We start from the raw sequence: 56,298 nt of genomic DNA, 5'->3' as shown, positions 1-56,298 counted from the left end.
ACCGGCCCCGCCGGCGCGACGTTGTTGATCGTCTGGGTCCGCCAGCCGCTGGGCGCCGCCAGCAGCACCAGCAGCAGGACGACCGCGATCGCCGCCCCGAGCCCGAGCCCGAGGACCAGACGTGGTCGGCCGCCGGTGCGCCGCGCGGCGGCCTCGCTCACTTCTCGCGCCGCAGACCGATGATCGACAGCAGGAAGGAGGAGAAGAAGACCTGCAGACCGATCACGATCATGGTGACCGAGGCGATGGCGAGCTTGGTCTCGCTCAGCGCGCCGAAGTCCTGCGACGCCCACCGGATCACGATCACGATCGCCGCGATCAGGCCGATGACGGTCAAGAGCCCCCCGATCGCCAAGCCGTGCTCGAGCCGGTAGCGCGAGCGCATCCGGTCGAACCACGGGTCGACGTCGCCCATGAAGTACATGCCGTAGGCGTGGGCGCAGAGCCCCAGCGACACCACCTGGACGCCGACGATCGTGCCCAGCGACCCCGCGATCAGCGAGTGGATGCTCCACTCGCGGCCGAAGAGGCTGATGCCGGTCAGGACGGTCGCCATCGCCAGTGCCCCGAGCGCCAGCAGCACCAGGCCGGGGACCAGGAAGAGGTGGGTCGGGCTGTGGGCCAGCAGGAACCGCAGGTGCCGCCAGCCATCGCGCCAGGTCGAGAGCTTCGACTCGCCACCGCGCGGGTGGTACTGGATGTCGAACTCGCGGATGTCGAGCTGCGCCTTGCTCGCGCGGATCACCATCTCCGACGCGAACTCCATGCCGGGCGTGCGCAGGTCCATCGCCGGCAGCGCGCTGCGGCGGACGGCCCGCATGCCGCAGTGGGCGTCGCGGACGCCGGTGCGGAAGAGCACGTTGAGGAAGCCGGAGAGCAGCGGGTTGCCGACGTACTGGTGCAGCCACGGCATCGCCCCGGGCTGGATGTTGTTCATCCGGTTGCCCATCACGAGGTCGGCCCCGTCGTTCAGCTCGCGAACGAAGTTCGGGATCTCGTGGAAGTCGTACGTCAGGTCCGCGTCGCCCATGACGATGTAGCGACCCTGGGCGGCGTTGAAGCCCCCCAGGTAGGCCGATCCGTAGCCGCGCACCGGCACGTGGACGACCCGCGCCCCGGCCTCCGTCGCGAGCTCCGCCGAGCGGTCCTCGCTGGCGTTGTCGGCGACGATCACCTCGCCGCGGATGCCGGCGTCGTCGAGCGCCTGACGCGCCTGCGTCACGACGGCGACGATGTTCTCTTCCTCGTTCAGGCAGGGGATCACGACGGAGACGAGCAGCTCGTCGGTCGCGTCCTCGGCGGACGAGAGGGGTGGCCTGGTGGGGATCGTGGTGCTCATCGTTGGGGGCTACGAGTGAGGGACACGCGAGCGGCCCGAAAGTCGCGCTGACGGGCCGAGAACCTTGTCCAGGGTAGACCACCCGCCCCCGGGAGGATGGCAGCACCCGTGCGGGCGACCCCGGTGCGTACGATCGTCCGATGGCCCTCGCCAGCCTCGGTTCCGACCTCGTCACCGCCGCCGGGATGACGATCGTGGTCGGGATGGGAGCCCTCCTCGTGCGCCGCGCCACCCGCCGCCGCGAGGAGGATCGCGACCCCGAGGAGTGACCCGCGCCCGGCGGCGACCTCGACCACGCCACCCGCCGCCCGCCGGTCGCCGCGAAGCCGCCCCGGCGACACCGCGCGGTCGATCCGCCGCAGTCCGCCGCCGCGCTCCAGCCACAGCAGGTCGAGCGCGAACCGCATCCCCACGGTGTGAACCGAGCGGACCGGCAGCCACAGGCCCTCGTCGCCGTCCAACCGCTCCCGCCCGAGCAGCCCCCGGCGCCGGTCGCGGTGCGTGCGAGCCTCGGCGATCCGCCACCCGGTCGGCCAGCGCGGGGTCTCGACGACGCTCATCGGACCGGCACCAGCTCGATGTCGATCGTCCCGACCGTCGCCGCCGTCCGCGCCAGCTCGACGTCGGTGGTCAGCAGCAGGCCCCGGCCACGGCCGGCCAGCCGCTCGGCGAGCGCGACGTAGCAGGCGTCGGTCGCCGTCAGCCGGTCCCGCAGCGACCACACGCGCGCCATCAGCGGCCGGTGCGGGCAGCGGGTCAGCGGCATCGCCGACAGCGCCGCGAGCACCCGCGCGGCGGGATCGGCCGCCAGGTCGCCGAGCGTCACCGCCCGTCGCAGCGCGGCGGCGACCTCGAGATCGAGCAGCTCGGGAGCCGCCGGCGGCAGCACGCCGGCGCGCAGGGCCGAGGCGACCAGCGCCGCCCCCGGTCCGCCGACGACGAGCTCGTACGCGGCCCCGGCGTCGAGCACGAGCCTCATCGCCGCTCCCGGTCGGCCCGCACGTGGCCGACGACGTCGATCCCCCGTGCCCCCGCGATCGGCCCGCGATCGTCGAGGCCGCGCAGGAACGCCTCCATCGAGCCCTCCCGCGCGATCCGCGGCAGCTCCCGCCGGATCAACTCGGAGAGGCTGACGCCCTCGTCGGCCGCCCGCGCCCGCAGCTGCTCGTGCAGGTCCTCGGGGACGTTGCGGACCTGGATCATCACCGTCCTCTTCCCGTCGTCGGTTGCCGTCTCGCTCGGGGCCACGGACCGGACGGTGGCAGGCGCGGGAGCCGCCATGGCGATCGTCACCGAATTGGCGCAGCATCGGCACGAAGTCGGCACAGGCCGTGCCGGTTTCGACGCAGAAGGCGGCCGTCGCCGCCGCCTGGCCCGTCAGCCGAGCCGCGACACCGAGCGTCCGTCGCCCGAGCCGGAGAACGACGGCCCGTCACGGAAGAACAGGGTCCACCGTGCGCTGCCGCCGATCGCGGCCAGCGCCAGGTAGTCGACGCGCGACGTCCCGCGGCCGAGCGCCCGCGCGGCCCGCGCGGCGATCCGCGACGGAGCGGCGGGGTCGATCCGCCCGACCGGCAGCGTCGGCAGCACCCGCGGCACCGGCCCGGCGACGACGTCGCTCGTCTCTCCCCGCCAGCTCACCGACACGACCCGCAGGCGGCGGGTGCCCATCACCGTGGCGTCGATCCGGTCCGGTGCCACCCGCAGCGCGAGCACCCGGTCGCCCCGAGCCCGCGCGCGACGCAGCACCCGCGCGACCGCCGCCGGGCGCAGCATCGATCCCGGCCGCAGTCCGGTCGGCGCCGACGCGCCGGCGACGGTGCGCCCGTCGACCGTGGTCCGGCCGTCGGGGTGGATCGTGGTGGTCGACGAGGAGGAGTACGTGGTCCGGCTCGTGCCGCCGTCGACCGTCCCCTCGAGCGACGAGCCCTCGTCGTGCGAGACCGCGAGCACGCCGGCCACCCCGACACCGACGATCGTCAGCAGCACCGTCGCCACGAGGGTCCGTGCCGCCGCCCGCGATCCGTCGCTCGGCCTCGGCCTCGGCGTCGGTCGGCCCTCGGCGGGCACGGGCGGGGACGAGACCGTACGCGGCCGCTCGGATGATCGGGGCGCGGAGGTCGCCGCGCCGGCGTCGGCGGCACCGCCCTCCCCCTCCGGCCGGGCGCCGACGGCGGGTCCGTCCTCGATCTCGCGACCGAACGCGTCGTGGCGCTTGCTCATCGCGCGGGAGCGTACGACGCCGTGACGGAGCGGCACAACTCTGCTTCTCCGCGACGCAGTTTCGGCACGTTTACGCTCGTTTTGCCCTATTTCGGGCAAACTGGTTGCGATGTCCGCGCTCATTCGCCACCATTCTGCGCCGTGACCGCCACCGGGCCGTCTCCGTCGTTCGGCGAGCTGCGCACCCACATGGTGCGGACCACCTCGCTCACACCGAACGAGGCGGACCGCGTCATCGCCGAGGTGCTTCGCTACTTCGACGAGGACGTTCCCGGATTCGTGCGGCGCCGGCACCGTGAGCTCCAGGCGCGCGGTCTGCGCAACCCGCAGGCCTTCGAGCGCATCGCCCAGGAGCTCCCGCACCGCCGGTTCGCTCCCCCCGCGCTCTCGCTCCGGCAGCTGCGCAGGATCGTCTACACGTAGGAGGAATCCCCCCGATATGTGCGGAATCGTCGGCTACGTCGGCACCCGTGATGGTGTCCCGATCGTCCTCGAGGGACTGCAGCGCCTGGAGTACCGCGGCTACGACTCCGCGGGCATCGCCGTCACCGGCAAGAGCGGGATGAAGGTCCACAAGGCCAAGGGCCGGATCCGCGATCTCCAGTCGACCCTGCCGAAGCGGATCAAGGGCTCACCGACGATCGGCCACACCCGCTGGGCGACGCACGGCGCGCCGACAGACGAGAACGCCCACCCGCACGTCGACTTCAGTGGTCGCTTCGCGGTGGTCCACAACGGGATCATCGAGAACGCCCCGCAGATCAAGGACCGGTTGGCGTCGGACGGGATCGAGCCGACCTCGGAGACCGACACCGAGCTGGTCGCGCACCTGATCGGCCAGGCCGCGGCCGAGCACGAGGACCCGGTGGCGGCCGTTCGCGCCGCGCTCCGCCGGGTCGAGGGCGCCTACGGGCTCGCCGTGCTCGACGCCCAGCACCCGGACCGGATCATCGTCGCCCGCCTCGGCAGCCCGATCGTGCTCGGGCTCGGCGACCGCGAGATGTACGTCGCCTCCGACGTCGGCGCGATCGTCCGCCACACCAAGCAGGTCGTCCACCTGGAGGACGGTGAGATCGCCCTGCTCGAGCCGGACGGGTTCACCACCTCGACGCTCGACGCGCGGCCGGTCCAGAAGGTCTCCGAGCAGGTCGACCTGGACGCCGACGACTACGACCTCGGTCAGTACGAGCACTTCCTCCGCAAGGAGATCGGCGAGCAGCCCGAGGCCGTCGAGCGGACCCTCAGCGGCCGGATCGACGAGCGCTTCTCGACCGTCAAGCTCGGTGGCCTGAACCTGGAGCCGCACGAGCTGCGGGCGATCAAGCGCGTCCACATCCTCGGCTGCGGGTCGGCCTTCTACTCGGGCGAGATCGGGGCGCACCTGATCGAGAGCCTGGCCCGGATCCCGGCGACGGCCGAGCCGGCGAGCGAGTACCGCTACCGCAACCCGGTGATCGACCCGAACGGGCTCTACGTCGCGGTCAGCCAGTCGGGCGAGACGGCCGACACGCTGGCGGCGGTCGAGGAGCTGACGCGCAAGGGCGCGCGCGTCCTCGGCGTCATCAACCAGGTCGGCTCGGCGATCGCGCGGGCGAACAACGGCGGCATCTACATCCACGCCGGCCCCGAGGTGTCGGTCGCCTCGTCGAAGAGCTTCACCTCGACCTGCGTCGCCTTCGCGATGCTGGCGATCCACCTGGGCCGGATCCGCGACCTCTCGCCCGCCGACGGCGACCGGATGATCGTGGCCCTGCGCGAGCTGCCGGCCAAGATCGCGGCGATCCTCGAGCAGGAGGACGCGATCGAGGAGGCGGCCAAGTGGCTGGCCGGCTTCGACAACGCGATGTTCATCGGCCGCGTGCGCGGCTACCCGATCGCTCGCGAGGGCGCCCAGAAGATCAAGGAGGTCGCGTACCTCCACGCCGAGGCGTACCAGGCCGCCGAGCTGAAGCACGGCCCGCTGGCCCTGATCTGCCCGGAGATGCCGGTCGTCGCCGTCGTCCCCAGCGACGAGCTGGCCGAGAAGCAGCGCTCGACGCTGCACGAGATCAAGGCCCGCGGCGGCCCGATCCTGGCGATCGGCCACGACCCGCTGCCCGAGGAGCTGGCCGAGCGCACGATCGTCGTGCCCCGGTCGGAGCCCGAGCTCGACCCGATCCTGCTCAACATCCCCCTGCAGCTGCTGGCCTACCACGCCGCCCTGGCCCTCGACCGCGACATCGACAAGCCGCGGAACCTGGCCAAGAGCGTGACGGTGGAGTAGGCGGCGCGCTAAGAGCTCGGTGCGGATCCGCGGGGCCCCGGCCCCGCGATCTGCCAGGCCCAGACGACGGCGACCCAGGTCAGCGTCGCGAGGGTCACGTGGACCCAGACCAGGCCGCCGGGCAGCTCCAGGCCGTACTGGATCAGGCCGACCACGCCCTGGACGCCGACGAGCATGCCGGCGAGGGTGAGCGTGAGGGTCAGGCGCTCGCCGGCGCCGCGGGCCTTGGCCAGCGACCAGACGACGATGATCGCGATCCCGAAGATCGCGGCGATCGCGCCGTGGCGCTGGACGATCCATTCGAGCGTCGCGGTGCCGTGGACGTCGAAGCGCTTGACCACGTCGCCGGTGCTCTCGCCGCCGCTGTTCGGGCCGGCGGCGGTGGCCAGCGTGCCCGCCGCGAGGGCCAGGACCCCGATCGGCAGCAGGGTCAGGACGGCGCGCGCGGTCAGGCGGTCGTTGGCCTGGTGGTCGCGCTTGGCGGCGGTGCCCTCGCCGGCCCGCCAGACGAGCAGGGCGGCGGGGATCAGCAGCAGCGTGATCGAGACCAGGTAGTGGGCGCTGATCCAGATCCAGTCGAGGTCGTAGAGGACGCTGAGGCCGCCGATCACGCCCTGCGCGAAGACGCCGCCGAGCAGCCAGACCGAGAGCACCACCAGGTCCTTGCGCCACGAGATCCGGGTCAGGGCGCAGAAGATCGCGAAGATCGCCGTCGCGCTGACCCCGATCGTCAGCAGCCGGTTGCCGAACTCGATGAAGGTCGGCGCATGGACCTGCGACGGCAGCACCCGGGTGTCGCACTTCGGCCAGTTCGAGCAGCCGAGGCCCGATCCGGTCACCCGCACGAGCGCGCCGGTGAGCATGATCCCGATGTTCGCGATCAGCGCCAGCCGCGCGGCGAGCAGCATCCGCTCGGGCGTCGTGCGGAACCGTCGCCGCAGACGGGCCAGCCGCGCCGGTCCGTCGTCGGTCGTGGAGCTGCCGGAGAAGCCCTCCGGCGTCTGGGGGGCGCTCGTGCTCGCCATCGCGAGGGAAGCATGGCGGATCGGGGGCGCGTCGCGACCTGCGGCTCTGGCTCCGCCGCGTCGACGCCGCGGAGCCAGCGCCGTCGGTCAGCGGACCCGGATCGTCCGCACCGGCGAGCTGCCGGTCGCGTAGGGGTAGTCGCCGGACCGCCGGGCCCGGGCGCGCATCTGGAAGCGGGCGGGGCCGGGCTTGCGGAAGCGGTACGAGGTCGCGAACCGGCCGCTCCTGCCCGTGCGGACGGTTCGGAAGGTCAGCCAGCGACCGCCGGGATCGCGGGCCTGCAGCTCCACGACCTTGCCGCCCGTCGGCAGCGGTCGCCCGACGACGGTCCCCGACAGTCGCACCGACTGACCGCGGCGAGCGATCCGCCGGCTGAGGGTCAGCCGCACCGCTGCGCTGACCCGCAGGCGCAGCTTGCGCACGGCGACCGGCTCGTCGTCCCGGACGCGCTGGTGGTAGGCGAGGACGATCGTGCGCGAGCTGGCCCCGGTCGGCAGCCGCCAGCGGAAGCGGCCCTCCTCGTCGGTGCGCAGCGAACTGCGCTCGAACGGCGGGGAGTTGCGGGCGTCGCGGGTGATCATGACTCGCAGGTAGGCGCCGCGGATCGGCTGCCCTTTGCCGGTCGTGAGCTGTCCGACCGCCAGCGGACGCTGGCCGTAGCGGATCGAACGGGCGTCGCTCTCGCGGCCCTCCCACGCGACCGCCAGCCGCGCGTCGTCGACCGCCGGAGCGCCGTTGTTCGGCCCCGGATCGGTCCGCCGCAGCTTCTTCGTCGTCGGCCCGTAGACCGTCGACTGGTTCCCGGCCGCGTCCTCGACCAGCACCCGGACGGTGTGGATGCCCTCGGGCAGGTCCTTGGTGTCGAACGTCTGCAGGCCGCCGATCGTGCCGGGACACGGCTTCGGCGACAGGAACGTCCGCTCGCTGCCGGGCCACGGTCGGCACGGCGCCTCGGCCAGCGGCACGTAGCTCGCGACCTGCCCGTCGACCTCGATCGCCAGCCGGTGGACGCCACCGCCCTGGTCCGTGGCCCCGAACGAGATCCCGGTCGGGCCGGCCCAGGTCGTGTTCGTCACCGCATCGCCGGAGGCCGTCGTGACGATCGGGGCATCGCGATCCTCGAGGGTGAAGGTGGCGCGGTGGATGTTGACGCGGGCCACGGCGCCCGATGCGTCCGGACGGCAAACACCGCCGCCAGGCGCGGCTCCGGGGACGCAACCCAGCACGACTCGAATCGCCCCGGCCCGATCAGGAGCCCCCGCGACCACGGCCCGCGACACAGGACCAGCAGCGAGATGGCGCGCCTCATAGACCGGATCAGCCTGAAGCGACGTGAGGATTGACAGGTCCCCAACCGGGGGACCCGATCCGCCAGCACGGCTGTAGCCGTCGTACTCGATCGCGTAGTTGATGATGCGTGTAGCCGCGGGCGCGTGGAACTCCCAGAAGAGCCAGAAGGGAGGCGTTTGCGAGAACCGCTCTGCCAACGCTCCGACGAGCGAACCGCCCCGACGACAACGATCGTCGGCGCGATTGCCGCCACCGAGACTCGTCTGCTGAAAGCGCGGCACCCAGCCGCCGCCCTCGCCGTCGGCCGTCGCCGCCGGCGACCCGTCCGGCGCTCGGCAGGTCCAGACCTCATAGGTCCCGGCCCGCGCCGGGGCGGCGGGCGCGAGCGAGAGGACGGCGATCGACGCGGCGAGGCCGATCTGGGCGGCACGCGACATGGTGGGGGCACTCCGTTCGGTGGTCATCACATAGAAGACCCGCGAACTCCACGAAGTTCGCCCCCCGAATTTCGCGCGGGCCATACCCGCGCTACCCCCTAATACAGGAACGTGAGCGTCTCTGCGACGTCGGCCAGCGTCGGCCCGCAGGCGTCGCGCTCCGAGACCTGGATCTCGTCGGCCGTCAGCGGCCACTCCACCGCGACCTGGGGATCGTCGTACGCGATCCCCCGCTCGACCTCGGCCGAGTAATAGCGGGTCTGCTTGTAGAGGACGTCCGCGACGTCGCTGATCACCGCGAAGCCGTGAGCAAAGCCGACCGGCACGTAGAGCGCGTGCATGTTCTCGTCGGTGAGGTCGAACCCCTCCCACCGCCCGTAGGTCGGCGAGCCCTCGCGCAGGTCGACGATCACGTCCCAGATGTGGCCGCGCCCGCAGCGCACGAGCTTCGCGCAGCCGTCCCCGATCTGGAAGTGGAGGCCGCGGACGACGCCCCGCGACGAGCGCGAGTGGTTGTCCTGGATCCACTGGTCGTGGATCCCGTGCTCAGCGAGGACGCTCTCGCGGAAGGTCTCGCAGAAGAACCCGCGGTCGTCGGGAAAGACTCGCGGCTGGACCAGCTTGGCCCCGGGAAGCGTCGTGTCGAGCACCTGCATGGCCCGCGGGACCTTAGCCGGGCAAGCGCCGCGGCCGACGCCCCGCGACTCGTAGAGTCCCCGCCCATGGCCTACTTCGACTGGCACGGTGAGCCGGGGTACTTCCGCGACATCACCCGCCACTTCCCCCCGACGGCCAAGCTGCTCGACGTCGGGTGCGGCACGGGTTGGATCGCCCGGCATTTCCCCGACTACACCGGTCTCGACGGGTCGCCCGTCGCGGTCGCCGAGGCGCAGGAGCTCGGTCGCAACGTCCAGCTCGGCGACGCCGATCAGCCGCTCCCGTTCGAGGACGCGACCTTCGACGGCGTCGTCCTCAAGGACCTGCTCGAGCACGTCGCCGATCCGGTCGAGGTCGTCCGGGAAGCGCTGCGGGTACTGCGCCCAGGCGGCCTCGCGTTCGCGTCCTCGCCCGACGCCCAGCGCTGGGTCTGGAACGACTACACGCACCGCCGCCCGTTCACCCGCAAGGCGTTCCGGCTGCTCTTTGCCGACCAGGGGTTCGAGGTCGTGACCGCCGCCTACGAGTCGGTGATGCCGGGAACGTCGATCGTCTCCGCCCGGATGCCCGACCACCGTCGTCCGGCACCGCTGCGCGCCGCCGCCTGGCTGCCGATCGTGCGACGGAACGTCTGGATCCTGGCCCGGCGCCCGGCCTAGCCACGCCCGAGCCGGGCTCGCAGCGGCGCCAGGACCTCCTCCGGCACCGCTCGCAGGACCAGCACGGCGACCAGGAAGGTCAGGGTGGCCGCGCCGGTCTCGAGCACGTCGCCGACCGTGCCGGAGGTGACCGCCGCTACCGCGACGGCGACGCCACCCGCCGCGACCAGCGACGCGACGATCGCCGCCACCCATCGCCGCTCCAGTCGCAGCCCGTACCCGCCCCGGCGGAGCACCACGTAGTAGGCGAGCGCCAGCCCGATCTCGGTCGCCACCATCGCGCTCGCCGCGCCGATCGCTCCCCACTGGCGCGCGGCGACGGCGGTCAGGATCAGGCTGACGAGCAACGTCACGCCGTTCATCTGCAGCAGCGTCCGCTGGCGGTGCTGCGCCAGCAGCAGGAACGACCCGGTCGCCACCGCGAACGAGCCGATGATCGCCGCTGCGTGGACCCGGAGGACGTCGGTCGCGTCGGCGTACTTCGCACCGCCCAGGATCTCGACGGCCAGCGGCGCGCCCGCCCCGATCCCGACCGCCGCGAGCGAGCCGAGCAGGATCGTCGCCTGGTAGGTCCGCGACCCCGCGTACCCGAAGCGCGCCTGGTCCCGTCCCGCGGTGTGGGCCAGGATCGGGAACGCGCTGCTGACCGCGATCATCGCCGTTCCCACGACCACCGCGAAGACGCGGAACGAGAGCGCGAAGAGTCCGCTCTCGGTGTCCGACGTCGACAGGTCCGTAACGACCTGGGCCACGTACGGGTAGAGCGTGCCGATGCTGGTTGCCGCCGCGAACGCGATCGAGATCCGCAGCAGCCGACGCATCGCCGCCAGGTCGAAGGCCGGCGTCAGCGGCGCCAGACCGCGCGCGGCGACGAGCGCGATCACGAGCGCGACCGCCGCCGCCGGCACCGCCGCCCCGAGCAGCAGTCCGGTTCCGGCGCCCGCGACGACCAGCAGCACCTGCAGAAGCGCCTGGGAGACCTGGCGTCCGAGGTCGATCGCCCCGACCCAGCCGAGCCGCAGCGCCGCCTGGAGCGGGATCACGTAGGTCACGGGGAGGGCGTAGATCACCAGTCCCGCCCCGGCGAGGACCGTGCCCAGCCACAGCTGTCCGTCGAAGCCGGCGAGCGCCGCGAAGACGAGCATCCCGGCTGCGCCGAGCGCCATCATCGTCAGCCGCATCCCGAGCATCACCCGCATCAGGTGGTCGCGCTCCGCGCCCTTCCGCGTCACGTACTCGCGCACGCCGAGCGTGGCCAGGCCGAAGTCCGCGATCACCAGCGCGACCGTCGAGAGCGAGACGACCGTCGTGAAGCCGCCGAACCCCTCCTTGCCGAGGTGACGGGCGACGACCGAGGCCGAGACGACGGTGACCAGCGCGCCGAGGACGTAGGACACGACCCGCAGCGCCCCGCCCGAAACCACCCGTCCGCCGGCGTCGCCCGTGTCCAGCACCGCGGTCGCGTGAGGCTCCTGAGGTTCGCCGGCAGACACGACGCGCCAGCGTACTCGGCGGCTCTCCGATCGGCGGCGGTGGCGCGACGCGACGGGCCGCGAAATCCGTAGGCTTGCCCGCATGCCGAAGCGCGCCCTCATCACCGGGATCACCGGCCAGGACGGCTCCTACCTCGCCGACCTGCTGCTCGAGAAGGGGTACGAGGTGCACGGCATGGTGCGCCGGGCATCGACCGAAAAGTTCGACCGGATCGAGCACCTTCGCGACCGGATCACGCTCCACCAGGGCGACCTGCTCGACCAGCGCTCGCTCGTCGACACCCTTCGCGCGTCGCAGCCCGAGGAGATCTACAACCTGGCCGCGATGAGCTTCGTCGGCCTCTCCTGGCAGCAGCCGACGCTGACCGCCGACTTCACCGGCGTCGGGGTCACGCGGATTCTCGAGGCGATGCGCGAGGTGGCGCCCGAGGCCCGCTTCTACCAGGCGTCGTCGTCGGAGATGTTCGGCAAGGTCCGCGAGGTCCCGCAGAACGAGGACACGCCGCTCTACCCGCGCTCGCCCTACGGCGTGGCGAAGGTCTACGGCCACTTCATCACGGTCAACTACCGCGAGTCCTACGACCTCCACGCGACCAGCGGGATCCTCTTCAACCACGAGTCGCCCCGCCGCGGCCTGGAGTTCGTGACCCGCAAGATCACCTGGCACGCGGCCGCGATCAAGCTCGGCCTGCGCGAGAAGCTGGCGCTCGGCAACCTCGACGCCAAGCGCGACTGGGGCTACGCCAAGGACTACGTCCAGGCGATGTGGCTGATGCTCCAGCAGGACGATCCCGAGGACTTCGTGATCGCCACGGGCCACACCCACACCGTCCGCGAGTGCGTCGAGGTCGCGTTCGACGAGGCCGGCCTGGGCGACTGGCAGCAGTACGTCGAGATCGACCCGCGGTTCGTCCGGCCGGCCGAGGTCGACCTGTTGATCGGCGATCCGACGAAGGCGAAGGAGCGCCTCGGCTGGGTGCCCGAGACGTCCTTCGAGGAGCTGATCCGCCTGATGACGCGGGCGGATCTGGAGCTGTTGGGCGGCTGATTCAGCCGCCTAGGACACAGCCTCACGTCGCCGAACACCGGGCGGCTTGGTCGCCTTCGCGTCAACATTTGTCGCCAACAGGTTGAGCCCAGGTGCGCGCTCCAACCGCCGGTTGAGCCGCCAGAGGCGGTCGGCATGGCGAGTCAGTGCGTCGTTGTGAACGGTCAGTGGCAACAGATTCGCGCGCTTGACCCAATCGACATCAAAACCTGCGCTTTGAAGTGCCCACCGCGTCGAGCGGAGGCCCCATAGCGTGTCGTGCACCCGCATTCCGTGGTAGGGCAGTCCGCCGACCTTCGCGACGAACTCCAGCGCCGAGTACCTATTGGGCAGCTTGTAGACGAGGAGGCTTCCGCCGACCTTCAGCACCCGCCTCAGTTCTGCCAGCGAAGCCAAAGGGGCTTCGACATGTTCGAGGACCCCGCAAGAGAGAACGACGTCAAACGTCTCGTCTTCGTACGGCAGCTTGATCGGATCATTGGTCCGAAGCGCAGCCAGATCCGGATAGCGCTCAAACGGGACGCTTTCGACGCCCGGCGACTCCGGGTCGAAGTCACAAGAAGCCACGTCTCCGCCCAAGTCAGCCATCAGCTTGGAGACCTGTCCAGCGCCGCAACCCCAATCGAGGATCTTGCCTCCCTCTGCGACGCGAACGACCTCCGACGCGATCTCGGAATATTCGCGCGCCTGCAGCGCGGCCTCCAGATACTGATTAACAGCCATGAGCCTCCACGGTACCGACGACGCCTTGGGGGAGCCCCAGTTCGTATCCTGCCGCCCGCATGCACATCTGCGTCATCTACGACTGCCTCTTCCCCTGGACCGTGGGCGGCGCGGAGAAGTGGTACCGCAACCTCGCCGAGCGGTTGGCGGCTGAGGGGCATGAGGTCACCTACCTGACGCTGACGCAGTGGGACGCCGACGACGCGCCGGATCTGCCGGGCGTCACGGTGGTCCCGGTCGGGCCGCGGATGGAGCTCTACGTCGGCGACCGGAGGAAGGTCGGGCCTCCGCTGCGGTTCGGGCTCGGGGTCTTCGCCCACCTGCTGCGGCACGGCCGGCGCTACGACGTGGTCCACACCGCCTCCTTCCCCTACTTCTCGCTGCTGGCCGCCGCCGTCGCCCGGCCGCTCGGGCGCTTCCGGATCAGCTGCGATTGGCACGAGGTCTGGAGCCGCCACTACTGGCTCGAATACCTCGGCGGGTTGGGGGGCCGGATCGGCTGGACGGTCCAGCGGCTCTGCGCCTGGACGCCCCAGCGCGCCTACGCCTTCAGCCGCCTGCACGCCGGCCGCCTGCGCGAGCTCGGCCTGCGGGGCGACGTCACCGTCCTCACCGGCGAGTACGCGGGCAGCCTGGAACCGCCCGTGGCCACCCCGCCGGCCACGCCCCCGACCGTCGTCTACGCCGGCCGGATGATCCCCGAGAAGCGCGTGCCGCTGGTGGTCGACGCCGTGGCCGCCGCCCGCGAGCGGATCCCCGGTCTGCGGGCGCGGATCTTCGGCGCCGGGCCCGAGGCCGAACAGGTCACCGCGCGGATCGCCGAGCTGGGACTGGAGGACGCGGTCGAGCAGCCCGGGTTCGTCGCCGCCGAGACGGTCGACGAGGCGATGCGCACCGCCCTCTGCGTCGTCCAGCCCTCCGCCCGCGAGGGCTACGGGATGGTCGTCGTCGAGGCCTCCGCCCACGGGGTCCCCGCCGTCGTCGTCGCCGGCGAGGACAACGCCGCCGTCGAGCTGGTCGACGAGGGCGAGAACGGCTTCGTCGCCCCCGAGGCCACCGGCACCGCGATCGCCGACGCCATCGTCCGCTGCCACGAGCAGGGCGAGGCCCTCCGCGCCGGCACCCGCGCCTGGTTCGCCGCCAACGCCGACCGGCTCTCGCTCGACGGCTCGCTGCGGACCGTCGCCGCCGGCTACGCCGAGCCGAGCGCCCGCTCGTAGCTGCGCGCCGTCTCCTCGGCCGCCCGCTGCCACGAGAACCGCGCCGCCTGCGCCCGCCCCGCCGCCACCAGCCGCTCGCGCAGCTCCGCGTCCGCCAGCAGCCGCTCGATCGCCGCGGCGATCGCCCCCGGATCGTCGGGATCGAAGAGCAGCGCCGCGTCGCCCGCCACCTCGGGCAGCGACGCGCGATCGCTGCACGCCCCCGGCACGTCCCGCGCCAGCGCCTCGAGCACCGGCAGGCCGAAGCCCTCGTAGAACGACGGGAACACGTGCGCGACCGCCATCCGCCACAGCCCCTCGACGTCCGCCCGCGACAGCCAGCCCGGGAACCGCACCGCCTCGTCGACGTTGCGCGCCGCCGCCCGCCGTCGCAGCAGCGGCTCGTGCTCGGTCGCGTAGCCCGGCACCACCAGCACCGGCCGCCGCTCCGGCGGGATCCGGGCCAGCGCGTCGATCAGCCCCTCGACGTTCTTGTGCGGTCGCTTCGCCGCCATGCTCAGCAGCAGCGGCCGCGCCTCCAGCCCCAGCCGCGTCCGCAGCGCCGGCTCCGGCGTCGGCGTCACCGCGCCCGGCCCCTCGCGCGGCGGCACGGTCGTCGCCAGGTGGACCACGTCGATCTGCTCCGCCGCCGTGCCGATGAACCGCGCGACGTCGTCCTTCGTCGCCTGCGAGTCGGCGATCACCCGCCGCGAGGCCCGCACCGCCGCCGGCACCAGCACCCGCATCCCCAGCCCCCGCAGCCCGAAGTGCGCCTCGGGCGCGACCGCGTAGTGCAGGTCGTGGACCGTCGTCACCCGCGGCGGCCCACCCGCCACCCGTCCCGGACCGGTCGAGGCCAGCGAATGGACCAGATCCGCCCCCAGCTCTCCCGCGATCCGCGGCACGTAACGCTGCTCGCCCCACACCCACTGGCGCCGGTCGCGCGCGTCGACGTCCGCCACCACCGCCGGCAGCGGTCCGCTCCACGGCGCGTCGCGGTCCTCCGCCGCCACCCGGTTGACGATCGCCACCGGCTCGATCCCGTCGATCGCCGCCAGCCGCGGCAGCAGCTCGCGGGCGTAGACCTCCATCCCGCCGGTCTCGCCGGGAACGAGGTAGATCAGGTTGAGGGCGACGCGGAGGGGGGACGGCACGGCGCGCCAGATCGTCGCAGGCGCCTCAGCCGCCCGCGACGCCCAGCCGCTCGAGGTCGGCGGCGACCATCTCCGCCACCAGCCCGTCGAACGTCGCCCGCGGACGCCAGCCGAGCAGGTCGCGGGCCCGCGACGGATCGCCGACCGGCGGCCATGCCTCGGGCGGCCGCACGAAGCGCGGGTCGACCAGCACCCGGTCCTCGCCGGCGACGAATCGCTCGACCCCGGCGGCCGCGAACGCCGCGTCGACCAGGTCGCCGACGGTGTGCGGCTCCCCCGACGCCAGCACGTAGTCGCCCGGCTCGTCGTGGCGCAGCGCCAGCACCATCCCGTCGACGACGTCGCGGGCGTGCGACCAGTCGCGGACCGCCGCCTGGTCGCCCAGGGTCAGCGTCCGCTCGCGCCCGGCCGCGATCGCCGCCACGCCGCTGGTGACCTTGCGCGGCAGGAACCGCTCCGGCCGCCGCGGCGACTCGTGGTTGAAGGTGATCGCCGAGACCAGGAAGCGGTCGTGGTGCCCGCGCAGCGTCCCGACCAGCCCGTGGGCGGCGAGCTTCGCCACGCCGTAGGGGCTCCGCGGCCGCTTCGGCGCGTCCTCGGCCTGGGGCGAGACCCCGGCGTCGCCGAAGATCTCGCTCGAGCTGGCGACCAGCACCCGCACGTCGCCCGGCTGCTCGCCGGCCGCGGCCAGGACGGTGGCGGTGCCGCCGGCGATCGCGGCCATCACCTCGGTCGGATCGCGCCAGGAGTCGGGCACGAAGGTCGGGGCCGCCAGGTGGTAGATCTCGTCCGGCGCCACCGTCGCCACCGCCCGCCGCAGACCCGCCGGATCGAGCAGGTCCGCCTCCACCAGCGACACCCGCCCCTCCAGCTGCTCGAGTCCGGCCGCCGCCAGCGCTCCCTCGGCCCGGCGCACGGTCCCGATCACCTCGTCGCCGTCCGCGACCAGCCGCTCGGCGAGGTAGCCGCCGTCCTGGCCGGTGATCCCGGTGATCAGCACCCGTCGGCTCATCGAGCGGGAACGGTAGCGGAGGGTCCCGCCCCGCCGGACCGGCGCGTCCGCAAGCGCTGCACGCGAACATGCATGACGCAGTACACCCGGAGCGCCCGATAGCCTGGGAACCTGCTGTGGTGACCCGCGAAGGCCGGATCGCGGACCGCCGCAACTCTCATCCCCCGCACGGGTTCGTACCCGTGACACCGGTTCACCTGGCACCCCCGAGCCACCGAACCGCCCCTCGAACGGTCCCATCCAGATGCACCACAACGGCCAGACGGTCACCAACGCGGACGTGCTGAGCTCCCTGGCGACGCCTCCGCCGCAGGTCGAGGTGCTCGGCGTGCCCCTCGCCCTCACGACCTACGAGCGCACCCTCACGTGGATCGACGCGATGGTGGCCTCGCGCCGCCAGGGCTACGTCTGCGTCGCCGCCACCCACACGGTGATGGTCTGCCAGGAGGATCCGGAGCTGCGCGACGCCGTCCTCGGCAGCTCGCTCACGGTTCCCGACGGGCAGCCGCTGGTCTGGGCGCTCAACCTGCTCGGCCACGAGCAGCCGAACCGCGTCTACGGGCCCGACCTGATGGAGCGCCACTGCGCCCGGGCGGCCCAGAACGGCACCCGCGTCTACCTGTACGGCGGCCGCGACCGGCTGGCCCTCGACCAGCTGGCGCGCCGGCTCCGCACCCGCTTCCCCGGTCTCCGGATCGTCGGCGGCTGGTCGCCTCCCTACCGCGCCCTCGACGCGGACGAGGAGCAGCGCGTGGTCGACGAGATCAACGCCTCCGGGGCGGACGTGGTCTGGGTCGGGATCGGCGTCCCGAAGCAGGAGAAGTGGATGGCCGCGATGCGCTCGCGGCTGGACGCGCCGGTCCTGCTCGGCGTCGGCGCCGCCTTCGACTTCCACGCCGGCCTGGTGCCGCAGGCGCCCAGCTGGGTCCAGTCGATGGGCCTGGAGTGGCTCTTCCGGCTGATCCAGGAGCCGCGCCGGCTGTGGCGGCGCTACGCCCGCTACAACCCGCTCTTCGTCGCCCGCTTCGCAGCCCAGCTGGTTCGCCAGCGGCTCTCGGGCCAGCCGACGGCCCCGGTGCTCCACGGCGGCCCGCCGCCCCGGCGCACGGCGCTGCGGCGGCGCTCGGCGACCACGGCCGGACGCTGAGCCGATGACCAGCGACCCGGCCGCGCCGCGGAATGGGTCGCGGAAACGATCGTCTAGCCTCCCTGGGGTGGATCTGGACGTCGCCGTCGTCGGAATCGGGCGCGTGGGCCTGCCGCTCGCGCTGGCCTTCGCCGACCGTGGCCTGCGCACGCTCGGCGTCGACAAGGACGTCGACCGCGTCGCCACCGTCGCCGACGGGCGGATGCCGTTCTTCGAGCCCGGCGCCGAGGAGGTCCTGGAGCGGGTCCAGGCGCGCGGCGTCCTGGAGCTGACCTCGGACGTCACCCAGGCGGCGCGGGCGCGGCACATCGTGCTGACCCTCGGCACGCCGTCGTTCAGCCACATCGAGATCGACGTCAGCCAGATCCGCAGCGTCCTCGACGACCTGCTGCCGCACCTGCACGAGGGCCAGTGCGTGGTCCTGAGGTCGACGATCGCGCCCGGGACGACCGAGTTCGTCGCCGGCTACCTGGAGATGCACCGCGGGTTCACCGTCGGCCGCGACCTGTTCGTCGCCCACGTGCCGGAGCGGATCGCGGCCTCGCGCTTCTTCGACGAGATCTCGACCCTGCCCTGCATCGTCGGCGGGATCGGCGAGCGCTCGGGCGAGGTCGCCGCCGAGCCCTTCACCGCGCTCGGCGCGCCGATCGTGCAGACCACGCCGATCGAGGCCGAGCTGGCCAAGATCTGGACGAACATCCTGCGCTACACGATGTTCGCGCTGCCGAACCGGCTGATGATGGAGTGCGAGCAGTACGGCGCCAACGTCTTCGAGGTCATCGACCTGATCAACCGCGACTACCCGCGGGGCGGCATGAAGCTGCCGGGGATGACCGCCGGCACCTGCCTGCGCAAGGACTTCACCTTCAGCGAGGAGCGCTCGCCCGCGCCGGGGATGCTGCTGGCCGTCAGCCGCGTCAACGAGTCGGTGCCGCTGTTCCTGGTCGACGGGCTCAAGCGGCGGCTGCCGGGCGAGACGCTACGGGCGAAGAAGGTCGCCGTGCTCGGCCTGGCCTTCAAGTCCGACACCGACGACGAGCGCGACTCGCTGAGCTTCAAGCTGATGCGGCTGCTGGAGCGCGAGCTGGCGCTGGTCGCCGCCCACGACCCGCTCAGCCCCAGCTCGTCGCTGACGTTGGAGGAGGCGGTCACCGGCGCCGACGCCGTCGTGCTGGCCACCAACCACAGCGCCTGGCAGGACCAGGCGACGCTGGAGCGGATCGCCACCCTGGCTTCTCCCGGCGCGATCCTGGCCGATCCCTGGGACTGCTTCGAGCAGCGCGCGGTCTTCGGGGTCGCGCGCGAGCTGGCCGACGCCGGGACGGCGCCGGCGGCGACGCCGACCGTCGCCTGAGGGCGGCGAACCGGGGGCGAGCTGAGCGGGCTCGGGCGCCGCGAGCACGGCGCGCGGCAGGCGCGCGGGTCGTTAGCCTCCGCCGCCCATGTCCCGCGTTCTCGTCACCGGCGGTGCCGGCACCATCGGCGCCGCCGTCGTCCGCCGCCTGCTCTCCGACCCGCGCTTCGAGGTCCGCGTGTCCGACCAGCGCGAGGCGCCCGACTGGATGCGCGAGGGCTGCGAGATCCACCGCGGCGACCTCCGCGACCGCGACGAGGCCAAGCGGGCCACCGCCGGCTGCAGCCACGTGATCCACCTGGCGGCGATCGTCGGCGGGATCGGCAACTTCCACAAGCTGCCCTACACGCTGACCGACATGAACTCGTCGCTCTACAACAGCGTGATCGGGGCCGCGCTCGCCAGCGACGACCTGGAGCGGTTCACCTACGTCTCGTCGTCGATGGTGTTCGAGGAGGCGACCGAGTTCCCGACCACCGAGGAGCACGTCTGGTCGGTGCCGGTGCCGCGCTCGGCCTACGGCTTCAGCAAGCTGGCCGGCGAGGTCTGGGTCCGCGCCGCCCACGACGAGCACGGGCTGCCCTACACGATCTGCCGCCCGTTCAACGCCTACGGCCCGGGCGAGATGCCCGAGGATGAGCCGGGGATCGCGCACATGGTTCCCGACGTGATCAAGAAGGTGCTGGCGCTGCCCGACGGCGCGCCGCTGCCGATCTTCGGCCAGGGCGACCAGACCCGCACGCTGACCCACGTCGACGACATCGCCGACGGCGTCGTGGTGGCGACCGGCCACGAGGCGGGGCTGAACGAGGACTTCAACGTCTCGGCCTCGGACGAGCGGACCGTCGCCAACATCTGCGAGGTCATCTGGGAGCAGTGCGGCCGCCGCGACGAGCTGACCTTCGAGCACCTGCCGACCTTCCAGGTCGACGTCCAGCGGCGCTGGCCGAGCGTCGAGAAGGCCGAGCGGCTGCTCGGCTGGAAGGCCCGGATCCCGCTCGACCAGGGAATCGCCGACACGGTCCGCTGGCTGAGGCAGGTGACCGCCGGCTAGGCGATTCAACGTTTGAACGATCATGCGTTTTATCGTATGATCGTTCGATGTTGTTTCGGCTGCCAGCGCTCGACGCGCGGCTGACCGCGCGGATCGCCGAGCTGGACGAGGCCCGTCGCCTGCTCGGCAGGCAGGTCGGCCAGGCCTCGCCGTGGAGCGGCGAGCTGCGGCGGACGATGCGGGCCGACGCCGCCCACAGCTCGGTCTCGATCGAGGGCTTCTCGGTGCCGGTCGAGCAGCTGCGGAGCGTCGCCGCCGGGCACGCCGACGAGCGCGACCGCGACCAGCAGGCCGTCGCCCACTACGCGCGGGCGATCGACCACGTGGCGGCGATGGCCGAGGATCCCGGCTTCGCCTGGTCGACGCGGGCGATCCTCGACCTCCACTTCGACTGCTGCGCGTTCCAGCGCGAGCACCGTCCCGGGCGCTGGCGCCAGGGGCCGATCGCGGTCACCGCACCCGAGGGCGGGCTGGCCTACCAGGCGCCCCCGGCCGACGAGGTCCCGGCGCTGATGGACGAGGTCGTCGCCTGGCTGGAGGAGGGCGACCTCGACGCCCCGACCGTCGTCCGCGCCGCGATGGCGCACCTGCACGTCGTCTCGGTCCACCCCTTCGCCGACGGCAACGGCCGGGTGTCGCGGATCGTGCAGTCGCTGGCGCTCGCCCGCGACGGCCTGCTCGCCCCGGAGGTCGGGTCGATCGAGGAGTACCTGGGCCGTCACACCGGCGACTACTACGCGGCCCTGCGGGCGGCCCAGGGCGGCCGCTACCAGCCGCAGCGCGACGCCACGCCGTGGGTGGCCTTCTGCGTCGAGGCGCACCTGGAGGAGGCCCACCGGCGCCTGCGCCTGATCGACGAGGCCAGCCGCCGCTGGCAGATCCTCGAGCGGCTGGCCCGTCGCCGCGCCTGGCCCGACCGGCTGGTGATCGCCCTCGAGCAGAGCGCCTTCGGGCCGGTCGACCGCCGCGGCTACGCGGCCGAGGCGGACGTCTCGACGGCGACGGCCAGCGGCGACCTGCGGCGGCTGGCCGACGCCGGACTGCTCGATCCGCACGGCAGCGGCCGCGGCGCCCACTACCGAGCGTCGGCGCAGCTGCGGTCGGCGATCGACGACGGCTGAGCGCCGCTCAGGCCAGCGCCCGGCGGGCGTCCTGCGCGGCCTCGCGGTCGGCGGTGCCGGGGGCGTTCCAGGCCGCCCAGGCGCCCTCGACCATCTGCTCCAGGCCGCGGCCGGGCTTCCAGCCGAAGTCGCGCTCGATCCGCTCGGCCGAGCCGACGATCTTCGCCGGGTCGCCGGGCCGACGGGGGGCGACCTCGTAGCCGAGCGCGGTCCGGCCGACCTGGTCGAGGATCGCCTCGATGATCTGGCGCACCGACACGCCCTCGCCGCGGCCGACGTTGTAGGCCGGGGCCAGCTCGCGCTCCTCCTCCAGCAGGACGGCGGCCCGCAGGTGGGCCTCGGCCAGGTCGACCACGTCGACGTAGTCGCGGATGCAGGAGCCGTCGGGCGTCGGGTAGTCGTCGCCGAAGACCTTCGGCTGGACGGGCGGATCCGCGGTCAGCGCCCGGAAGACGAGCGGGAACAGGTTGTAGGGGCTGTGGTCGACGATCGCCGTCTGGCCGCCCGCCGGCGTCCCCGCCCCGACGACGTTGAAGTAGCGCAGCGAGGTGTGGCGCAGCGACGGCCGCGCGCGGGCCTGGTCGCGGATCAGCCACTCGCCGATCAGCTTCGACTCGCCGTAGGGGCTCTCCGGGCGCTGGCGATCGTCCTCGGTGACGATCTCGCCCTCCATCGTCCCGTAGGTCGCCGACGAGGAGGAGAAGACGAGCCGGTCGATCTCGCGCTCGGCCATCTCGGCCAGCAGCACGCGGGTGCCCTCGACGTTCGCGCGGTAGAAGTCGAGCGGCACGTTGACCGACTCGCCCGCGTACTTCAGGCCCGCCAGGTGGATCACGCCGTCGAGCGGCTGGGCGTCGAGCGCGGCCGCCACCGCCTCGCGGTCCTCGACCCGTCCCTCGTGCAGGACCACGCCCTCGGGCACGAACTCGCGGAAGCCGGACGAGAGGTCGTCGAGCACGACGACCTCGCGGCCGGCGGCCAGGAACGCCTGCACGATGTGGGCGCCGATGTAGCCGGCGCCCCCGGTCAGCAGCCAGGGCATGCGCGGCAGTCTATGGAGGGGGCGCGCCGCCGCGCCCCGCTCACCGCCGCCGGGTCGCGCGCGCCAGCACGGCCAGCAGCACGGCGATCGCGGAGACCGCCAGCGCCAGCGCGACCACCGTGGCCGCGATCGATCCGCCGGGCCGCGCGAGGGCGTCCTGCAGCAGCAGCGCCCCGACCAGCGTCGCCCCCGCGCCGGCGGCGAGCGCGACCGCCGCGGCCACCGCGCGCCGGTCGCGGCGCCAGCGACCCGTGGCCACGCCCAGCGCCATCAACGCCAGTCTCGCCCCGACCGCCGTGCCGAGCAGCACGGCGCCGACCCAGGTGCCCGCCGGGGTACCGCCGTCGTCGTACTCACCGACCGCCTCGAGCAGCCAGAGGAACAGCGGCGGGACCGCGAAGGCCAGGCCGGCGGCGATCGCCAGCGCCAGCGCCGCCAGCGAGCGCAAGGCCCGGCGAGCGGGCGCGACCGAGGGCGTCGGTTCGGCGGTGTGGGTGGCGAGCAGGGCGGTCATGGTTGCGGGCTGGGTTCGAGCGGGTCGGTCGTCCTATCGACCGGTGGTCAGCAAAGCGTAGCGGCCTGCCGACCGACGGTCAACAAGCGAGGTAGCGTCATTTCGTCCCTGCGCGGGCGAACCGGTGGGGATCGGCCCCGCGATGCGGCGCGAGATGACGCCAGTTCCCTCCGGGGGGCGGGGCGGGCGCGGACGCGCGGGTCAGCCGCCGAGGGCGGCGGCGTAGACCGCGGCCAGGCGGTCGGCGATCGCCGCCGGATCGGTCAGCCGCGCGGCGGCGTCGCGCTGGCGGGCGCCGGCGGCGGCGTCGCCGGCCAGCCGCTCCCAGGCCGCCGCGAGCGCGACCGGGTCGCCAGGCGGGACGCGGGCGTCGTCGGGCACCAGCTCGCGCAGCGCCCCGACGTCGCTGGCCACCACCGGCAGGCCGCGCAGCATCGCCTCGGCCGCGGCCAGGCCGAAGGTCTCGTGGGCCAGCGACGGCACCAGCTCGAGCGCGGCGGTGGCCCGCAGCCGCTCCAGTCCCGCGCGGTCGAGGCGGCCCGCGAAGCGCACCTGCGGCAGGTCGGCCGCGGCGGCCCGCAGCGCCGGTTCGTCGGGCCCGTCGTTGGCGATCACCAGCGACCGGCCGTTGATCCGGGCGGCCTCGATGGCGACTGCCGTGCCCTTCTCGGCCGCCAGCCGGCCCGCGACGACCGCCGGGCCGTCCGGGTCGGGCGCGATCGGCGGGCCGGGCACGACCGGGTGCGGCAGCACGTGGACGCGCTCCGGCGGCAGCTCGATCCCGAGCGCGCGCAGCCGCTCCAGCGCCGCCCGGCTGGGCACCACCACGACGTCGGCCGCGGCCAGCAGGCCCGGCTGCTGGCGGGCGATCCCGGCGGCGTAGGCGGCGCCCTCCGCCAGGCCGCCGCGGCAGCGGTGGCGGAGGCCGGGCCGCACGTCGCGGCCGTGGCAGAGCGTGCAGTCGTGGCCGTCGCGGACGCAGGTCCCGACCGCGCAGACCAGCCGGTAGTTGTGCAGCTGGAGGACGACCGCCGCCCCCGCCGCCCGCGCGGCCCGCAGCGCGCGGACGCCGAAGGTCGGGTGCAGGTTGTGGGCGTGGACGATCCGGGCGCCGACCCGCCGGACCTCGTCGGCGACCTGCTCCGGATCGAGCCCGCCGCGCAGCAGGCCCGCCGCCGCCCGGGCGCCGGAGAGCTCGGCCGAGTCGCGCTCCAGCAGGGTCGTCGGCTCGACCAGCCGCTCCTCGGTCAGGTCGCGGAGGGACGCGATCGCCCGCTCCTCGCCCCCGAGGGTCCGGTAGCGGTGGTGCAGGTGCAGGATCACCGTCGCCGACGCTAGCGAGCGGCGGGGTCCGTCGGCGCCACCGGCGGCTGGCGGCGGTAGCGCGAGCGGATCCGCTGGTCCTTCTCCGGCCCCGTCACCCGCCAGTCGACGGCCAGCGCGTCGCCGTCGGGCACCCACAGCCGGCCGCCGTAGCGATCGGCCCGGCAGGGGTGGTCGACCACGCAGGCTCCGGACCGCAGGTCGAGCGGGTGGAACGGCCGGCCGTCGTCGAAGCGGACCAGCCAGGCGTCGCCGTCGGGGACGATCGCCAGCGTGCGGGTGGCGTCGCCGGCGTAGCCGCCCAGCCGCACCGTCGCCCGTTCGCGCCAGGCGATCGCGTCGCCGTCGCGGACGAACTCCGCCGTCCCGGAGACCTCGCCCCGCTCATCCCGCCGCCGGTCCTCGATCGTCCGCTCCAGCCGCCAGCGCCCGAGCAGGAAGGCGGGCAGGTCGGCGACCGGCAGCGGGGCCGGCGCGCGGTCGGCGGCGGACGCGGGCACGGTCCCAGGGTAGACCGCCCGGGCGGCCGCTCCCGTAGCCTCGTGCTGCCCGATGCCCGCCCCGCCCTCCGCGACCGTCTCGGTGATCGTGCCCGTGAAGGACGGGGCCCGCCACCTGCCCGCGCTGCTGGCCGCGCTCGCCCGCCAGCCGGCCCACGAGCTGCTGATCGTCGACTCCGGCTCGCGCGACGGCTCGGTCGCGCTGGCCCGCGCCGCCGGGGCGACGGTGCTGGAGATCCCGCCGGCGAGCTTCCGCCACGGGCCGACCCGCAACTGGGCGGCCGAGCGCACCGGCGGCGAGCTGCTCTGCTTCCTGACCCAGGACGCGGTCCCGGTCGACGGCTGGCTGGCGGCGATCGTCGACGCCTTCGCCGCCGACCCGCGGATCGGGGCGCTCTTCGGCCCGCAGCTGCCGCGGCCGGACAGCTCGCCGATGGTCGCCCGCGAGCTGGAGACGTTCTTCGCCGCCTTCTCCCCCGACGGGACGACGACGGTCGACGACCAGCCGCGCTTCCTCTCCAACGTCAACGCCGCCTACCGCCGCGCCTGCTGGGAGCAGCTGCGCTTCCGCGACCTCGCCTACGCCGAGGACCAGGCGTTCGCGCGCGACCTCGGGCCGAGCGCGTGGCGAGCGGCCTACGTGCCGGCGGCGGCGGTGGTCCACGCCCACGACTACGGGCCGGTCGACTTCGCCCGCCGGACCTTCGACGAGTACCGCGGCCTGCGGGCGGCGACCGGTCACCGCGAGCCGTTCCGGCCGAAGGCGGCGCTCGGCGGGGCGCTGCGGCTGACCCGCGCCGACCGGGCCTGGATGCGCGCCCACGGCTGGCCGCGCGGCCGCCGCGCCTGGTGGACCGGGCGGGCGCTGCTGCACCACGGCAGCCGGCGGGTCTTCGCCGCCCTCGGCTCCCGGGCCGAGCGGCTGCCGGCACCGGTCCGGCGGGCGCTCTCGCTCGAGCGGCGCGGCGACTAGGAGCGGCTCGGCAGCCGCCGCGTCACCCGCAGGTAGAGCTGCTCCAGCAGCCAGCGGCGGCGCCGGTGGGGCAGGTTCTTCTCGACGTAGCGGGCGATCGAGGTCTCCAGGTGCTCCTCGCGGCGAGCCACCACCCCGCCGACGTGGCGCGCCGACACCCGCGGGTCATAGACGATCCGGCCGCCGGCCCGCCGCAGCTGCAGGCACAGATCCTCCTCCTCCTTGTAGAGGAAGAACCGGGGATCGAAGCCGCCGACGGCCGCGAACGCGCTCCGCCGCAGCAGCAGGAAGGCGCCCGAGACCCAGGCGACGTCGAGCGGCTGCCGGCGCGGCCGCCAGTGGGCGTGGCCGGCGCCGTTGGCGACCCGCGCCCGCAGCCCCCGCAGCTCGCCGTGGTCCCAGACCTGCGGCGCGCCCTCGGCGGTCCGCAGCAGCGGCCCGACGGCGACCACGGCGGGATCGTCGAAGTGGGCCAGCAGCGGCCGCAGGACCCCCCGCTGCTCGATCGCGACGTCCGGGTTCAGGCAGCAGAGGAAGGGCGAGTCCTCGTGCGCGGCCAGCAGGTCGTGGCCGCCGCCGAAGCCGAGGTTGTCGGCGCTGAGGACGAGCTCGACCCGATCGCCGTGGCCCGCGACCAGGTCGGCCAGGTCGTCGCCGGAGCCGTTCTCCAGCACCAGCACGCGGTGGTCGATCCCGCTCGCGGCCAGCTCGTCGAGCAGCCCGTCGAGGCACCGCTCCAGGTACGAGCGGGTGCGGAAGTTGACGATCTGGACGACGAGCTGCGGCGACACGGCGGCGGGCGCGGCGGAGGACGGGGGCGCGCCGCGCGACCCTACCGGCGATCATCCCCGGCATGTCCCGGCTGCGCGCGCTGCTCCGCCTTCCCGCCGCCCCGACGGCGATCCGGATCCCGGACGGGCTGCTCGAGGTCCAGCGCGACGGCGCCGCCCCGCTGGTCCCGGCCCGCACCGGCGACGAGCCGCTGGAGGTGGCCTTCGTCGTCCCCTCCTTCCGCACGGTCAGCGGCGGCCACACCACGATCGCCAACGTCGTGCGGGCGCTCGAGGGCCGCGGGCTGCGCTGCTCGGTCTGGATCCTGGACGACGACGCGCGGTCCGGCGGCGGCGGCGATCCGACGGCGCTGGTCGAGGGCTTCCGGGCTGCGTTCGGGGCGATCGCCGGGCCGGTCCACGCCGGGCTCGACGGCTGGCGCGGGACCGACGTGCTGGTCGCGACCGCCTGGCAGACCGTCCCCGCGGCGCTGCGGCTGCCCGACGTCGCCGCCCGGGCCTACCTGGTCCAGGACCACGAGCCCGAGTTCTACCCGACCTCGGCCGAGCGCGAATGGGCCGCCTGGACCTACCGCCAGGGGCTCCACTGCATCGTCGCCTCGCCGTGGCTGGAGGAGGTCGTCGGCCGCGAGCACGGAGCCTCGGCCAGCCGCTTCGACATCGGCGTCGACCACGAGCTGTACCGCCCCGGCGACGGCCCGCGGCGCGACGACCAGGTGCTCTTCTACGCCCGCGCCACCACCGCCCGCCGCGGCGTGCCGCTGGGGATCCTGGCCCTGGAGGAGCTGCACCGCCGGCGACCGGGGACGGAGATCTGCCTCTTCGGCGAGGAGCGGCGGGTGGCGACCGCCCTCCCCCACCGCCACCTGGGCGTGCGGACCCGGGCCGAGCTGGCCGACCTCTACCGCCAGGCGACGGTCGGGATGGTGCTGTCGCTGACCAACCCGTCGCTGATCCCGCACGAGATGCTGGCCTGCGGGCTGCCGTGCGTCGACGTGGCCAGCGCCAGCAGCCTGGCCGTCCACGGCAGCGACGGCCCGGTGGCGCTGGCGGCACTCGCCCCGGCCGCGCTCGCGACCACGATCGAGCGGCTGCTCGACGACCCCGGCGAGCGCGAGCGGCGGCGGGCGGCCGGCGTCGTCCACTGCGCCCCCTTCACCTGGCGGCGGACCGGCGAGCAGGTCGAGGCCGGGCTGCGGACCGCGCTGGCCCGGGCCGGCGGCTGAACCGGAAGGTCACCGGTGGCGGCGGGGCGGTGCCGTAGCCTCACCTGCCGTGCCCGCGAGCGCCGCCCCCGCGCCCGATCCGCCCTCCCGCCCCCTGCGCGTCTGCGTGGTCGCCGAGTTCTACCCGCGGGCCGACGATCCGGTGCTGGGGATCTGGGCCCACCGCCAGGCGATCGCCGCCCGCGACGCCGGGGCCGAGGTGCAGGTGCTGGTGCTGCACCGCCCGGTGCCGCCGCGGGCGACTCGGCTGCGCGACGCCCCACGGGTGCTGCGCACGATGCTGGCCCAGCCGCGCAGCGCCGAGATCGACGGCATCCCGATCACCTACGTGCGCTTCCTCAGCCCCCGCCGCGACCGCAGCTACGGCGGCTGGGGCCGCTGGGCGGCGCGGCCGCTGCGGCGGGCGCTGCGCCGGCTGCGCAGGCGGTTCCCGTTCGACGTGGTCCACGCCCACAACGCGGTCCCGGCCGGCGACGCGGTCCGGCGGGTGCTGGCGCGGGTGGCCGCCGACGTGCCGCTGGTGGTGTCGGTCCACGGCGGCGACGTCTACTACACCGCCCCCCGCTTCGCGGCCGGCGACGCGGCGATCCGGGCGACCTTCGCCGAGGCCGCGCTGGTGCTGGCCAACAGCGCCGGCACCGCCGACCGCTGCGCCGCGCTCGACGCCCCGCGGACGCGGGTGGTGCGGCTGGGGACCGACCTGCCCGACCCGGACGCGCTGGAGCGGTGGCGGAGCGCCCGCTCGTGGGACCCGCCGCGCGGCGGCGAGAACGGCGAGCGGCGCGCCCGCGGCCGCTGGGGCCACGGTCCGCGGCGGCGGATCGCCGCGGTCGACGCCCCGACGCCGCTGCTGGTGACCGTCGCCCACGTGGTCGGCCGCAAGCGCCACGAGGACGTCGTGCGCGCGCTCTGGTCGCTGCGGGACCGCCACCCCGGGGCCCGCTACCGGGTGATCGGCGACGGTCCCGAGCGGCCGGCGCTGATCCGCCTGGCCGCCGAGCTGGAGGTCGACGACCGGATCGAGTGGACCGGCCAGCTGCCCCACGGCGAGGCGCTGGCCCACGCCCGCGAGGCCGACCTGTTCGTGATGCCGTCGATCGACGAGGCCTTCGGCGTCGCCTACGTCGAGGCGATGGCCGCCGCGATGCCAGCGATCGGCGCGCTCGGCGAGCCGGGCCCGCAGGAGATCGCCGACGCCGGCGAGGGGATCGTGCTGGTCCCCCCGGGCGACGTGACCGCGCTGGCGGGCGCGCTCGACCTGCTGCTCTCCGACCCCGCCCGGCGGCGGGCGCTGGGGCTGGCCGCCCGCCGGACGGTGGCCGAGAGCTTCACCTGGGAGCGCTGCGGCCGCCAGACGGTGCGGGCCTACCGCGACGCGCTCGGCGGTGCGCGATGATGGCGCCGTGGGCGCCCGGCCGATCCTGATCGTCACCTCGCGCGTGCCGCCCGAGCGGGTCGGGGCGCTGCGCGCGCTGGCCGAGCGGGCGCCGGTCGAGGTCGCCGTCTTCGAGGGCCGCGACCACCACTTCCACGGCAGCGTCGCCGACGCCGGCGTCCCGCTGCACCGGGTCGGGCAGGCCGCGATCGGGCGCCTGGCCGGCCGGCGCGACCGCTGGCGGGCGGTGGTCGGCGGCACCGCCGGCCGGATCGCGCTGCCCTCGGCCTGGCGCGGCGCGCGCCGCGCGGGCACGCCGTTCGTGCTCTGGAGCGCGCTCTGGCACGAGCCCTCGACCGCGGCCTTCCGGCTGGCCCGGCCGCTGCTGCGGCGGATCGTGCGCGACGCCGACGCGATCGCCGCCTACGGCTCGCACGTGGCCGCCCACGTCCGCGCGCTCGGCGGCCAGCGGGTCCACGTGGCCCCGCAGGCCGTCGATCCGGCGGTCTGGGTCGACCCGGGTGCCGCCCCGCGCGACCCGGACGACCCGTTCCGGATCCTCTTCGTCGGCCGCGACGCGCCCGGCAAGGGGATCGAGAGCCTGCTGGTCGCCTGGCGCCAGACGAAGCTGCACGAGGCGATCGGGGCCGAGCTGGTGCTGCTCGGCCCGCCCGCGGCCGCCGACGCCGGGCTGCCCGGCGCCCGCGCGCTGGGACCGGTGCCGAGCGAGGGCGTGCGGGCCTGGCTCGACCGCAGCGACGTCCTCTGCGTGCCCTCGGAGCGGACGCCGGCCTTCGTCGAGCCGTGGGGGCTGGTCTGCAACGAGGCGCTGCACCGCGGGGTGCCGGTGCTGGCCACCGACGCCGTCGGGGCGGCCGCCGGAGGCCTGGTCCGCGACGGGCGCAACGGGCGGATCGTGCCCGCCGGCAAGCCACTGGCCCTGGCCCGCGCCCTCACCGACCTGGCCGTCGATCCCGACGGCGCCCGCGCGCTCGGCGCCGCCGGCCGCCGCGACGCCTCGGCCTTCACCTTCGAGGCCTGGGCCGACGGGATGCTGGCCGCCGTCGAGGACGCCGAGCGGGCCACCTAGGGCTCTCCGGCGCGCGATCGGGAGCGCGATTGCGCAACTCGACGTGCCCCCGCCGGTTGGTAGCGTAGAACCCGAGCTCGCTGGTTCGTGGGTGCCCTGCGCCCGCGGCACGCCGTCCGCCCTGGCGGATTCCCGAAGGGTGGGACCGGGTCCCCCGTCCCCGACGAGACATCGCCGTGCGCACACTCATCCGCCTGACCACGCTCCTCGCCGCCCTCGTCGCCGTCGCGTTCGCGCCCGCCGCCGCGTCCGCCGACTACCGCGAGATCTTCCGCGACTGCACCGACGGCAAGCTCGACAAGTCGTACACGCAGAAGGACCTGAACGAGGCCCTCAACAAGCTCGACGCGATGGGCGACTACAACGATTGCGCCGACGCGATCGCGATCGCCCGCAACGGCGGCGGCAAGAAGGGCGGGTCGGGCAACGGCGGCGGAGGCAACGGCGGCTCGACCGGCGGCGGTGGCTCGACCGGCGGCAGCGGCGGCGGTGGCACCGGTGGCGGCGGCGCGACCACCGGTGACGGCACCACCGGCGGCGACGGCGGCAGCACGACGCCGACCCCGCCGACCCCGCAGGAGACGGCCGACGCGACCAACGCCGCCAGCCAGATCGCGACCAAGGCCACCGGCGGCGACCAGATCGACCTCAAGAACGTGAAGGTCCCCCAGTCCTCGCTCGATCTGGGCGAGTCGGGCGCCTCGCTGCCGACCCCCCTGCTGCTGGCCCTGATCGCCTGTGGCGGGGCCGCCTGCGTCGCCGGGGGCGCAGCGGGACTCCAGGCCCTGCGACGGCGCCGTGGCGGTCGCTGACGCGCTCAGGCGCCGGGCCCCACGGCCCGGCAGCGCGGACCAGCCGACCCGGACGCTGCCGGTCGTCGGCGCGCCGACGCGCTCGCGGCTGCCGCGCCCGCTGCGCGGCGACGGCCCGTGGGTGATCCTGGTCGCCGGCCTGCTGGTGTGGGCCGTGACCCACGCCCGCACCGGCCAGAGCCTGGACACCTCCGGCCCGGTGCTGCTGGCGATCACGGCCGTCTCGGGGCTGGTGGCGATCGCCGCCGCCCTCCGCGCGCCCGGCGGCGCCCGCGCCTGGGGCGCCGGCACGCTGTTGGCCGGTGCCGCGCTGGTGATCGTCACCGGGGCCTCGATCAGCTGGTCGGTCGCCCCCGACACGTCGTGGATCGAGACCAACCGGACCCTCGCCTACGTCGCGCTGATGGCCGGCGGCGCCGCCGCCGCGCGGCTGGCGCCCGGCCGCTGGCAGGCCCCGCTCGGCGGCGTCCTGCTCGGCACGACGGTGGTGATCGTGCTCGGGCTGGCGAGCAAGGTCTTCCCGGCCGCGATCGACCCCGAGCAGGTCTACGCTCGGCTCCAGGACCCGATCGGCTACTGGAACGGGATCGGCGCGATCGCCGCCTTCGCGCTGGTGCTGGCGCTCTGGCTCGGCACCCGCCGGACCGGCTACCGGCCGCTCAACGCCACCGCCTATCCGATCGCGGCGCTGGCGGTGCTGACGCTGCTGCTCTCCTACTCGCGCGGCAGCCTGATCGCGGCCGGGATCGGCGCGCTGGTCTGGATCCTGCTCGCCCCGCGCCGGCTCCACAGCCTGCTGGTGCTGGTGGTCGGCGTGCTCGGCGGCGGCTTCGTCGGGATCTGGACCTTCGCCAACGCCGCGCTCTCGACCGACAAGGTGCTGCTGGCCGCCCGCGAGTCGGCCGGCGCCGAGCTCGGCGTGCTGCTGATCGGCACGATCGTCGTGCTGCTGGCCGCCGGCCTGGCGATCGAGTTCGCCACCGTCTTCACCGGCGTCACGCCGCTCGAGCGGCGGCGGCTGGGCGTCTTCGTCGCCTGCGTGGTGGCCGTGATCCCGGTCGCCGGCGTCGCGCTGGTCGCCACCAGCGACCGCGGCCTCGGCGGCTCGGTCAGCAACGCCTGGCACCAGCTGACCGATCCCGACGCGGCGGTCCCGGGCGGCGACCCGTCGCGCTTGACCGCGGCCAGCTCGTTCCGCTCCCAGTACTGGCGCCAGGCCCGCGACGTCTTCGAGATCCAGCCGCTGCACGGCGTCGGCGCCGGCGCCTTCGGGGCCGTCCAGCCGCGGGTCCGCAAGAACGGCTACGTCGCCCGCCACGCCCACGGCTGGATCCCGCAGACCCTGGCCGACCTCGGCTGGGTCGGGATGCTCGTCTCGCTCGGCTTCGGCCTGGCCTTCGTGGCGGCCGCGATCCGCGGGCTCGGCCTGCGCGGCCCGCTGCGCCACGCCGCCCGCCAGCCGGAGCGGGACGGGACCGCCGCGGCGGTCGCCGTGGTGGCCACGTTCGCCGTCGCGTCGATGGCCGACTGGACCTGGTTCGTGCCCGGCGTGGCGCTGCCGCCGATGCTGCTGGCCGGCTGGGTGATCGGCCGCGGCGCCGAGGCCGCCTTCCGGCCGCGGCCACGGCCGTCGATCGCGGTCGCCTCGCGGCGCACGGCCTACGCCGCCGCGCTGCTGGTCGCGTTCGCGATCGGCTGCTTCTCGATCGCCCAGCCGTGGCGGTCGGTGCGGGCCCAGAACGACGCCCTCGCCGCGATCGACCGCGACGACCTGGCGACCGCCGAGAAGCGGGCGCGCGACGCCCGTTCGCTCGACCCGCTCTCGACCGAGGCCGACTACGTGCTGGCCGGGATCCTGGTCCGCCGCGGCGACCTCGAGGGCGCCCGCCGGCTGTACGAGAACGCGATCGAGCTGCAGCCGGCGATCCCCGACAGCTGGCAGCGGCTGGCGAGCTTCGAGCTCTACGACGCCGACCGGCCCTTCAACGCCCAGCGCGCGGCCGGGATCGCGCTGAGGCTGGCGCCGACCAGCTCGGTGGCGACCAGCGTCGCCGTCGCCGCCAGCCGCCGCGCGGCCGAGAAGCGCCAGGCCCGCGGCGGCGGCGCCGGCACCACCGCGCCGCCCGCCGGCACGACGACGCCCCCGCCCGCGACCGGCACCACGCCGCCGGCCACCGGCACCACGCCCACCACCCCGGACGCGGGCTCCGGCGGGACCACGCCCTGACCGCGGATCGGCGCGAACCGCGACCTTTTCGCCCGTGATGGTTTACGACTGCTTGACATGCGCCGACTGATCCCCCTGACCGCCGCGCTGCTGACGCTGTTCGCGACCGCGAGCGCGTCGGCCAACACCCGGCTGGAGTCGACGTTCCAGGACGACCCGCGGATCGTCTACGGGTCGGACGCGGTCCGTCAGAAGACGCTCGACGAGGCCAAGGCGCTGGGCGTCCAGCGGGTCCGGGTGACGGCGTTCTGGTACCTGATCGCCCCGGCTCGCGACCAGACCACGAGGCCGGCGAACTTCGATCCGACCGACCCGAACGCCTACGCGGCCAGCGACTGGGAGCGCTACGACCGGATCGTCAGCGAGATCCGCCAGCGCGGGATGCAGGTCAACCTGAACCCCAGCGCTCCCGGGCCGCTGTGGGCGATGTCGGGCGCCTTCGACGAGCGGCTGGCCGACCGCACCAACCCGAACCCGGCCGAGTTCGGCGCCTTCATCGGCGCGCTCGGCCGGCGCTACAGCGGCAGCTTCGTCCCCGCCGGCCAGACGGCGCCGCTGCCGCGGATCGACTACTGGTCGATCTGGAACGAGCCGAACCAGGGCGCCTGGCTCTCGCCCCAGTGGTCGAGCACCCAGAAGACCGCCGTCGAGCAGTCGCCGCCGCTCTACCGCAAGCTGGTCGACGCCTCGTGGATCGCGCTCCACGCCACCGGCCACGGCGACGACACGATCCTGATCGGCGAGACGGCGCCCAAGGGCCAGCACAGCCTCTCGAACCTGAAGTCGCGCGGCACGCCGATGGACGCGATGCGGTTCCTGCGCCGCGTCTACTGCCTGAACGACCGGCTCGGGTTCCTGACCGGCGGCGACGCCGCGAAGGTCGAGTGCCCGGAGACGCCGAACCCGGCCGAGTTCACCGCCGCCCACCCGGGCCTCTTCCAGATGACCGGCTACGCGCACCACCCCTACGAGCTGGTGCGCTCGCCGACCAGCCGCCCCGACTACCCGGACGACTGGGTCACGACGGCCAACCTCGGCTCGCTGACCGACCAGCTGGAGCGGATCATGGCCCGCTACAAGGTCAAGCGCTCGACGGTGCCGCTCTACCTGACCGAGTACGGCTACCAGTCGAACCCGCCCGACACCGGGATCTCGGCGGTCTCGCTGAACAAGCAGGCGGCCTGGATCAACGAGGCCGAGTACATCGCCTGGCGCAACCGCTACGTGCGGACGCTGGCCCAGTTCCTGCTCTACGACGACGCCCCGGTGCCCGGCGAGACCGACCCGGACCAGAAGTGGAGCACCTTCCAGACCGGGCTCCGGTTCGGGCCCGGCTCGGGCCGCGACGGCAAGGCCAAGCCGGCCTACGACGCCTACCGGTTGCCCTTCTTCCTGCCCAAGCGGACGGCCGCCCGCAACGGCAACCTGAAGGTCTGGGGCCGCGTGCGGCCCGGCGGCGGCAGCGGCCCGCGCGACGTCGAGCTGCAGCTGCGCGACGCGAAGGGCCGCTACAAGCGCTTCAAGCAGTTCAAGACCAGCAAGTACGGCTTCGTCAACAAGACGGTCCGGGTCCGCCGGGCGAGCGCCCTGCGGCTGGCCTGGAAGAGCGGCTCGAAGACGTACTACAGCCGCGGCGTCTCGTTCCGGGTCCGCTAGCCGGCGGGCCCGGCCCAGCCCTAGGGCATCAGGCTGGCGAGCTGCGGCGCGGGCGCGTCGCGGTCGACCAGCGTCGGGTCGAGCGGCCCGGCGCCGCGGCCCTCGACGACCCGCTCCAGCAGCCGCTCGTAGCGGTCGGTGACGGCGTCCCACGAGTACGCCTTCGCGCGCTCGATCGCCGCCAGCCGCAGTGCCGCCACCCGCTCCGGGTCGCGCAGCAGCGCCTCCAGCTCGCGGGCCAGCGCCGGGGCGCCCTCGCCGCCGCTGAAGGTCGCGCCGGCGCCGCCGATCGTCTCGACGTTGGGGGCGTGGTCGTTGACCAGCACCGCGGCGCCCGAGGCCAGCGCCTCGAGGATCACCGGATGGGTGCCGCCGACCTCGGTCGGCATCACCGACAGGTAGCTGTTCTTCTGCAGCTCCCAGTAGCCGCGGCCGAAGACGTAGCCCGGGAAGAGCACCCGCGGGTCGGCGCCGCGGTGGACGCCGCGGATGTACTCGTGGGCGTAGGGCGCGCCGCCGACGATCACGAGCTTCTTGCCCTTCGTGACCTCGTACGGGATCCGACTGAAGGCGTCGACCAGCATGTGCGGGTTGTTCTCCGGCTCCAGCCGGCCGACGAAGAGGATGTACTCGCGCGGCTCCAGGCCCAGCTCGTCAAGCGCGTCGACGGTCGTGTAGCCCGGGTCCTCGACGCCGTAGGGGATCACGTCGATCCGCTGGCCGTAGCGCTTGGCGAAGACGTCGGCGACCGCGTCGCTGTCGGTCAGGGCGATGTCGGCCCAGCGGGGCGCGTTGCGCTCGGCGAAGCGCAGGTAGGCCTTGGCCGCCGCCGGCCACTTCGAGCGGTCGGAGTCGAGGCCGTCGACGTTGATGACCGTCGGCAGCCCGGCCGCCCGGGTCAGGCGCGTGATCGGGCTGTTGCCGGCGATGAAGAAGAGCGCGACGTCCGGCTTCAGCCGCCGCACGCAGTGCTCGGCCGAGAGGTAGGTGTGGACGAACGTGTCGAGGTACTTGTTGCGGATCGTCGGCAGGTGGACGAGCCGCGCCCCGGCGTGCTCGCGCAGATCCGGGTCGACGACGTGTGGTCGGCAGTAGACGGTGACCTCGTGGCCGCGCTCGACCAGCCGCCCGGCCAGGTGCTCGGCCGCGGTCTCGAAGCCGCTGTAGGCGGCCGGGATGCCGCGGGTGCCCAGGATCGCGATCTTCATCGGAGAGGTCGACGGACCCCGTGCCCCGCGGGTTCCGTGAACGGCGAGCGTACCGGAGCGCGGGTCGCGGGTGCGCCCGCGGCGTCAGCGACCGGCCCGCCGCCGGACCGCCAGCCGGTAGGCCTCGACGTGCGCCCGCGCCGCCGCCGACCAGCTGCGGGCGCCGGCCACCCGCCGCCCGGCCTGGGCCAGCCGCTCGCGCAGCCGCGGCTCGGCCACGATCCGCTCGACCGCGTCGGCCAGCCCGTCGGGGTCGCGCGGCGGGAAGTAGGCGGCGGCGTCCTCGCAGGTCTCGGTGACGCCGGGAGCGCGGGCGGCGACCACCGGCACCCCGCGCGCCATCGCCTCCAGCGGGGTCAGGCCGACGCCCTCGTGGAGCGCCGGGTGGACGAGCGCCAAGGCCCCGTCCATCAGCGCCAGCAGCTGGTCGCGCTCGGGGGCGACGGCGATCCGCTCGCCGCCCGCGGGGGCGCCGGCGATCCGTCCCGCCAGCACCAGGTCGGGGGCCGCGTCGCCCAGCCGCGCCGTCAGCGTGCGGTGGGCGGCCCGCAGCGTCGGCAGGTCCTTGCGCGGCTCGTCGTCGCCGACGTAGAGCAGGTAGGGCCGGGTCAGCGGCACCGATGGCCCGCGCTCGGTGGCGCCAGAGCGGATCTCGCGCGCGTGCCACTGGCCGGGGCCGTGGGGGGCCACCACCACCCGGTCGGCCGGGACCTGCCAGCGCTCGCGGACGTCGAGCGCGGTGGTCTGGGAGACGGCGATCACCGCGTCGGCGCGCAGCGCGGCCCGCCGGTGGGTGACCGAGGCCCAGCGCGCGAACCGTGGGTCGAAGCACTCCGGCAGCAGCTCGAAGGCGAGGTCGTGGACGGTCGTCACCTGGGCGATGCCGGCCGGCGCACCGGGCCCGCGACCGGCGATCCGGGGGCTGAAGGCGGGCAGCGGGTGGTGGACGACGTCGACCCGGTGGCGGGCGGCCAGCGCCGGCAGCCGCAGGTGCAGCCAGCGCTGGTCGTGGGCCAGGTTGCGGACGCTGCCGAGGCCGCCGCCGGCCGGCGGCGGGCGGTGCTCGTCGCCGAGCGCGACGACGTCGACGTCCTGCTCGGCGAGGGCCGCGAGCAGCTGCTCCACGTAGACGGCGGTCCCGGATGCGCCCCGCAGCGCGTAGCTGGTGTCGACGAGGATCCTCACGAGCGCCGCTGCCGCGACAGGCTACCCGGGCTCGGCCCGTCGGGCGGTCCGTCACACGTCACCCACCCGGAGACCGCGCGCTCATCTAGCCTTCGGCCCGATGCGGTCGCTCCTGGTGGTGCACGCGGTGGACCGGCCGGGCGGGGCCGAGCTGGCGCTGCTGCGGGCCGCCCCGCTGCTGGCCGAGCGCGGCTGGCGGATGACGATGACCGGCCCGACCGGCCGGCGGCCGGCCGAGGCGCCGGACGACGTGGTCTGGCGCCAGCAGCCGGTCGGCGGGCTCGGGCGCGGTCAGGGACTCGGCGCGGTGCTGGCCTTCCGGGCCTTCCGGGCGCTCGCCGCGCAGCACGACGTCGTCTACCTGAACGGGACGGTGCCGGCGCGGCTGCTGCCGGCGCTGCAGCCGCCCGGCGGGCGCGGCGGCGGACGGATCGCGGCCCGGACCGCGATCCACGTCCACGACATGACCCGCCGCGTGCCGCGCTTCTGGGGCGGCGCCGACGTGCTGCTGGCCGACTCGCGGGCCTGCGCCCACCCGGTCGGGCAGCGGCTCGGCCGCGACGTCGTCGTGACCGGCTGCCCGGTCGACCTCGACCCGCCGGCGGTCGCCGCCCCGTGGACGGTCGACGACCGGCCGGTGATCGCCTTCGTCGGCCGGATCGAGCCGCGCAAGGGCCCGCTCGACCTGATCGCCGCCGCCGAGGGGATCCGGGTCGCGGTGCCGCGGGCGCGGATCGTGATCGTCGGCGAGGACTCCTACGACGCCGACCCCCACCACGCCCGGCTGGTCGACCGCCGGGCCGACGCGGCCGGGGTCGAGCGCTGGCCGTGGCAGACCGGCGGGCCGGGGCTGCTGCGCCACGTCGACGTGCTGGTGGTGCCGTCGCACCGCGAGCCGTTCGGGACGATCGCCGCCGAGGCCCAGGCGGTCGGGGTCCCGGTCGTCGCGTCGGCGGTCGACGGGCTGGTCGAGGTGGTCCAGGACGGCGTCACCGGGCGGCTGGTGCCGCCCGGCGATCCGGCGGCGCTGGCCCACGGGGCGGTCTGGGCGCTGCGCGAGCGGACGCTGCTGGCCGACGGCTGCCGCCAGGCGGCGCGGGCCTGGGCGCTCGACGCCTTCGCCGACCGGGTCGACGCCGCGCTGCGCGGCCACCGCGGTCCGGCCGACGGCGACCGCTCGGCGACGACCGCCGCCACCCGCGCCGCGGCCGACGACGGTCGCGGGAAGCGATGAAGGTCGCCCTCGACACGCGCGCGACGGCCGACGTCCGCGGGATCGGGCGCTACGTCCGCTGCCTGCGCGACGCGCTCCAGGAGACGGCCGAGGGCGACGAGGTGGTCGAGCGGCGGCGGCCGATCGGCTGCGACCTGTTCCACAGCCCGTGGCTCGACGGCGTGCTGCTGCATCCCGGCAAGCCGCAGGTGGCGACCCTCCACGACCTGGTGCCGCTGAAGCGCCGCCGCGAGTACCTGCGGACCGGCGTCCGCTTCCGGCTCCGCTATCTGGCCGTCCAGCGGGCCGACCGGATCGTCGTCCCGACCGCCGCGGTCGCCGCTGACGTCGAGCGGCTGCTCGAGGTCCCCGTCGCGCGGCTGCGGGTGATCCACGAGGCCCCCGCGCCGCACTTCGCCCCCGCCGCCGACGACGCGATCGGCGAGCTGCGGGAGCGGCTGGCGCTGCCCGAGCGGTTCCTGCTCTGGGTCGGCGGGATGCGCCACCCCGATCCCCGCAAGCGGCTGGACGAGCTGGCCGCCGCCCCGCGGACGCTGCCGCTGGTGCTGGCCGGACCGGCCGGGCCGTGGGCCCACGAGCTGCCCGACGTGCAGCTGACCGGCGAGCTCAGCGACGGCGACCTGGCGACGCTCTACTCGGCCGCCCACGCGCTGGTGCTGCCCTCCGACGACGAGGGCTTCGGCCTGACGCCGGTCGAGGCGCTGGCCTGCGGCTGCCCGGTGGCCTGCAGCGACGTGCCGGCGCTGCGCGAGGTGCTCGACGGGCGGGCCGCGTTCGCTCCGTCGGACGACGTCGCCGGCCTGGTCGCGCTGGCCGAGGGGCTGGAGCGCCCCGCCCCCGCGCCGCCGGCGTGGAGCTGGACCGACGCCGCCCGCGCCACCTGGGCCGTCTACCGCGAGCTGGCCTAGGCGTCCGGGGTCGATCGCGCGGGCGACCCGGGGTCGCTCCCGCGGAGGACCGACGATCGTCCGCGCCGGGCCGCGGATCGGCCGACCGGCGGACGCGACCGCGGCTCTCGCGACCTAGCGTGGGCGGCCATGCGCTCCCCCCGCTCCGTGATCCCCCTCGCCCTGGCCGCCGCGATCGTCGCGATACCCGCCGCGCCGGCCGCGGCGCGCGAGGGCGGCAAGCCGAAGAAGATCAAGCCCTGCGTCGAGCGGAAGAAGCCGGTCAAGGGCAAGAAGAAGAAGCGGCGGGTCTGCGGCGACGTCCGCGCGGTCGCGCTGCCGCGCCGCTGGCAGGTGGTCGCCGTCGACGTCGTCGGCACCACCACCGCCCGCGACGAGAGCGAGGACTTCGACTTCCGGATGCGGGGCACGACCACGATCCGCTCCAACGGCAGCGACAAGAGCGGGCGCTTCCAGCAGCCGGAGAAGGGGGTCGCCGTCGCGACGCTGTCGCCGGTCCGGACCGCGATCACCAGCCGCGCCACCTGGTCGGACGAGCAGGCGGGGATCTACGACTGCGACCGCCCCTGGCCCGCCGGCTCGCTGCCGACGATCCTCAACACGGTCGTCGTGCCGTCGCACCAGACCAAGGGCGCGCTGATCTTCCGCTGGAGCTTCCTGCCCTCCGGCTGGAGCCCGTCGTGCGTCCGCCACGACGGCGCCAGCCTGCCGGCGCCGAGCCCGCCGCCGGCGCCCTCCGACCTGGGGACCGCCTCGTACCCCGCCAGCGCCTTCCGCGACGCGCCCCGCAAGGCGTCGATCGACCTGGTCGTCGACCAGCGCCGCCGCTGGTCGGACGGCACGATCCGGGTCACCCAGACCTGGCGCGGGAAGGTCGAGCTGCGACCCATCGGCGGGCGCTGACCGTCAGGCCGCCAGCGCCCGCCGGTTGCGCAGGTGGTGGCGGCGGGCGTGGACCAGCGCCTCGTCGATCGTCGGCAGCAGGTGGTTGGCGTGGGCCAGCTGGTCGAGCACGCCGACCCGCTCCAGCAGCCCGCGGTGCTCGGGCCGCAGCGAGGCCAGCAGCACGGTCACGCCCTGCCGCTGGAGGTGATCGATCAGGTCGGCGAGCGCCATCGCCCCCGTGCTGTCGATCACCCGCAGGCCGCCCATCCGCAGGATCACCACCTCGACGTCGGCGACCGCGGTCAGCTCGAGCAGGAACCGCTGGGCGGCCCCGAAGAAGAGCGCCCCGTCGAGCCGGTAGGCGACGATGTGCTCCTCGATCAGCGCGTGCTCCAGCGTCGCGTCGACGTCGACCGGGCCGAGGTCGTCCCGCTCGAAGGCGGCACTGGCCGCGACCGACCGCAGCGCCAGCAGCGCGGCCAGGGCGACCCCGATCCCGACCGCGACGACCAGGTCGAAGGCGACGGTCGCGGCGGCGGTCAGGAGCAGCAGCAGCGCGTCCTCGCGGGTCGAGCGCAGCAGCCGCCCGACGGTGCCCGTCTCGACCATCCGGGTGGCGGTCACGAGCAGGACGCCGGCGAGCGCGGCGATCGGCACCCGCTCCAGCAGCGGCGCGAGCAGCAGCACGACGGCGACCAGGGTCAGGCCGTGGACGATCGTCGCCGCGCGGGTGCGGGCGCCGGCGCGGACGTTGACCGCGGTGCGGGCGATCGCGCCGGTGGCCGGCATCCCGCCGACGAAGGCGACGGCGACGTTGGCCAGCCCCTGGCCGACCAGCTCGCGGTCGGGGTCATGGGCCTCGCCGTCGGCCATCCCGTCCGCGACCCGGGCCGACAGCAGGCTCTCGACCGCGCCGAGCGCCGCGACGGCCAGCGCGGCGGTCACCAGGTCGCCGAGCCGGTCGCCGTCGATCTGCGGCAGCGACGGCGTCGGCAGGCCGGCGGGGATCGCGCCGATCCGCGTGACCGACAGCCCGGCCAGCTCGGCGACGACCGTCGCCACGGCCACCGCCAGCAGCGAGGCGGGCAGCGCCCGGTGCAGGCGCGGGGCCGCGACCATCACCGCGGCGACGACGGCCACGACCGCCAGCGCGCTCCAGTGGCCACCGCCCCAGTCGACGACGGCGCGAACGGCGACCGCGGCGGTGTTCTCGCCCTCCGGCTTCGGCACGCCGAGCGCGGCCGGTACCTGCTGGAGCCCGATCAAGAGCGCGATCCCGACGGTGAAGCCCTCGACCACCGGCCACGGCAGGACGGCGGCGTAGCGGCCCAGCCGCAGCGCGCCCGCGAGCACCAGCAGGCCGCCGGCCAGCAGCGCGACCGCGGCCACGCCGGCCGGCCCGAGGGTGGCGACGACCGGCACCAGCACGACGGTCATCGCGCCGGTCGGGCCGCTGACCTGGACGTGCGAGCCGCCGAAGACGCCGGCGACGATCCCCGCCACGATCGCGGTCACCAGTCCGGCCTGGGCGCCGAGGCCGGAGGTGACGGCGAACCCGAGCGCCAGCGGCAGCGCGACGACGGCGACCGTGATCCCGGCCACCAGGTCGATCCGCCAGCTGCGCCGGAGGCCGGCGTAGTCGCCGCGGCCGGGCAGCAGCGAGCGGCGGCGGGCGGCGCTCAGTTCCACGACCGTCCACGGTCGTGGCGGTAGCGCTCCCAGGCGTCCCGCAGCACGGTCGTCGCGGCGTCCGGAGCCAGCCGCAGGACGGGGTCCAGGTCGTCCGGCTCCAGCAGCTCCAGCAGCCGTTGGGCGGCGGTCCGGGCGCGGGCGGGATCGCGCCCGAGGTCGGCGATCAGCCGCGCGACCACCGGGTCGGCAGCACCATGAGCTGATGATTCCATGATCTTCAAAGATCTTAAGATAAGAAGGAAGCGTTGGTATCGTGACCCCCGACCGCATGCCCGACCTCCCCCCGCAGCCGCCCGGCGAGCCGGCGCCGATCTACCGCCTGAAGGCCGAGTTCTTCCGCCTGCTCGGCCATCCCGCCCGGGTCCGGATCCTCGAGCTGCTGCGCGACGGCGAGCGCTCGGTCGGCGAGCTGCAGGCCGCGCTCGGGCTCGACTCCAGCGGCACCTCCCAGCACCTGACCGCGATGCACCGCCAGGGCGTCCTCGAACGGCGGCGGGCGGGGACCAGCGTCTTCTACCGCGTCAAGGACCCGCGGATCTTCCAGCTGCTGGAGATCGCCAAGCAGCTGCTGACCGCCCGCCTGGAGGAGACCCGCGACCTGCTCGGCGACCTCGCCGGGGTGGTCTACGACGGGTCCGGCCGGCAGCCGTAGCCGGCCCGCGGGCCGGGCGCGGCCCTTACCCCGCCCGCAGGTCCTTCGCCAGCCGGCCCATCCCCAGCGCCTCGGCCGCCGCGGCGCCGCCGGCGCGGTCGGTCGGAGCGTCGGGCACCGGCTCGACCGGCGCCTCGATCAGCCGCGCCACCTCGCGGTCGCGGCGAACCTCGGCGGCGTGCTCGCAGAGCGCTCCCGCCAGCCGCGGGGTCAGGCCGTCGCCGAGCTGCGGCATCGGACCCGGCTCGCCGTCGGGGCCGTCGGCGCCGGCCGCGCGCAGCACGCCCTCCAGGTCGCCGTGGGCGGCCAGCAGCCGGGCCGCGGTCTTGGCCCCGATCCCGGGCGCGCCGGGGATCCCGTCCGACTGGTCGCCGCGGAGCGCGATCAGGTCGGTCACCTGGTCGGGGCGGACGCCGAGCATCTCGCGCACGCCCGGCTCGTCGACCGTCACCAGGCCGGGCCCGCGGCCGGCCGGGCGGCGCACGATCACGTGCTCGTCGACGCAGGCCAGCAGGTCGCGGTCGCCGGTGACGATGATCGAGCGCTGGCCGGCCGCCGACCGCTGGCGCGCGACCGTGGCCAGGACGTCGTCGGCCTCCAGCTCGCCGCCGTCGCGGACCGCCCAGCCGAACGCCCGGCAGAGGTCCGGCGCCTGCTCCCAGCGGTGCCGCAGCGCGTCCGGCATCGGCTCGCGGTGGGCGTGGTAGGCGGGCAGCAGCGCGGTCCGGTGCGGCGCGTCCTCCGAGCCGATCGCGCAGCAGACGCCGGCCGGCTCGTGCTCGGCGATCTCGGCCAGGATCGCCCGCACGGTGCCGAGCAGGGCGCCGATCGGCTCACCGTCGGCGCCCTTGATGCTCGACGGCAGCGCGAAGTGCGCGCGGTAGAGCATCCACGGCAGGTCGAAGAGCAGCAGCGGCGCGGTCACGCCGCCAGGCTACTCACCGGCGACCACGGGAGACGACGATCGTCACCGCCTTGGTGGTCTTCTTGCCGGCCCCCGGCGAGAGCTTCACGACCCGGCCCTTGCGCGTGCGCGAGGCGGCCCGGCGGGTCTTGCCGACCTTGCAGCCCGCCTTCTTCAGCCGCTTGCGGGCGCTGGTCACCGTCGAGCCGGCCTTCACCTTCGGCACCGTGCAGCGCTTGGCCGAGCCGCCGCTGCCGCCGTCGCCGGAGGGGCCGCCGTTGCCGCCGCCGCTGCCGCGCTCGACCGTCTCGCAGTTGCTGAGGACGTCGATCGGGTCGGCGATCACGCGGTCGTTGCCGTTGCCGCAGTCGATGCTGTCGCGCTCGCCGTCGCGGGCGTCGATCACGTCGTTGCCGTACTGGCCGCGGCACTCGGCGAAGTTGCACGATCCCGGGCCGGCGTCGGCCAGCACCGTGTCCTGCCCCGGCCCCGGGACGATCCGGTCATCGCCGTTGCCGGCCTCGATCGAGTCGTTGCCCGCGCCGCCCTCGATCACGTCGTCGTAGTCGAACGACCGCAGCCGATCCGGGCCGGGGCTGCCGATCAGCGTGGTGCCGCCGGCACCGGTGCCGTTGACGTCGAAGACCACCGGGTCGCGGCCGGCCACCAGCCGCGCCACCTGGCGGGTGACGATCCGCTCGACCCCGATCACGTTGTCGCGCTCGTTCGGGCGGCCGTCGTCGGCGTTGCCGTCGATCGTGACCGCGATCGGCAGCGTCGGGCCGTTGCTGTCGAACCAGTCCTGGGTGATCGAATCGACGCCGGGGCCGCCGTCGAGCAGGTCGCTGCTGAGGAAGCGGCCGCCGGCCAGGTCGTCGTCGCCGGCGTCGCCGTGGACCTGGTCGTCGCCGCCGCTGCCGTCGAGCTCGTCGTCGCCCCCGCCCCCGTGCAGCACGTCGGGGCCGGCGCCGCCCTCGAGCGCGTCGTTGCCGTCGCCGCCGTTCAGCGCCACCGCCCGGTCGCCCGTCGGCCCGGTCAGCTTGTCGTTGCCGGGGCCGCCGTCGATCGTCAGCGGACCGCCGACCGGGATCTGCTCGCCGACCGCGACCACGTCGTCGCCGTCACCGGTCTCGATCTGGATCCCGGAGAGCCCGGCCGCCTTGCAGCTGACGAAGTACCAGCCCATCGCCGACGTCTCGCTGCAGGTCAGCCCGTCGCCGACGGTCGGCGGCACGACGTCGCTGAACTCGATCGCCTGCTCGTCGAAGGCGTCGCCGCGGACGGCGACGTGGTTGGCCTCGCCGGGACCGGCACGGAGGACGATCGTCGAGCCGTCGCGGACGACCTGCGCGGCGCCGGCCGAGGCGGTCGGCAGCAGCGCGCCAGCGAGCACGGCGATCGGGAGGAGCAGCGAGGATCGGCGCATGGCCGGCCACGCTAGGTCGCGACCGGGGCGATCGCGTCGGCCGCGCGGGCCATCCTGCGCGGCGACCGGAGGAGCGGTGGTCCTCCCCGTTGCCGACGCGGCGTCCTCCGCGCGGGGGACCGGCGGCTCCGCGGCTCAGGCCACGCGCTCGAGCCGGTCCATCTGCAGCAGGTGCTGGTGGGACGGGCAGTACGGCGTGCCGCCGACCGGCTCGCGCCGGCAGGGGGTGCTGCTGCGGGTGGTCGCCTGGCAGGTCGGCCGGGTCCCGGCCAGCGCGTGGGCCAGCTCGGGCCGCTGCCGCAGCTCCTCGGCCAACGGCGCCAGGTCGCGCTCCAGCGTCTGCCAGAGCCGGGCCTGGACGGTCATCGGGTAGAGCGTGCGGACGTCCTGGAAGAGCGACCGGGCGGGGTTCGCGAACAGCGACGGATCCGTGACCAGCCGTTCGATCGTGGCCTCGCACGAGGACAGGATCCGCTGTCGTGCCGCAGGCGATCCCCCCGCGGGGAGGCTGCGGACGAGGTCCCGGTAGAGCGCGCGACTGAGGTGGTGATACATGGGGTCATGAGGACGCTAGCCCCGCTCGCCCCGGGGTCTCCAGCGATCCTCATGCAACCCTCATGGCCGCCGCGGGGGCGACCGGCGGGTGCTTCAGGCCGTCGGCTGCGGCTGGCCGTCGCCGGGCAGGTCGCCGGCGGGCGGCGGCGGACCGGGCGGCAGCATCCCGAACGGGGGCCGGCCGGCGGTGCCGCGGCGGCGGGCGGCATCGCGGCGGCGGCCCTGGACCCAGCGGCGCCGGCGGCGGGCGCCCGGCAGCTTGCGGAAGGCGTCCAGGTAGGCGCGCCAGAGGAACGGCTCGCGGACCAGCGTCCAGCCGAGCGCCGCGATCTCGTAGCCGACGATGAACGGCGCGTGGCGCAGGAAGCCGCCGCAGGTCTCGTTCTTGACCACCATCAGCAACCGGTTGGTGAACTGCAGCCGGCGGTGGGCGCGGTCGACGCGGCCGCGGGTCGAGGGGCTGTAGAAGCGCTTGTGCCAGGCGATCGCGCGCGGCTCGTAGCGGGCCTCCCAGCCGAACAGCTGGGCCCGCCAGGCGAGGTCGGCGTCGGTCGCCCACAGGCCCATGTCCTCGTCGAGCACCTCGAGCCCGAAGGCGCAGTCCTCGAGCGTCGCCCGCCGGTAGAGGACGCAGGCCCCGTCGCCGCCGAAGACCGGGCCGGTCCGCGAGTAGCGGGACGGCGGCTCGCCGTGGCCGACCAGCGTGTTCTTGCGCCGGCGGTCGATCGTCATCCCGGCGGCGTCCAGCTCCTCGGTCCGCTGCTCGGGCTCCATCCCGGTCGCGCGCAGCAGCCGCGGGACGATCGCCCCCAGGGCCGGATTGTGCAGGTGTGGTCGCAGCGCGTCGAGGAAGCCCTCGGAGAGCACGCAGTCGGCGTTGCACCAGAGCACCCAGTCGCCCCCGCAGGCGGCGATCCCGGCGTTCATCGCCGCCGCGTAACCGCGCCGCCGGGTCAGCCGCAGCCGCCGGGCCCCGTAGCGCTCGCACAGCTCGGGGGTGGCGTCGGTGCAGGCGTTGTCGATCACCACGACCTCGTCGGCGCCCTGGGCGCAGGCCGCGGGCAGCGAGTGCCGCAGCAGGCGGGCCTCGTTCACCGACAGGATCAGGATCGTGATGCGACTCACGGGACCACGGAACGGTAGACGTCCAGCGTACGCGCGGCGGTCCGGTCCCAGCTGAAGCTCGATGCGCGCTTCAGGCCTGCGGCGGCCAGCGCGTCGCGGCGGCCGAGCGCGTCGTGCAGGCCGCGGACGATGTCCGCCACGTCGGTCGGGTCGAACAGCTCGGCCGCCCCGCCGGCCGTCTCGCGCAGGGAGGGGATGTCGCTGCAGGCCACCGGCACGCCGCGCGCCATCGCCTCCAGCAGCACCAGCCCGAAGCCCTCGAAGAGCGACGGGTGGACCAGCAGGTCGGCCCCGCGCAGCAGCGCGTCCAGCTCGCCGTCGGGCAGGTAGCCGGGCAGCTCGGCCCCGCGCGCCCGCAGCCGCCGGCCCAGCTCGGTGCCCTCGGCGCCGGTGCCGACCAGCACCAGCCGCTGCTCGAGCCCGCTGCGCTCCCAGGCGACCAGCAGCCGGCCGAGGTTCTTCTTCGCCCGCAGGTCGCCGATCGCCAGCAGGTAGGGCCGCTCGTCGCCGTCGCCGGTCGCGGTCTCGTCCGGCGAACCCTGGGCCAGCGAGGGCGCGTTGGGGACCACGTGGATCCGCGCCGGATCGGTGCCGTAGCGCTCGCAGACGTCGTCGGCGGTCGCCTGCGAGACGCAGATCACCGCCTCGGCGCTGGCCACGGCGCGGCGGGTGACGGTGCGGTACTTCCAGCCGGTGCGGGGCGCGAAGTCGTCGCGGTGGACCTCGAAGGCGAGGTCGTGGACGGTCACCACGCCCGGGCAGGGACGCACGAGCGGCAGGAAGCAGTTCGGCGCGTGCAGCAGGTCGGGCGGGTCGAGCGCCAGCCGCGCCGGCCAACCGACCTGCTCCCAGGCCAGCTCCGGCAGCCGCCCGCCGCCGCCGTGGGCGCCGATCGCGACGTCGTCGCGGCGCCGCAGGGCGGCCAGCAGCTCCGCCGCGTAGCGGCCCCAGCCGCGCCGCTCGGCCTGACGGGCGTCGCGGGCGTCGAAGGCCACGCGCAGGGTCACGACACGCTCCACAAGCCATCGATCCTACGGACCGGCAGGTGGCGGGCGGACTCCGGGCGGGTGGCGGGGATGTGCCCGGATCACGGGCGCCCGGCCGCCGGGACCACTACGATGACCCTCGTCCACTTGGTCCCTGGACCCGTTCCGGCCTCCGCGCCGGCCCCGTCGCATGCCACCTACGACTGCGTCCACCGCTCCCGGTACCGGCACCGTCCGGATCTTCGACATCGCGATCGAGCTCGACACGCCCGCGGCGATGCTCGACCGGATCGCGTCGTGGGTCGCGGAGCGGGCCGTCGCCGCCCCCGACACCCCCGCGCGGCGGGTGATGTACGCCAACGCGCACGTGCTCAACCAGAGCTACGCGGTGCCGGAGCTGCGCGACACGCTGCGGGCGGCCGACCTCGTCTACTGCGACGGCTACGGGGTCCGGCTGGCGGCGCGGCTGATGCAGCTGGAGTCGCCGCACCGGATGACCGGGGCCGACTGGATCTGGGACCTGGCCGCCCTCTGCGAGCGGCGCGACCTGTCGCTCTACCTGCTGGGCTCGGAGCCGGACATCGCCCGCCAGGCCGCCGACCGGCTGCAGGCCCGCCACCCGCAGCTGCGGATCGCCGGCACCCACCACGGCTACTTCGATCCCGACAGCCCCCACGGCGAGCGGGTGCTGGAGGACATCGAGCAGAGCCAGCCGGACATCGTCCTGGTCGGGATGGGCAGCCCGAAGCAGGAGCTGTGGGTCGAGCACGTCGCCGACCGGGTCTCGACCTCGGTGCTGTGGACGGTCGGGGCGCTCTTCGACTACGTCTCCGGCCTGGTCCCGCGGGCGCCGTCGTGGATGGCCGACAACGGCTGGGAGTGGGTCTTCCGGCTGGCGGTCGAGCCGCGGCGGATGTGGAAGCGCTACCTGCTCGGCAACCCGGCCTTCCTGGTCCGGATCGCCGACGAGACGCACCGGCTGCACCAGGCGCCGCCGCCGCTGCCGCCGACGCCGGTCCGCTAGCGCCTAGCGCCGCATCCCCCGCAGCACCAGCTCGGCCAGCCGGTGGGCCGCCCGCGGGCCGATCCCGCCCAGCTCACGGACCGCGCAGAAGACCAGCCGCAGGTCCTCGTGCGAGGCGTCGTCGCGGACGTGGCCGGCGGCGCGGGCTCGCTCGACCATCAGCCGCAGCGCCTCGGTCGCCCCGATCCGGGCCGCGCGGACGGCCTCGCTGGCGAAGGCCGCCTCGTTCCAGGCGGTCTGGGAGAGGGCGTCGCCGCGGCAGTCGTCGACGGTCTGGTGGGTGGCGAGGGTCATCGCCGCCCACGGGTCGTCCTCGTCGAGCGTGGCCAGGAACCGCTCGCGGAGGATCGAGGAGCGGTCGATCACGAGCGTGGCGATCAGCTCGTCCTTGGTGCCGACCTGGCGGTAGATGCTGCCGACGCCGATCCCGAGCGCGTCGGCGAGGGCCGGCATCGGCACGTCGGTCCCGTCCCGGGCGAACAGCTCGTCGGCGACCGCCAGCGTCCGCGCCTGCTTCTCGGGGCCGCTCAGCGACGACCAGGGTGGCACCGGAACAGCCATTCCGCTAGCCTACCGGACACCCTCACCGGAACGGGCGTTCCGCTCGTCTCGACCCAGGAGAGACCGCACGATGGCTCCGCTCAGGTCCCGCACCGTCACCCACGGCCGCAACATGGCCGGCGCTCGCGCGCTGCTGCGCGCCGCCGGCGTCGACGGCCGCGACCTCGGCCGCAAGCCGATCGTCGCCGTCGCCAACTCCTACACCCAGTTCGTCCCCGGCCACACCCACCTGAAGCCGGTCGGCGAGATCGTCTCCGAGGCGGTCGCGGCCGCCGGCGGCATCCCCCGCGAGTTCAACACGATCGCCGTCGACGACGGGATCGCGATGGGCCACGGCGGGATGCTCTACTCGCTGCCCTCGCGCGACCTGATCGCCGACAGTGTCGAGTACATGGTCCAGGCGCACTGCGCCGACGCCCTGGTCTGCATCTCGAACTGCGACAAGATCACGCCGGGGATGCTGAACGCCGCGCTGCGGCTGAACATCCCGACGGTCTTCGTCTCCGGCGGACCGATGGAGGGCGGCACCGCGACGCTCGTCGACGGCACCGTCCGCAAGCGGATCAACCTGGTGACCGCGATCGCCGACGCCGTCGCCGACGAGGTCTCCGACGAGGACATCGCGATCATCGAGGAGCACGCCTGCCCGACCTGCGGGTCGTGCTCGGGCATGTTCACCGCCAACTCGATGAACTGCCTGACCGAGGCGCTGGGCCTGTCGCTGCCCGGCAACGGCTCGACGCTGGCCACCCACACCGCCCGCAAGGCGCTCTACGAGGACGCCGGCCGGATGGCGGTCGAGCTCTGCACGCGGTTCTACGACCAGGACGACGCCTCGGTGCTGCCGCGGGCGATCGCCACCCGCGAGGCGTTCGAGAACGCGATGACGCTCGACGTCGCGATGGGCGGCTCGACCAACACGGTGCTGCACCTGCTGGCCGCCGCCCAGGAGGCGGAGCTGGCCTTCACGATGGCCGACATCGACGCGCTCTCGCGGCGGGTCCCGTGCCTCTGCAAGGTCGCGCCGAACGGGACCTTCCTGATGGAGGACGTCCACCGCGCGGGCGGGATCCCGGCGATCCTCGGCGAGCTGCAGCGGGCCGGCCTGCTGCACGAGGACGTCCACGCGGTCCACGCCCCGTCGCTGGAGCAGTGGCTGGCCGAGTGGGACGTGCGCGGGCCGAAGCCGAGCGAGCGGGCGGTCGACCTGTTCCACGCCGCGCCGGGCTGCAAGCGCTCGGCCGAGGCGTTCTCGCAGTCGGAGCGGTGGGAGTCGCTCGACCTCGACGCCGCCGAGGGCTGCATCCACGACCGCGAGCACGCCTACTCGGAGGACGGCGGCCTGGCGATCCTCTACGGCAACCTGGCCGAGCGCGGCTGCGTGGTGAAGACGGCCGGCGTCGACGAGTCGATCCTGGTCTTCCGCGGGCCGGCGGTGGTGGTCGAGTCGCAGGAGGACGCGGTCGACGCGATCCTCGGCGGCCGCGTGACCGAGGGCGACGTGGTGGTGATCCGCTACGAGGGCCCGCGCGGCGGTCCCGGGATGCAGGAGATGCTCTACCCGACCTCGTACCTGAAGGGCAAGGGGCTGGGCGCGGCCTGCGCGCTGATCACCGACGGGCGCTTCTCCGGCGGCACATCGGGCCTGTCGATCGGCCACGTCTCGCCGGAGGCGGCCTCGGGCGGCGCGATCGCCCTGGTCCAGGACGGCGACCCGATCGCGATCGACATCCCCAACCGCTCGATCTCGCTCGAGGTGAGCGACGACGAGCTGGCCGAGCGGCGGCGGGCGCTGGAGGCCGGCGGCGGCTACGCCCCGGTCGACCGCGAGCGCGTCGTCTCGCCGGCGCTGCGGGCCTACGCCGCGATGGCGACCTCGGCCGACACCGGCGCGATCCGCGACGTCGACGCGGTCGAGCGGGCGGTGGCGCTGGCCGCCCAGGCCGAGGTCGGCAGGGCGCCGGTGGCCTAGCGGTATAGGAGAAGGTATTCCGAGTGGTATAGATGCACCTATACCACTCGGTATAGCTCGACCAATACCGAGCCCTGGTAGCCTCGGACCGTGTCGCCCGTCGCGGACTACCCGTTCCGGCACGCCGGCCCGGTCCCGCCCGAGCGGATGATCGACCGCACGCGCGAGCTGCTGCTGCTCGGGCGGGCGGCCGGCGAGCGGACGCCGGTGCGGCTGGCCGCCCCTCGGCGCTACGGCAAGACGACGCTGCTCGCCGCCCACGCCCGGGCGCTGGAGCAGGCCGGCTGGCGCTGCGTGCGGGTCGACCTGGGCGGCGTCAGCGACGTGACCGGCGTCGCCCGCGCGCTGCTCCGCGCCTGGGCCGGCCAGCGCGACGAGGGGCCCGTCCGGCGGGTCCGGCGGCTGGCGGCGCGGATCGGGCTGGAGCTGTCGCTGGCCGGGCCGCGGATCCAGGTCGCCCCGGCGGCCACCGCCCGTCCCGCCGAGCAGCATCAGCTGCTGGAGGAGCTGCTCGACCTGCCCGAGCGGGTCGCCGCGGCCGACGACGGGTCGGTGCTGGTGGTCTTCGACGAGTTCCAGGACCTGCTGGTCGCCGATCCCCAGCTCGACGGCCGGGTGCGGGCCGCGATCCAGCACCACCTGCGCGTGGCCTACGTCTTCGCCGGCTCGGAGCCGTCGCTGCTGGCGCGGATGTTCGAGCGCCACGAGGCCCCGTTCTTCGGCCAGGCCGAGCCGCTGGGCCTGGCGCCGCTGCCGCTGGAGGAGACGATCGACGAGGTCGAGCGCCGCTTCGCCGAGCTCGACCTCGATCCCGGCGGCGCGGCCGCGGCCCTGGCCGAGGTCGCCGCCGGCCACCCGCAGCGGACGATGCTGCTCTGCCACCTGCTCGCCCGGCGGCTGCAGGACGGCGCCGCCGGCGAGGACGAGGAGGAGCTGGTCGACCTGGTCCTGGTCGACGCGCTCGAGCAGACGTCGGAGATCCACGCCGCCGCGCTCGCCGGCCTCTCGCGCAGCCAGCGGGTGGTGCTCGGCGAGATCGCCCACGGCCGCCCGCCGACCGCCCGCGACCTGGCCGACCGCCAGGGCGCGACCCGCGCCGCCTACCAGCAGGCCGCCGGCGCGCTGGTCGCCGCCGGGCAGCTGCTGGCCCGCGACGACGACGGCGGCTGGCGGATCATCGATCCGCTGCTGCGCCTGCGGCTCGCGCGCTAGAACCCCGGCAGCGTCGACGGGTTGCGGGTCAGCTGCCCGCGCGCGTTGCGGGCCCGCGCGGCCGCCGTCAGCGGGTGCGGCTGGACCAGCCGGTTCGACGCCGTCCGCGGCACGCTGCGGTCGGCGGCGGCCGGCACCCGCATCCGCCAGAGCCCGAACTGGGCGTTGACCACCACCGGCTTCCCGACCGCCCAGCGCGGGCGCGGGATCGGCTCGCCGGTGGCCAGGTCGCGCAGCAGGCCGAGCACGTAGTCGGCCCGCTTGCCCTGGGCCGCGACCGCGTAGGTGGTGTCGCTGGAGACCGGGTCGGTGGTGGCCAGCGGGTGGTCCTTGGCCAGGAAGAGCGTCGCCCACAGCTGGGTGCCCGAGGCCGGCAGGTCGATCAGCACCGACGAGCCGCGCGGGATCGCCCCGCTCCAGATCAGCAGGTCCTGCAGCTCGGGGGTGACGTTGACGCCGGTCTCGCGCAGCTCCCCGCGCGAGGCCGAGAGCGCCGGCACGCCCCAGGCCAGCAGCACCGCCACGCCGGCCGCGATCGCCCACGGCCGCCGGTCGCGGACCAGGGCCAGCGCGCCGCCGAGCGCCAGCGGCAGCAGGATCAGGGCGGTGAAGGTGACGTGCTTGTAGTCGACGTACTCGGCCGTCGAGCGCTGCCGCAGCAGGCCGTCGACCACCAGCAGCAGCAGCGCCAGCACCGCCCACGGCTTCCAGAACCGGCGGTCGGCCAGGGCAAGGCCGACGACGGCGACGACCGCCACCGCGACCGGCACCAGCCAGCTGCCGCTGTCGATCCCGAACGCCGCGCCGTGGTCGGGGAAGACGTTGACGTCGCCCTGCCAGAAGTCGCCGTCGCCGCTGAGGAACTGCGACAGGACCCCGGCCAGCTTGCCCAGGCCCCAGAGCGCCGAGAGCCCGAAGAAGACCAGTAGCAGCGGCCAGACCCGCCGCAGCCGCCGGCGCAGGCCCGCCGGCACGTGCGGCCGCCGACGGACGGCGACCGCCACCGCCAGCACGCCCAGCACCGTGTACGGCAGCGCCGTCGGGTACGCGATCAGGCCCATCAGGGTCAGCCCCAGGGCCAGCGCCCCCGCGCGGCCGTCCTCGTCCCGCAGCCAGGTCCACGCCAGCGCGACCGCGGTCACCAGCAGGAACATCCCCCAGACCTGGTTGTAGTAGGGGTGCAGGACGCTGTAGAGGGTCGCCGCCGAGCCGCCGACGGCCAGCGCCACCAGCCCCGCGGCCCAGCCCGGCAGGCGGAAGGCGATCGCCGCCAGCAGCCCGGCCCCGGCCGCCGTGGTCGCGGTCAGGACGGCGAGGAACGGGCCGAACATCTGGATCGGCCCGGTCAGGCCCAGCTCGGTCGCGGCGCCGAAGGGGTGGAAGATCGGGATCCGGCCCGCCCACGCCTCGGGCACCTTGTCGAGCGCGGTCGCGAGGTCGGTCTTCAGCGGGTAGGACTCCTGCAGGAACCAGACCACGCCGACCACCTGGTGGGCGTCGGGGTTGGTGCCGAAGACGGTCAGCAGGTGGGTCCAGATCACCGGCACCAGCGTCAGCAGCCCGGCGCCGGCCGCCCCGACCAGCAGCGCGGCGCTGCCCGGCCAGTCGGCGCGCGGTCCCGGGCGCCGCAGCGACCACAGCGCCAGCAGCCCGGTGACGACCAGGAAGAGCGCGGTCGCCGGCCGCGGCGGCAGGCCCAGCAGCGCCAGCACCGTCAGCCCGATCGTGGCCCCCGCCATTCCCAGCGGCAGCACCAGCACCGGCCACCAGCCGGCCAGGCCGTGGGGCGTCAGCCGCCGGGCCAGCGCCACCCCGGGCACGACCACGACCAGCGCGGCGGCGACGACGTAGCGGGCGGTCTGCCACAGCAACCGGCCGTCGAGCGAGACGTCGCGGCCGAGCAGCCCGTAGACCAGCACCGCCACCACCAGCGCGGCGAGCGCCGCCAGCGCCCACCACGGGGTGCGCGCCGGCGCCGGGGGCGCGGCGGCCGCGGCGGTCACGGGAGCCTCGACGGAGTGCACGCGCTCAGGGTAGGGGGCGCGGCCGGGGACCGGCGGAGCGCTCGGCCCCGCCCGCCCCCGGCCGCGCCCCTCACGGCGCCTCCGGCGAGCCCGTGATCGGCGGCGCCGGCGCCGGCGGCCCGACGTTCAGCCCACGGATCGTCGGTCCGTAGATCCGGCCCTGCAGCGGCGCCCAGGCCCCGTCGGCGAAGAACCGGCCGGAGACCTTCGACCCGCCCGCCTGCTCGGGGATCAGGTTCTCCGGCAGGAAGCTCAGGTTGACCACCTGGAAGAGCGGCCCACCCGCCCACCGCCGGTCGGCCCGCCACGGCGCCACCAGCGCGTCGGTGAACCGCCGCGGCCGCCGCAGCCGCCGCTCGACGTCGCCGGCATCGGTCCCGTCGCGCAGCCCCTCGTCCAGCGCCAGCCCGGCCACGTAGCCGCGGAGGCCGGCGATCGACGGCCGCTCGCCCGGGAACAGCAGCGGGATCACGTTGGCGTAGGCCTCGGCGTCCTGCGAGCCGAGCTGCAGCTCGCTGGCCGAGATGATCGCGCCGGCGCGGGCGAGCGCGCCGCTGTCGACCTCGAACCGCTCGTCGAACAGCGGGCTGGTCGCCACGATCGCGTCGTAGGGGAACCGCGGCTGGTCGCGGCCGAGCCGCCGCAGAGCCGCCGCCAGCCTCCGCCGATCGCCGTCGACGACGGTCACCAGCTGGTGCGCGGCGTCGATCGCGCGGGCGAACCGGCGCGGATCGGCGATCGCCGACGGCGGCTCCACCACCACCCGCAGCGGGGTCCCGGCGACGGCCTCGCGGAGCCCGGCGATCCGGGCGTCGGAGGCCACCGAGCGGCCGCTGCGGAGGACGGTGATCCGCGGCACCGCGCTCGGCCGCGAGCTCAGGCCCTGCTCGGCGACGAAGCGGCCGATCGCCACCCCCTCGGCGCGCGGGTCGCCGCCGGTCCGGAAGACCCGGCGGCCACGGACCAGCGGCACCGACGGCTCGCCGACCACCGTCACCCGGTCACCGGCCGCCCGGACCGCCGCCTCCGCGCCGTCGCCGCAGGGCGCCAGCAGCGCCACCGCGTCGCCGGCCGCGCGGACCGCCGCGGCCGCCCGCGCGGGATCGCCACCGTCGTCGACCGTCCGCAGCACCAGCTTGCGGCCGCCGTCGACCCCACCCTTCGCGTTCAGCCGCCCGACCGCCAGCGACGCGCCCTGGGCGTGGGCCCGGCAGGTGCGGGCCTGGCGCCCGGAGAGGTCGGCGGTCTGGATCAGGTGCCGCGGCGCGGGCCCGCCCTCGGCCAGATCACCGATCGGGAACGCGGCCGGCGCCGACTCGCGGCGGCCGTCGACCGCCGGGTAGGCGAACCAGGTGCCGGCCGCGGGCAGCTCGACCGCGGCCGACCAGGCGTCGCCCGGTCCCCGCCGCAGCTGGGCGCGGACCTCGCCGGTCGAGCAGGCGCAGCGCAGCCGCACGTCGATCCGTGCCGGCGCCCGCCCGGGCGTGCCCTCGGCCAGCGTCGTCGGATCGGCGACGACCACGTTCCGCCCCGGAGTCGCCGGGGCGACGGTCAGCCGCAGCAGCTGGCCGCCGATCGCGGTCGTCGCCAGCGCCGGTCCGCCGAGCACGTTGCCCTGCTGGGCCGCCACCGGCCGCCCGCGTCCCGGCACCAATCCGGCCAGGACCGCGGCCAGCACCAGCACGGTGACCGCCAGCACGGCCTCGCCGCGCAGCAGCCGCGAGCCGCCGGCGCCCGCCCCGCCGCTGTGCCGCAGCCGCCGGGTGGCGACCGCGCCGGCGCCGACGGCCAGCGCCACCAGCAGCACCTTCACCGCCAGCACTCGGCCGTAGCCGGTCCAGCGCAGGTAGTACCAGCCGTCGACCTCGCGCAGGGCGGCCACCAGGCCGGTCACGGAGAGGACGACGATCGCGGCGATCGCGAACGGCGCCAGCGCCCGCAGCGCCCGCCGGCCGCCGCCGAGCACGGCCAGCGCCACCAGGCCACCGGCCCAGACGCCGGCCGCGACCCCGTGCAG

General features: G+C 75.0%; 53 protein-coding genes (2 of these 53 cut by a window edge). 23 read left to right on the top strand and 30 right to left on the bottom strand.

The window, feature by feature from the left end; all coding sequences use genetic code 11:
• From SH587_RS09025 to SH587_RS09000, 6 genes are all read right to left on the bottom strand, one after another.
• Positions 1–161, bottom strand: the 5' portion of a protein-coding gene (locus SH587_RS09025; RefSeq protein ID WP_320670263.1) for a DUF2142 domain-containing protein. It extends 1,948 nt beyond the left edge of the window; the window shows 161 of its 2,109 coding nt (coding positions 1–161); the start codon lies at positions 159–161; the stop codon falls past the left edge of the window.
• A complete protein-coding gene (locus tag SH587_RS09020) occupies positions 158–1,339 on the bottom strand; it encodes a glycosyltransferase family 2 protein (protein ID WP_320670262.1) in 1,182 nt (393 codons plus the stop codon). Before SH587_RS09020 ends, SH587_RS09025 begins: the two co-directional genes overlap by 4 nt.
• The gene (locus SH587_RS09015; RefSeq protein WP_320670261.1) at positions 1,336–1,899 is read right to left on the bottom strand and encodes a DUF192 domain-containing protein; all 564 of its coding nucleotides are present in this window, start codon (positions 1,897–1,899) and stop codon (positions 1,336–1,338) included. The genes SH587_RS09020 and SH587_RS09015 overlap by 4 nt, the downstream gene beginning before the upstream one ends.
• Positions 1,896–2,318 (bottom strand): type II toxin-antitoxin system VapC family toxin, encoded by a 423-nt coding sequence (locus SH587_RS09010; protein ID WP_320670260.1) that lies wholly within the window; start codon positions 2,316–2,318, stop codon positions 1,896–1,898. The genes SH587_RS09015 and SH587_RS09010 overlap by 4 nt, the downstream gene beginning before the upstream one ends.
• Complete coding sequence (locus SH587_RS09005) at positions 2,315–2,542, bottom strand: FitA-like ribbon-helix-helix domain-containing protein (RefSeq protein ID WP_320670259.1); 228 nt, start codon at positions 2,540–2,542, stop codon at positions 2,315–2,317. Before SH587_RS09005 ends, SH587_RS09010 begins: the two co-directional genes overlap by 4 nt.
• A 174-nt stretch (positions 2,543–2,716) precedes the next feature.
• Positions 2,717–3,562: a hypothetical protein gene (locus SH587_RS09000; RefSeq protein WP_320670258.1), complete on the bottom strand. Its 846-nt coding sequence runs from the start codon at positions 3,560–3,562 to the stop codon at positions 2,717–2,719.
• 189 nt (positions 3,563–3,751) lie between these two features.
• Here SH587_RS09000 and SH587_RS08995 point away from each other — a divergent pair, with 189 nt between their 5' ends.
• Positions 3,752–3,985 carry a hypothetical protein gene (locus SH587_RS08995; protein ID WP_375341746.1) on the top strand — a complete coding sequence of 78 codons (234 nt, stop codon included), beginning with the start codon at positions 3,752–3,754 and terminating at the stop codon, positions 3,983–3,985.
• Between the two features lie 16 nt (positions 3,986–4,001).
• Complete coding sequence (glmS, locus tag SH587_RS08990; RefSeq protein ID WP_320670256.1) at positions 4,002–5,825, top strand: glutamine--fructose-6-phosphate transaminase (isomerizing); 1,824 nt, start codon at positions 4,002–4,004, stop codon at positions 5,823–5,825.
• A gap of 8 nt (positions 5,826–5,833) precedes the next feature.
• Here the strand turns inward: glmS and SH587_RS08985 are convergent, their stop codons facing one another.
• The 3 genes from SH587_RS08985 to rfbC form a co-directional block, all read right to left on the bottom strand.
• Positions 5,834–6,850, bottom strand: coding sequence for a COX15/CtaA family protein (locus SH587_RS08985; protein ID WP_320670255.1), 1,017 nt, complete (start codon positions 6,848–6,850; stop codon positions 5,834–5,836).
• An 87-nt stretch (positions 6,851–6,937) separates the two neighbouring features.
• Positions 6,938–8,011, bottom strand: coding sequence for an Ig-like domain-containing protein (locus SH587_RS08980; RefSeq protein WP_320670254.1), 1,074 nt, complete (start codon positions 8,009–8,011; stop codon positions 6,938–6,940).
• Positions 8,012–8,676: 665 nt separating this feature from the next.
• The gene (rfbC, locus tag SH587_RS08975; protein ID WP_320670253.1) at positions 8,677–9,234 is read right to left on the bottom strand and encodes a dTDP-4-dehydrorhamnose 3,5-epimerase; all 558 of its coding nucleotides are present in this window, start codon (positions 9,232–9,234) and stop codon (positions 8,677–8,679) included.
• 66 nt (positions 9,235–9,300) lie between these two features.
• Here rfbC and SH587_RS08970 point away from each other — a divergent pair, with 66 nt between their 5' ends.
• The gene (locus SH587_RS08970; RefSeq protein ID WP_320670252.1) at positions 9,301–9,894 is read left to right on the top strand and encodes a class I SAM-dependent methyltransferase; all 594 of its coding nucleotides are present in this window, start codon (positions 9,301–9,303) and stop codon (positions 9,892–9,894) included.
• Here SH587_RS08970 and SH587_RS08965 read toward each other — a convergent pair.
• Positions 9,891–11,348, bottom strand: coding sequence for an oligosaccharide flippase family protein (locus SH587_RS08965; protein WP_320670251.1), 1,458 nt, complete (start codon positions 11,346–11,348; stop codon positions 9,891–9,893). The genes SH587_RS08970 and SH587_RS08965 overlap by 4 nt on opposite strands.
• Before the next feature lie 121 nt (positions 11,349–11,469).
• Here SH587_RS08965 and gmd point away from each other — a divergent pair, with 121 nt between their 5' ends.
• Positions 11,470–12,435, top strand: coding sequence for a GDP-mannose 4,6-dehydratase (gene gmd, locus SH587_RS08960; RefSeq protein ID WP_320670250.1), 966 nt, complete (start codon positions 11,470–11,472; stop codon positions 12,433–12,435).
• 9 nt (positions 12,436–12,444) lie between these two features.
• Here gmd and SH587_RS08955 read toward each other — a convergent pair whose 3' ends face one another.
• Entirely contained in the window at positions 12,445–13,158 is a 714-nt protein-coding gene (locus SH587_RS08955; RefSeq protein WP_320670249.1) for a class I SAM-dependent methyltransferase, read from the bottom strand.
• A 59-nt stretch (positions 13,159–13,217) separates the two neighbouring features.
• On the opposite strand from SH587_RS08955, the gene SH587_RS08950 reads away from it, so the two are divergent.
• Entirely contained in the window at positions 13,218–14,378 is a 1,161-nt protein-coding gene (locus SH587_RS08950; protein ID WP_320670248.1) for a glycosyltransferase family 4 protein, read from the top strand.
• On the opposite strand, the gene SH587_RS08945 is transcribed toward SH587_RS08950, so the two are convergent.
• Together SH587_RS08945 and SH587_RS08940 are read right to left on the bottom strand one after the other, a co-directional pair.
• The gene (locus SH587_RS08945) at positions 14,351–15,511 is read right to left on the bottom strand and encodes a glycosyltransferase family 4 protein (RefSeq protein WP_320670247.1); all 1,161 of its coding nucleotides are present in this window, start codon (positions 15,509–15,511) and stop codon (positions 14,351–14,353) included. The two genes, SH587_RS08950 and SH587_RS08945, sit on opposite strands and share 28 nt — an antisense overlap.
• A 25-nt stretch (positions 15,512–15,536) precedes the next feature.
• Positions 15,537–16,523: a GDP-mannose 4,6-dehydratase gene (locus SH587_RS08940; protein ID WP_320670246.1), complete on the bottom strand. Its 987-nt coding sequence runs from the start codon at positions 16,521–16,523 to the stop codon at positions 15,537–15,539.
• A gap of 244 nt (positions 16,524–16,767) precedes the next feature.
• On the opposite strand from SH587_RS08940, the gene SH587_RS08935 reads away from it, so the two are divergent.
• From SH587_RS08935 to SH587_RS08920, 4 genes are all read left to right on the top strand, one after another.
• Positions 16,768–17,670, top strand: a complete 903-nt coding sequence (locus tag SH587_RS08935) for a WecB/TagA/CpsF family glycosyltransferase (RefSeq protein ID WP_320670245.1) — start codon at positions 16,768–16,770, stop codon at positions 17,668–17,670.
• Between the two features lie 67 nt (positions 17,671–17,737).
• On the top strand, positions 17,738–19,024 hold the full coding sequence (locus SH587_RS08930; protein ID WP_320670244.1) for a nucleotide sugar dehydrogenase: 1,287 nt from the start codon (positions 17,738–17,740) through the stop codon (positions 19,022–19,024).
• 88 nt (positions 19,025–19,112) lie between these two features.
• Positions 19,113–20,078, top strand: a complete 966-nt coding sequence (locus SH587_RS08925) for an NAD-dependent epimerase/dehydratase family protein (RefSeq protein WP_320670243.1) — start codon at positions 19,113–19,115, stop codon at positions 20,076–20,078.
• A 47-nt stretch (positions 20,079–20,125) separates the two neighbouring features.
• Entirely contained in the window at positions 20,126–21,199 is a 1,074-nt protein-coding gene (locus SH587_RS08920; protein ID WP_320670242.1) for a Fic family protein, read from the top strand.
• A 7-nt stretch (positions 21,200–21,206) separates the two neighbouring features.
• On the opposite strand, the gene galE is transcribed toward SH587_RS08920, so the two are convergent.
• The 4 genes from galE to SH587_RS08900 form a co-directional block, all read right to left on the bottom strand.
• The gene (gene galE, locus SH587_RS08915) at positions 21,207–22,241 is read right to left on the bottom strand and encodes a UDP-glucose 4-epimerase GalE (RefSeq protein WP_320670241.1); all 1,035 of its coding nucleotides are present in this window, start codon (positions 22,239–22,241) and stop codon (positions 21,207–21,209) included.
• 40 nt (positions 22,242–22,281) lie between these two features.
• On the bottom strand, positions 22,282–22,755 hold the full coding sequence (locus tag SH587_RS08910) for a hypothetical protein (RefSeq protein WP_320670240.1): 474 nt from the start codon (positions 22,753–22,755) through the stop codon (positions 22,282–22,284).
• Between the two features lie 201 nt (positions 22,756–22,956).
• Positions 22,957–24,078, bottom strand: coding sequence for a glycosyltransferase family 4 protein (locus SH587_RS08905; RefSeq protein WP_320670239.1), 1,122 nt, complete (start codon positions 24,076–24,078; stop codon positions 22,957–22,959).
• 11 nt (positions 24,079–24,089) lie between these two features.
• Positions 24,090–24,578, bottom strand: a complete 489-nt coding sequence (locus SH587_RS08900; RefSeq protein WP_320670238.1) for a DUF6314 family protein — start codon at positions 24,576–24,578, stop codon at positions 24,090–24,092.
• Between the two features lie 52 nt (positions 24,579–24,630).
• Here SH587_RS08900 and SH587_RS08895 point away from each other — a divergent pair, with 52 nt between their 5' ends.
• Positions 24,631–25,551 (top strand): glycosyltransferase family 2 protein, encoded by a 921-nt coding sequence (locus SH587_RS08895; protein WP_320670237.1) that lies wholly within the window; start codon positions 24,631–24,633, stop codon positions 25,549–25,551.
• Here SH587_RS08895 and SH587_RS08890 read toward each other — a convergent pair.
• A complete protein-coding gene (locus SH587_RS08890; protein ID WP_320670236.1) occupies positions 25,548–26,342 on the bottom strand; it encodes a glycosyltransferase family 2 protein in 795 nt (264 codons plus the stop codon). The genes SH587_RS08895 and SH587_RS08890 overlap by 4 nt on opposite strands.
• A 62-nt stretch (positions 26,343–26,404) precedes the next feature.
• Between SH587_RS08890 and SH587_RS08885 the strand changes: the two genes are divergently transcribed.
• The 6 genes from SH587_RS08885 to SH587_RS08860 all read left to right on the top strand — a co-directional run bounded on the left by SH587_RS08885 (position 26,405) and on the right by SH587_RS08860 (position 34,728).
• Positions 26,405–27,568 (top strand): glycosyltransferase family 4 protein, encoded by a 1,164-nt coding sequence (locus tag SH587_RS08885; protein WP_320670235.1) that lies wholly within the window; start codon positions 26,405–26,407, stop codon positions 27,566–27,568.
• A gap of 49 nt (positions 27,569–27,617) precedes the next feature.
• On the top strand, positions 27,618–28,964 hold the full coding sequence (locus tag SH587_RS08880) for a glycosyltransferase (protein WP_320670234.1): 1,347 nt from the start codon (positions 27,618–27,620) through the stop codon (positions 28,962–28,964).
• A 7-nt stretch (positions 28,965–28,971) separates the two neighbouring features.
• Positions 28,972–30,033: a glycosyltransferase family 4 protein gene (locus SH587_RS08875; RefSeq protein ID WP_320670233.1), complete on the top strand. Its 1,062-nt coding sequence runs from the start codon at positions 28,972–28,974 to the stop codon at positions 30,031–30,033.
• Between the two features lie 176 nt (positions 30,034–30,209).
• Positions 30,210–30,845 (top strand): hypothetical protein, encoded by a 636-nt coding sequence (locus tag SH587_RS08870; RefSeq protein WP_320670232.1) that lies wholly within the window; start codon positions 30,210–30,212, stop codon positions 30,843–30,845.
• Positions 30,832–33,072 (top strand): O-antigen ligase family protein, encoded by a 2,241-nt coding sequence (locus SH587_RS08865; RefSeq protein WP_320670231.1) that lies wholly within the window; start codon positions 30,832–30,834, stop codon positions 33,070–33,072. Before SH587_RS08870 ends, SH587_RS08865 begins: the two co-directional genes overlap by 14 nt.
• Before the next feature lie 57 nt (positions 33,073–33,129).
• Positions 33,130–34,728 carry a glycoside hydrolase 5 family protein gene (locus SH587_RS08860; RefSeq protein ID WP_320670230.1) on the top strand — a complete coding sequence of 533 codons (1,599 nt, stop codon included), beginning with the start codon at positions 33,130–33,132 and terminating at the stop codon, positions 34,726–34,728.
• Positions 34,729–34,748: 20 nt separating this feature from the next.
• Here the strand turns inward: SH587_RS08860 and SH587_RS08855 are convergent, their stop codons facing one another.
• Both SH587_RS08855 and SH587_RS08850 read right to left on the bottom strand, forming a co-directional pair.
• Positions 34,749–35,936, bottom strand: coding sequence for a glycosyltransferase (locus SH587_RS08855; protein WP_320670229.1), 1,188 nt, complete (start codon positions 35,934–35,936; stop codon positions 34,749–34,751).
• A gap of 84 nt (positions 35,937–36,020) precedes the next feature.
• The gene (locus SH587_RS08850; RefSeq protein WP_320670228.1) at positions 36,021–37,121 is read right to left on the bottom strand and encodes a glycosyltransferase family 4 protein; all 1,101 of its coding nucleotides are present in this window, start codon (positions 37,119–37,121) and stop codon (positions 36,021–36,023) included.
• A gap of 100 nt (positions 37,122–37,221) precedes the next feature.
• Between SH587_RS08850 and SH587_RS08845 the strand changes: the two genes are divergently transcribed.
• The 3 genes from SH587_RS08845 (at position 37,222) to SH587_RS08835 (ending at position 40,166) form a co-directional block, all read left to right on the top strand.
• The gene (locus SH587_RS08845) at positions 37,222–38,355 is read left to right on the top strand and encodes a glycosyltransferase (RefSeq protein ID WP_320670227.1); all 1,134 of its coding nucleotides are present in this window, start codon (positions 37,222–37,224) and stop codon (positions 38,353–38,355) included.
• A complete protein-coding gene (locus SH587_RS08840) occupies positions 38,352–39,263 on the top strand; it encodes a glycosyltransferase family 4 protein (RefSeq protein WP_320670226.1) in 912 nt (303 codons plus the stop codon). The genes SH587_RS08845 and SH587_RS08840 overlap by 4 nt, the downstream gene beginning before the upstream one ends.
• Before the next feature lie 147 nt (positions 39,264–39,410).
• The gene (locus tag SH587_RS08835) at positions 39,411–40,166 is read left to right on the top strand and encodes a hypothetical protein (RefSeq protein WP_320670225.1); all 756 of its coding nucleotides are present in this window, start codon (positions 39,411–39,413) and stop codon (positions 40,164–40,166) included.
• Between the two features lie 3 nt (positions 40,167–40,169).
• Here SH587_RS08835 and SH587_RS08830 read toward each other — a convergent pair whose 3' ends face one another.
• Positions 40,170–41,837, bottom strand: coding sequence for a SulP family inorganic anion transporter (locus tag SH587_RS08830; protein ID WP_320670224.1), 1,668 nt, complete (start codon positions 41,835–41,837; stop codon positions 40,170–40,172).
• A complete protein-coding gene (locus SH587_RS08825) occupies positions 41,828–42,052 on the bottom strand; it encodes a hypothetical protein (protein ID WP_320670223.1) in 225 nt (74 codons plus the stop codon). The genes SH587_RS08830 and SH587_RS08825 overlap by 10 nt, the downstream gene beginning before the upstream one ends.
• Positions 42,053–42,108: 56 nt before the next feature.
• On the opposite strand from SH587_RS08825, the gene SH587_RS08820 reads away from it, so the two are divergent.
• The gene (locus tag SH587_RS08820; protein WP_320670222.1) at positions 42,109–42,492 is read left to right on the top strand and encodes an ArsR/SmtB family transcription factor; all 384 of its coding nucleotides are present in this window, start codon (positions 42,109–42,111) and stop codon (positions 42,490–42,492) included.
• 25 nt (positions 42,493–42,517) lie between these two features.
• On the opposite strand, the gene SH587_RS08815 is transcribed toward SH587_RS08820, so the two are convergent.
• The 5 genes from SH587_RS08815 to SH587_RS08795 all read right to left on the bottom strand — a co-directional run bounded on the left by SH587_RS08815 (position 42,518) and on the right by SH587_RS08795 (position 47,509).
• Positions 42,518–43,417: a 5'-3' exonuclease gene (locus SH587_RS08815; protein ID WP_320670221.1), complete on the bottom strand. Its 900-nt coding sequence runs from the start codon at positions 43,415–43,417 to the stop codon at positions 42,518–42,520.
• A 13-nt stretch (positions 43,418–43,430) separates the two neighbouring features.
• Positions 43,431–44,822 carry a calcium-binding protein gene (locus SH587_RS08810; protein ID WP_320670220.1) on the bottom strand — a complete coding sequence of 464 codons (1,392 nt, stop codon included), beginning with the start codon at positions 44,820–44,822 and terminating at the stop codon, positions 43,431–43,433.
• A gap of 135 nt (positions 44,823–44,957) precedes the next feature.
• Positions 44,958–45,377 (bottom strand): hypothetical protein, encoded by a 420-nt coding sequence (locus SH587_RS08805; RefSeq protein WP_320670219.1) that lies wholly within the window; start codon positions 45,375–45,377, stop codon positions 44,958–44,960.
• Positions 45,378–45,470: 93 nt separating this feature from the next.
• Positions 45,471–46,502, bottom strand: coding sequence for a glycosyltransferase family 2 protein (locus SH587_RS08800; protein WP_320670218.1), 1,032 nt, complete (start codon positions 46,500–46,502; stop codon positions 45,471–45,473).
• Entirely contained in the window at positions 46,499–47,509 is a 1,011-nt protein-coding gene (locus SH587_RS08795; protein WP_375341743.1) for a glycosyltransferase family 4 protein, read from the bottom strand. Before SH587_RS08795 ends, SH587_RS08800 begins: the two co-directional genes overlap by 4 nt.
• 169 nt (positions 47,510–47,678) lie before the next feature.
• Between SH587_RS08795 and SH587_RS08790 the strand changes: the two genes are divergently transcribed.
• Positions 47,679–48,512, top strand: coding sequence for a WecB/TagA/CpsF family glycosyltransferase (locus tag SH587_RS08790; protein ID WP_320670216.1), 834 nt, complete (start codon positions 47,679–47,681; stop codon positions 48,510–48,512).
• Positions 48,513–48,515: 3 nt separating this feature from the next.
• On the opposite strand, the gene SH587_RS08785 is transcribed toward SH587_RS08790, so the two are convergent.
• Positions 48,516–49,073, bottom strand: a complete 558-nt coding sequence (locus SH587_RS08785) for a TetR/AcrR family transcriptional regulator (RefSeq protein WP_320670215.1) — start codon at positions 49,071–49,073, stop codon at positions 48,516–48,518.
• Between the two features lie 70 nt (positions 49,074–49,143).
• On the opposite strand from SH587_RS08785, the gene ilvD reads away from it, so the two are divergent.
• Together ilvD and SH587_RS08775 are read left to right on the top strand one after the other, a co-directional pair.
• Positions 49,144–51,045 carry a dihydroxy-acid dehydratase gene (gene ilvD, locus SH587_RS08780; RefSeq protein WP_320670214.1) on the top strand — a complete coding sequence of 634 codons (1,902 nt, stop codon included), beginning with the start codon at positions 49,144–49,146 and terminating at the stop codon, positions 51,043–51,045.
• A 90-nt stretch (positions 51,046–51,135) separates the two neighbouring features.
• Complete coding sequence (locus tag SH587_RS08775; RefSeq protein ID WP_320670213.1) at positions 51,136–52,257, top strand: ATP-binding protein; 1,122 nt, start codon at positions 51,136–51,138, stop codon at positions 52,255–52,257.
• On the opposite strand, the gene SH587_RS08770 is transcribed toward SH587_RS08775, so the two are convergent.
• Both SH587_RS08770 and SH587_RS08765 read right to left on the bottom strand, forming a co-directional pair.
• Entirely contained in the window at positions 52,254–54,281 is a 2,028-nt protein-coding gene (locus SH587_RS08770) for a hypothetical protein (RefSeq protein ID WP_320670212.1), read from the bottom strand. The genes SH587_RS08775 and SH587_RS08770 overlap by 4 nt on opposite strands.
• A gap of 70 nt (positions 54,282–54,351) precedes the next feature.
• Positions 54,352–56,298, bottom strand: partial view of an ABC transporter substrate-binding protein gene (locus SH587_RS08765; RefSeq protein WP_320670211.1) — the 3' portion only. It continues 939 nt past the right edge of the window; the window shows 1,947 of its 2,886 coding nt (coding positions 940–2,886); its start codon lies beyond the right edge, outside the window — the gene reads right to left on this strand; its stop codon occupies positions 54,352–54,354.

The organism is Patulibacter defluvii (genome assembly GCF_034096925.1).
In the GTDB taxonomy this organism is placed as follows: domain Bacteria; phylum Actinomycetota; class Thermoleophilia; order Solirubrobacterales; family Solirubrobacteraceae; genus Patulibacter; species Patulibacter defluvii.
This window is presented reverse-complemented; position numbering and strand designations above follow the sequence as displayed.

Excerpts from the sequence above, each read along its gene's own strand:
- SH587_RS08820 (WP_320670222.1), top strand. The coding sequence starts at position 42,109 with ATGCCCGACCTCCCCCCGCAGCCGCCCGGCGAGCCGGCGCCGATCTAC.
- galE (WP_320670241.1), bottom strand. The coding sequence starts at position 22,241 with ATGCCCTGGCTGCTGACCGGGGGCGCCGGCTACATCGGCGCCCACATC.
- SH587_RS08995 (WP_375341746.1), top strand. The coding sequence starts at position 3,752 with ATGGTGCGGACCACCTCGCTCACACCGAACGAGGCGGACCGCGTCATC.
- rfbC (WP_320670253.1), bottom strand. The coding sequence starts at position 9,234 with ATGCAGGTGCTCGACACGACGCTTCCCGGGGCCAAGCTGGTCCAGCCG.
- glmS (WP_320670256.1), top strand. The coding sequence starts at position 4,002 with ATGTGCGGAATCGTCGGCTACGTCGGCACCCGTGATGGTGTCCCGATC.
- gmd (WP_320670250.1), top strand. The coding sequence starts at position 11,470 with ATGCCGAAGCGCGCCCTCATCACCGGGATCACCGGCCAGGACGGCTCC.
- ilvD (WP_320670214.1), top strand. The coding sequence starts at position 49,144 with ATGGCTCCGCTCAGGTCCCGCACCGTCACCCACGGCCGCAACATGGCC.
- SH587_RS08940 (WP_320670246.1), bottom strand. The coding sequence starts at position 16,523 with ATGAGCCGACGGGTGCTGATCACCGGGATCACCGGCCAGGACGGCGGC.
- SH587_RS08920 (WP_320670242.1), top strand. The coding sequence starts at position 20,126 with ATGTTGTTTCGGCTGCCAGCGCTCGACGCGCGGCTGACCGCGCGGATC.
- SH587_RS08860 (WP_320670230.1), top strand. The coding sequence starts at position 33,130 with ATGCGCCGACTGATCCCCCTGACCGCCGCGCTGCTGACGCTGTTCGCG.
- SH587_RS09005 (WP_320670259.1), bottom strand. The coding sequence starts at position 2,542 with ATGATCCAGGTCCGCAACGTCCCCGAGGACCTGCACGAGCAGCTGCGG.
- SH587_RS09000 (WP_320670258.1), bottom strand. The coding sequence starts at position 3,562 with ATGAGCAAGCGCCACGACGCGTTCGGTCGCGAGATCGAGGACGGACCC.
- SH587_RS08855 (WP_320670229.1), bottom strand. The coding sequence starts at position 35,936 with ATGAAGATCGCGATCCTGGGCACCCGCGGCATCCCGGCCGCCTACAGC.
- SH587_RS08895 (WP_320670237.1), top strand. The coding sequence starts at position 24,631 with ATGCCCGCCCCGCCCTCCGCGACCGTCTCGGTGATCGTGCCCGTGAAG.
- SH587_RS08790 (WP_320670216.1), top strand. The coding sequence starts at position 47,679 with ATGCCACCTACGACTGCGTCCACCGCTCCCGGTACCGGCACCGTCCGG.
- SH587_RS08970 (WP_320670252.1), top strand. The coding sequence starts at position 9,301 with ATGGCCTACTTCGACTGGCACGGTGAGCCGGGGTACTTCCGCGACATC.
- SH587_RS09015 (WP_320670261.1), bottom strand. The coding sequence starts at position 1,899 with ATGAGCGTCGTCGAGACCCCGCGCTGGCCGACCGGGTGGCGGATCGCC.
- SH587_RS08985 (WP_320670255.1), bottom strand. The coding sequence starts at position 6,850 with ATGGCGAGCACGAGCGCCCCCCAGACGCCGGAGGGCTTCTCCGGCAGC.
- SH587_RS08885 (WP_320670235.1), top strand. The coding sequence starts at position 26,405 with ATGTCCCGGCTGCGCGCGCTGCTCCGCCTTCCCGCCGCCCCGACGGCG.
- SH587_RS09020 (WP_320670262.1), bottom strand. The coding sequence starts at position 1,339 with ATGAGCACCACGATCCCCACCAGGCCACCCCTCTCGTCCGCCGAGGAC.
- SH587_RS08845 (WP_320670227.1), top strand. The coding sequence starts at position 37,222 with ATGCGGTCGCTCCTGGTGGTGCACGCGGTGGACCGGCCGGGCGGGGCC.
- SH587_RS08805 (WP_320670219.1), bottom strand. The coding sequence starts at position 45,377 with ATGTATCACCACCTCAGTCGCGCGCTCTACCGGGACCTCGTCCGCAGC.
- SH587_RS08935 (WP_320670245.1), top strand. The coding sequence starts at position 16,768 with ATGCACCACAACGGCCAGACGGTCACCAACGCGGACGTGCTGAGCTCC.
- SH587_RS08955 (WP_320670249.1), bottom strand. The coding sequence starts at position 13,158 with ATGGCTGTTAATCAGTATCTGGAGGCCGCGCTGCAGGCGCGCGAATAT.
- SH587_RS08840 (WP_320670226.1), top strand. The coding sequence starts at position 38,352 with ATGAAGGTCGCCCTCGACACGCGCGCGACGGCCGACGTCCGCGGGATC.
- SH587_RS08785 (WP_320670215.1), bottom strand. The coding sequence starts at position 49,073 with ATGGCTGTTCCGGTGCCACCCTGGTCGTCGCTGAGCGGCCCCGAGAAG.
- SH587_RS08825 (WP_320670223.1), bottom strand. The coding sequence starts at position 42,052 with ATGGAATCATCAGCTCATGGTGCTGCCGACCCGGTGGTCGCGCGGCTG.
- SH587_RS08910 (WP_320670240.1), bottom strand. The coding sequence starts at position 22,755 with ATGACCGCCCTGCTCGCCACCCACACCGCCGAACCGACGCCCTCGGTC.
- SH587_RS08810 (WP_320670220.1), bottom strand. The coding sequence starts at position 44,822 with ATGCGCCGATCCTCGCTGCTCCTCCCGATCGCCGTGCTCGCTGGCGCG.
- SH587_RS09010 (WP_320670260.1), bottom strand. The coding sequence starts at position 2,318 with ATGAGGCTCGTGCTCGACGCCGGGGCCGCGTACGAGCTCGTCGTCGGC.
- SH587_RS08925 (WP_320670243.1), top strand. The coding sequence starts at position 19,113 with ATGTCCCGCGTTCTCGTCACCGGCGGTGCCGGCACCATCGGCGCCGCC.
- SH587_RS08950 (WP_320670248.1), top strand. The coding sequence starts at position 13,218 with ATGCACATCTGCGTCATCTACGACTGCCTCTTCCCCTGGACCGTGGGC.